General features: G+C 70.0%; 53 protein-coding genes (1 of these 53 running past the window's edge). 33 read left to right on the top strand and 20 right to left on the bottom strand.

From position 1 onward, the window contains the following. From Aco03nite_RS39780 to pcaH, 5 genes are all read right to left on the bottom strand, one after another. Positions 1 to 791 (bottom strand): thiolase family protein (locus Aco03nite_RS39780; protein ID WP_275415950.1); only part of this gene is annotated, 791 nt, incomplete at its 3' end. Continuing rightward, entirely contained in the window at positions 788 to 2,080 is a 1,293-nt protein-coding gene (pcaC, locus tag Aco03nite_RS55090; protein ID WP_203805882.1) for a 4-carboxymuconolactone decarboxylase, read from the bottom strand. The genes pcaC and Aco03nite_RS39780, both read right to left, overlap by 4 nt. 196 nt (positions 2,081 to 2,276) lie before the next feature. After that, entirely contained in the window at positions 2,277 to 3,482 is a 1,206-nt protein-coding gene (locus tag Aco03nite_RS39790) for a lyase family protein (RefSeq protein ID WP_239145823.1), read from the bottom strand. A gap of 45 nt (positions 3,483 to 3,527) precedes the next feature. Next, entirely contained in the window at positions 3,528 to 4,088 is a 561-nt protein-coding gene (gene pcaG / locus Aco03nite_RS39795; RefSeq protein WP_203805884.1) for a protocatechuate 3,4-dioxygenase subunit alpha, read from the bottom strand. Continuing rightward, a complete protein-coding gene (pcaH, locus tag Aco03nite_RS39800) occupies positions 4,088 to 4,834 on the bottom strand; it encodes a protocatechuate 3,4-dioxygenase subunit beta (protein ID WP_203805996.1) in 747 nt (248 codons plus the stop codon). Before pcaH ends, pcaG begins: the two co-directional genes overlap by 1 nt. Positions 4,835 to 4,909: 75 nt before the next feature. Between pcaH and Aco03nite_RS39805 the strand changes: the two genes are divergently transcribed. Together Aco03nite_RS39805 and Aco03nite_RS39810 are read left to right on the top strand one after the other, a co-directional pair. After that, a complete protein-coding gene (locus tag Aco03nite_RS39805) occupies positions 4,910 to 5,650 on the top strand; it encodes an IclR family transcriptional regulator (protein ID WP_203805886.1) in 741 nt (246 codons plus the stop codon). A gap of 41 nt (positions 5,651 to 5,691) precedes the next feature. After that, entirely contained in the window at positions 5,692 to 6,828 is a 1,137-nt protein-coding gene (locus tag Aco03nite_RS39810; RefSeq protein ID WP_203805888.1) for a 4-hydroxybenzoate 3-monooxygenase, read from the top strand. Here Aco03nite_RS39810 and Aco03nite_RS39815 read toward each other — a convergent pair. Both Aco03nite_RS39815 and Aco03nite_RS39820 read right to left on the bottom strand, forming a co-directional pair. Further along, positions 6,751 to 7,278: a hypothetical protein gene (locus tag Aco03nite_RS39815; RefSeq protein WP_203805890.1), complete on the bottom strand. Its 528-nt coding sequence runs from the start codon at positions 7,276 to 7,278 to the stop codon at positions 6,751 to 6,753. The genes Aco03nite_RS39810 and Aco03nite_RS39815 overlap by 78 nt on opposite strands. Positions 7,279 to 7,307: 29 nt before the next feature. Next, positions 7,308 to 8,060, bottom strand: coding sequence for a hypothetical protein (locus tag Aco03nite_RS39820; RefSeq protein ID WP_203805892.1), 753 nt, complete (start codon positions 8,058 to 8,060; stop codon positions 7,308 to 7,310). A 109-nt stretch (positions 8,061 to 8,169) separates the two neighbouring features. Between Aco03nite_RS39820 and Aco03nite_RS39825 the strand changes: the two genes are divergently transcribed. Further along, the gene (locus Aco03nite_RS39825; RefSeq protein ID WP_239145824.1) at positions 8,170 to 8,706 is read left to right on the top strand and encodes an NAD(P)H-dependent oxidoreductase; all 537 of its coding nucleotides are present in this window, start codon (positions 8,170 to 8,172) and stop codon (positions 8,704 to 8,706) included. A 115-nt stretch (positions 8,707 to 8,821) separates the two neighbouring features. Continuing rightward, on the top strand, positions 8,822 to 9,553 hold the full coding sequence (locus Aco03nite_RS39830) for an SGNH/GDSL hydrolase family protein (RefSeq protein WP_203805896.1): 732 nt from the start codon (positions 8,822 to 8,824) through the stop codon (positions 9,551 to 9,553). Here Aco03nite_RS39830 and Aco03nite_RS39835 read toward each other — a convergent pair. Continuing rightward, positions 9,523 to 10,599, bottom strand: a complete 1,077-nt coding sequence (locus Aco03nite_RS39835; RefSeq protein WP_203805898.1) for an FAD-dependent monooxygenase — start codon at positions 10,597 to 10,599, stop codon at positions 9,523 to 9,525. The two genes, Aco03nite_RS39830 and Aco03nite_RS39835, sit on opposite strands and share 31 nt — an antisense overlap. A gap of 109 nt (positions 10,600 to 10,708) precedes the next feature. Here Aco03nite_RS39835 and Aco03nite_RS54355 point away from each other — a divergent pair, with 109 nt between their 5' ends. From Aco03nite_RS54355 to Aco03nite_RS39855, 4 genes are read left to right on the top strand one after another with little or no spacing between them, the layout of a single operon-like run. Then, positions 10,709 to 10,837 carry a hypothetical protein gene (locus tag Aco03nite_RS54355; protein WP_275415951.1) on the top strand — a complete coding sequence of 43 codons (129 nt, stop codon included), beginning with the start codon at positions 10,709 to 10,711 and terminating at the stop codon, positions 10,835 to 10,837. Between the two features lie 10 nt (positions 10,838 to 10,847). After that, entirely contained in the window at positions 10,848 to 11,540 is a 693-nt protein-coding gene (locus tag Aco03nite_RS39845; RefSeq protein ID WP_203805900.1) for a GNAT family N-acetyltransferase, read from the top strand. After that, the gene (locus tag Aco03nite_RS39850) at positions 11,537 to 12,691 is read left to right on the top strand and encodes a sensor histidine kinase (protein WP_239145825.1); all 1,155 of its coding nucleotides are present in this window, start codon (positions 11,537 to 11,539) and stop codon (positions 12,689 to 12,691) included. Before Aco03nite_RS39845 ends, Aco03nite_RS39850 begins: the two co-directional genes overlap by 4 nt. After that, entirely contained in the window at positions 12,679 to 13,323 is a 645-nt protein-coding gene (locus Aco03nite_RS39855) for a response regulator (RefSeq protein WP_203805904.1), read from the top strand. The genes Aco03nite_RS39850 and Aco03nite_RS39855 overlap by 13 nt, the downstream gene beginning before the upstream one ends. Here the strand turns inward: Aco03nite_RS39855 and Aco03nite_RS39860 are convergent. After that, a complete protein-coding gene (locus tag Aco03nite_RS39860) occupies positions 13,307 to 15,655 on the bottom strand; it encodes an ABC transporter permease (RefSeq protein ID WP_203805906.1) in 2,349 nt (782 codons plus the stop codon). The two genes, Aco03nite_RS39855 and Aco03nite_RS39860, sit on opposite strands and share 17 nt — an antisense overlap. Next, complete coding sequence (locus Aco03nite_RS39865; RefSeq protein ID WP_203805908.1) at positions 15,652 to 16,371, bottom strand: ABC transporter ATP-binding protein; 720 nt, start codon at positions 16,369 to 16,371, stop codon at positions 15,652 to 15,654. Before Aco03nite_RS39865 ends, Aco03nite_RS39860 begins: the two co-directional genes overlap by 4 nt. 142 nt (positions 16,372 to 16,513) lie before the next feature. On the opposite strand from Aco03nite_RS39865, the gene Aco03nite_RS39870 reads away from it, so the two are divergent. Next, complete coding sequence (locus Aco03nite_RS39870) at positions 16,514 to 17,497, top strand: pectinesterase family protein (RefSeq protein ID WP_203805910.1); 984 nt, start codon at positions 16,514 to 16,516, stop codon at positions 17,495 to 17,497. Between the two features lie 31 nt (positions 17,498 to 17,528). Here the strand turns inward: Aco03nite_RS39870 and Aco03nite_RS39875 are convergent, their stop codons facing one another. After that, positions 17,529 to 17,705, bottom strand: a complete 177-nt coding sequence (locus Aco03nite_RS39875) for a hypothetical protein (RefSeq protein WP_203805912.1) — start codon at positions 17,703 to 17,705, stop codon at positions 17,529 to 17,531. 197 nt (positions 17,706 to 17,902) lie between these two features. On the opposite strand from Aco03nite_RS39875, the gene Aco03nite_RS39880 reads away from it, so the two are divergent. Next, positions 17,903 to 18,514: a dihydrofolate reductase family protein gene (locus tag Aco03nite_RS39880; protein ID WP_203805914.1), complete on the top strand. Its 612-nt coding sequence runs from the start codon at positions 17,903 to 17,905 to the stop codon at positions 18,512 to 18,514. 36 nt (positions 18,515 to 18,550) lie between these two features. On the opposite strand, the gene Aco03nite_RS39885 is transcribed toward Aco03nite_RS39880, so the two are convergent. Further along, positions 18,551 to 19,942, bottom strand: a complete 1,392-nt coding sequence (locus Aco03nite_RS39885; protein WP_239145826.1) for a DUF4153 domain-containing protein — start codon at positions 19,940 to 19,942, stop codon at positions 18,551 to 18,553. Between the two features lie 1,130 nt (positions 19,943 to 21,072). Between Aco03nite_RS39885 and thiM the strand changes: the two genes are divergently transcribed. Genes thiM through Aco03nite_RS39905 form a run of 4 tightly spaced genes read left to right on the top strand, consistent with a single transcriptional unit; the run spans position 21,073 to position 24,708 of the window. Beyond that, positions 21,073 to 21,924, top strand: a complete 852-nt coding sequence (gene thiM, locus Aco03nite_RS39890) for a hydroxyethylthiazole kinase (RefSeq protein ID WP_203805918.1) — start codon at positions 21,073 to 21,075, stop codon at positions 21,922 to 21,924. Further along, positions 21,921 to 23,258: an LLM class flavin-dependent oxidoreductase gene (locus tag Aco03nite_RS39895; protein WP_203805920.1), complete on the top strand. Its 1,338-nt coding sequence runs from the start codon at positions 21,921 to 21,923 to the stop codon at positions 23,256 to 23,258. The genes thiM and Aco03nite_RS39895 overlap by 4 nt, the downstream gene beginning before the upstream one ends. After that, positions 23,255 to 24,034, top strand: a complete 780-nt coding sequence (locus Aco03nite_RS39900; protein WP_203805922.1) for a sulfurtransferase — start codon at positions 23,255 to 23,257, stop codon at positions 24,032 to 24,034. The genes Aco03nite_RS39895 and Aco03nite_RS39900 overlap by 4 nt, the downstream gene beginning before the upstream one ends. Beyond that, positions 24,034 to 24,708, top strand: coding sequence for a GntR family transcriptional regulator (locus tag Aco03nite_RS39905; RefSeq protein WP_203805924.1), 675 nt, complete (start codon positions 24,034 to 24,036; stop codon positions 24,706 to 24,708). Before Aco03nite_RS39900 ends, Aco03nite_RS39905 begins: the two co-directional genes overlap by 1 nt. A 91-nt stretch (positions 24,709 to 24,799) precedes the next feature. Here Aco03nite_RS39905 and Aco03nite_RS39910 read toward each other — a convergent pair whose 3' ends face one another. Together Aco03nite_RS39910 and Aco03nite_RS55095 are read right to left on the bottom strand one after the other, a co-directional pair. Beyond that, complete coding sequence (locus tag Aco03nite_RS39910; RefSeq protein ID WP_203805926.1) at positions 24,800 to 25,432, bottom strand: carbonic anhydrase; 633 nt, start codon at positions 25,430 to 25,432, stop codon at positions 24,800 to 24,802. Positions 25,433 to 25,444: 12 nt separating this feature from the next. Then, positions 25,445 to 26,995, bottom strand: a complete 1,551-nt coding sequence (locus tag Aco03nite_RS55095; RefSeq protein WP_203805928.1) for a GAF domain-containing protein — start codon at positions 26,993 to 26,995, stop codon at positions 25,445 to 25,447. 230 nt (positions 26,996 to 27,225) lie between these two features. Between Aco03nite_RS55095 and Aco03nite_RS39920 the strand changes: the two genes are divergently transcribed. Further along, positions 27,226 to 28,443, top strand: coding sequence for an oxygenase MpaB family protein (locus Aco03nite_RS39920; RefSeq protein WP_203805930.1), 1,218 nt, complete (start codon positions 27,226 to 27,228; stop codon positions 28,441 to 28,443). Here Aco03nite_RS39920 and Aco03nite_RS39925 read toward each other — a convergent pair. Further along, positions 28,390 to 29,559 carry a TetR/AcrR family transcriptional regulator gene (locus Aco03nite_RS39925; protein ID WP_203805932.1) on the bottom strand — a complete coding sequence of 390 codons (1,170 nt, stop codon included), beginning with the start codon at positions 29,557 to 29,559 and terminating at the stop codon, positions 28,390 to 28,392. The two genes, Aco03nite_RS39920 and Aco03nite_RS39925, sit on opposite strands and share 54 nt — an antisense overlap. 77 nt (positions 29,560 to 29,636) lie before the next feature. Between Aco03nite_RS39925 and Aco03nite_RS39930 the strand changes: the two genes are divergently transcribed. After that, positions 29,637 to 31,124 carry a multicopper oxidase family protein gene (locus Aco03nite_RS39930; RefSeq protein ID WP_203805934.1) on the top strand — a complete coding sequence of 496 codons (1,488 nt, stop codon included), beginning with the start codon at positions 29,637 to 29,639 and terminating at the stop codon, positions 31,122 to 31,124. A 483-nt stretch (positions 31,125 to 31,607) separates the two neighbouring features. On the opposite strand, the gene Aco03nite_RS39935 is transcribed toward Aco03nite_RS39930, so the two are convergent. From Aco03nite_RS39935 to Aco03nite_RS39950, 4 genes are all read right to left on the bottom strand, one after another. After that, positions 31,608 to 32,924 (bottom strand): alpha/beta hydrolase family protein, encoded by a 1,317-nt coding sequence (locus Aco03nite_RS39935; RefSeq protein WP_275415952.1) that lies wholly within the window; start codon positions 32,922 to 32,924, stop codon positions 31,608 to 31,610. 153 nt (positions 32,925 to 33,077) lie between these two features. Then, entirely contained in the window at positions 33,078 to 34,193 is a 1,116-nt protein-coding gene (locus Aco03nite_RS39940; protein WP_203805936.1) for an aromatic ring-hydroxylating oxygenase subunit alpha, read from the bottom strand. A 9-nt stretch (positions 34,194 to 34,202) separates the two neighbouring features. Further along, on the bottom strand, positions 34,203 to 36,581 hold the full coding sequence (locus Aco03nite_RS39945; RefSeq protein WP_203805938.1) for a GcvT family protein: 2,379 nt from the start codon (positions 36,579 to 36,581) through the stop codon (positions 34,203 to 34,205). A gap of 99 nt (positions 36,582 to 36,680) precedes the next feature. Next, positions 36,681 to 37,430, bottom strand: coding sequence for an IclR family transcriptional regulator (locus Aco03nite_RS39950; protein WP_203805940.1), 750 nt, complete (start codon positions 37,428 to 37,430; stop codon positions 36,681 to 36,683). Between the two features lie 146 nt (positions 37,431 to 37,576). On the opposite strand from Aco03nite_RS39950, the gene Aco03nite_RS39955 reads away from it, so the two are divergent. From Aco03nite_RS39955 to Aco03nite_RS40035, 17 genes are all read left to right on the top strand, one after another. After that, positions 37,577 to 38,719 (top strand): NAD(P)/FAD-dependent oxidoreductase, encoded by a 1,143-nt coding sequence (locus Aco03nite_RS39955; RefSeq protein ID WP_203805942.1) that lies wholly within the window; start codon positions 37,577 to 37,579, stop codon positions 38,717 to 38,719. After that, a complete protein-coding gene (locus Aco03nite_RS39960) occupies positions 38,719 to 39,075 on the top strand; it encodes a bifunctional 3-phenylpropionate/cinnamic acid dioxygenase ferredoxin subunit (RefSeq protein ID WP_203805944.1) in 357 nt (118 codons plus the stop codon). Before Aco03nite_RS39955 ends, Aco03nite_RS39960 begins: the two co-directional genes overlap by 1 nt. Beyond that, on the top strand, positions 39,072 to 40,730 hold the full coding sequence (betA, locus tag Aco03nite_RS39965; RefSeq protein WP_203805946.1) for a choline dehydrogenase: 1,659 nt from the start codon (positions 39,072 to 39,074) through the stop codon (positions 40,728 to 40,730). The genes Aco03nite_RS39960 and betA overlap by 4 nt, the downstream gene beginning before the upstream one ends. Beyond that, entirely contained in the window at positions 40,727 to 42,133 is a 1,407-nt protein-coding gene (locus Aco03nite_RS39970; protein ID WP_203805948.1) for an aldehyde dehydrogenase family protein, read from the top strand. Before betA ends, Aco03nite_RS39970 begins: the two co-directional genes overlap by 4 nt. Before the next feature lie 26 nt (positions 42,134 to 42,159). Further along, the gene (locus Aco03nite_RS39975) at positions 42,160 to 43,179 is read left to right on the top strand and encodes a quaternary amine ABC transporter ATP-binding protein (protein WP_239145827.1); all 1,020 of its coding nucleotides are present in this window, start codon (positions 42,160 to 42,162) and stop codon (positions 43,177 to 43,179) included. Continuing rightward, entirely contained in the window at positions 43,176 to 45,089 is a 1,914-nt protein-coding gene (locus Aco03nite_RS39980) for an ABC transporter permease subunit (RefSeq protein WP_203805950.1), read from the top strand. Before Aco03nite_RS39975 ends, Aco03nite_RS39980 begins: the two co-directional genes overlap by 4 nt. Then, on the top strand, positions 45,086 to 46,051 hold the full coding sequence (locus Aco03nite_RS39985; protein WP_203805952.1) for an ABC transporter substrate-binding protein: 966 nt from the start codon (positions 45,086 to 45,088) through the stop codon (positions 46,049 to 46,051). The genes Aco03nite_RS39980 and Aco03nite_RS39985 overlap by 4 nt, the downstream gene beginning before the upstream one ends. Then, entirely contained in the window at positions 46,039 to 47,283 is a 1,245-nt protein-coding gene (locus tag Aco03nite_RS39990; RefSeq protein WP_239145828.1) for a sarcosine oxidase subunit beta family protein, read from the top strand. The genes Aco03nite_RS39985 and Aco03nite_RS39990 overlap by 13 nt, the downstream gene beginning before the upstream one ends. 18 nt (positions 47,284 to 47,301) lie before the next feature. Continuing rightward, positions 47,302 to 47,544, top strand: coding sequence for a sarcosine oxidase subunit delta (locus Aco03nite_RS39995; RefSeq protein WP_203805954.1), 243 nt, complete (start codon positions 47,302 to 47,304; stop codon positions 47,542 to 47,544). After that, positions 47,541 to 50,303, top strand: a complete 2,763-nt coding sequence (locus Aco03nite_RS40000) for a 2Fe-2S iron-sulfur cluster-binding protein (protein ID WP_203805956.1) — start codon at positions 47,541 to 47,543, stop codon at positions 50,301 to 50,303. Before Aco03nite_RS39995 ends, Aco03nite_RS40000 begins: the two co-directional genes overlap by 4 nt. Continuing rightward, entirely contained in the window at positions 50,296 to 50,856 is a 561-nt protein-coding gene (locus tag Aco03nite_RS40005) for a sarcosine oxidase subunit gamma (protein WP_203805958.1), read from the top strand. The genes Aco03nite_RS40000 and Aco03nite_RS40005 overlap by 8 nt, the downstream gene beginning before the upstream one ends. A 268-nt stretch (positions 50,857 to 51,124) precedes the next feature. Next, positions 51,125 to 53,560 (top strand): sensor histidine kinase, encoded by a 2,436-nt coding sequence (locus Aco03nite_RS40010; protein WP_239145829.1) that lies wholly within the window; start codon positions 51,125 to 51,127, stop codon positions 53,558 to 53,560. Between the two features lie 47 nt (positions 53,561 to 53,607). Then, a complete protein-coding gene (locus tag Aco03nite_RS40015; RefSeq protein ID WP_092557322.1) occupies positions 53,608 to 54,033 on the top strand; it encodes a roadblock/LC7 domain-containing protein in 426 nt (141 codons plus the stop codon). After that, the gene (locus Aco03nite_RS40020; RefSeq protein WP_203805960.1) at positions 54,030 to 54,452 is read left to right on the top strand and encodes a DUF742 domain-containing protein; all 423 of its coding nucleotides are present in this window, start codon (positions 54,030 to 54,032) and stop codon (positions 54,450 to 54,452) included. Before Aco03nite_RS40015 ends, Aco03nite_RS40020 begins: the two co-directional genes overlap by 4 nt. Beyond that, positions 54,436 to 55,038 carry a GTP-binding protein gene (locus Aco03nite_RS40025; RefSeq protein ID WP_203805962.1) on the top strand — a complete coding sequence of 201 codons (603 nt, stop codon included), beginning with the start codon at positions 54,436 to 54,438 and terminating at the stop codon, positions 55,036 to 55,038. Before Aco03nite_RS40020 ends, Aco03nite_RS40025 begins: the two co-directional genes overlap by 17 nt. Continuing rightward, the gene (locus Aco03nite_RS40030; protein ID WP_203805964.1) at positions 55,032 to 55,991 is read left to right on the top strand and encodes an ABC transporter substrate-binding protein; all 960 of its coding nucleotides are present in this window, start codon (positions 55,032 to 55,034) and stop codon (positions 55,989 to 55,991) included. The genes Aco03nite_RS40025 and Aco03nite_RS40030 overlap by 7 nt, the downstream gene beginning before the upstream one ends. Before the next feature lie 10 nt (positions 55,992 to 56,001). Continuing rightward, entirely contained in the window at positions 56,002 to 57,204 is a 1,203-nt protein-coding gene (locus Aco03nite_RS40035) for a multidrug effflux MFS transporter (protein ID WP_203805966.1), read from the top strand. Positions 57,205 to 57,209: 5 nt separating this feature from the next. Here the strand turns inward: Aco03nite_RS40035 and Aco03nite_RS40040 are convergent, their stop codons facing one another. Next, positions 57,210 to 57,419, bottom strand: partial view of a putative bifunctional diguanylate cyclase/phosphodiesterase gene (locus Aco03nite_RS40040; RefSeq protein ID WP_239145830.1) — the 3' portion only. Its footprint extends 2,019 nt past the window's final position; only the last 210 of its 2,229 coding nucleotides appear in the window; the start codon falls outside the window, past its right edge — the gene reads right to left on this strand; it ends in the stop codon at positions 57,210 to 57,212.

Genomic DNA, 57,419 nt, shown 5'->3' on the forward strand with positions numbered 1-57,419 from the left:
ACCGAGGCCCGATGGTCGACTACGGTGCCAGCCGGGCCCTGGACCCGGTGGTCGACGGCGGGACCGGCCGGGACCGGGGCCTGGTGGTGGGCGGCGGTGCCGGTGGAATCGGGGTCGACGTCGCCGGCGGGATCGGTGGGTGGGGTGCCGAGCGGGGTCACCAGGTCGTCGTAGAAGCCGTCGGTCCAGGCCTTCTCTGCGAGGGTGTGTGATCGTACGGCGAAATCGTCCTGTCTTTCTCTGGAGATGCCGAAACGGTTCGCCAACCGTTCGTTGCACTCGCCCAGAGACTCGGTCCACGCTGTGGGCATCCTCGGGTTCGCCAGGTGCCGGGCCCCGGTGGCCGGCGCCGCCGCGTCGCTGGGTGGGGCCGTCGCGTCGCTGGGTGGGATTGTTCGGGACACCTTCGGCAGGACCCACGGGGCCCTGGTCATCGACTCCACGCCGCCTGCCACCACGATCTCGGCGTCGCCGGCGGCGATGGCTCGGGAAGCGATGATCGCGGCGTCGAGGCTGGAGCCGCACAGGCGGTTGACGGTGTTCGCGGGCACGGTCGGCGGCAAGCCGGCCAGCAGGACCGCCATCCGGCCCACGTTGCGGTTGTCCTCGCCGGCACCGTTCGCGTTGCCCCACTGCACGTCGTCGATCCGGGCCGGGTCCAGGTCGGGCGCCCTCGCCAGCAGGCCCCGCAACGCGGCGGCGGCCAGGTCGTCGGGGCGCACGCCGGCCAGCGCCCCGGAATACCTGCCGAACGGGGTGCGGGTCGCGGCATACAGGAACGAATCGGTCATTCATCCTCCTCCAGGACCCGCTGGGCTATCCGGAACGCGGTGTTCGCGGCCGGGACACCGCAGTAGATCGCGGTCTGCAGGATCAGCTCCTTGATCTCGTCGGCAGACAGACCGTTGGTGCGGGCGGCCCGGACATGCATCGCTAATTCCTCATCATGTCCGAGAGCGATCAGTGCCGTCAGCGTGATCAGGGAACGGTCCCGGCGTTCCAGGCCCGGGCGGGTCCAGATCTCGTTCCAGGCGTACCGGGTGATCATGTCCTGGAAGTCGCGGGTGAACGGGGTGGTCGCGGCGGTCGCCCGGTCGACGTGAGCGGCGCCGAGCACCTCCCGGCGGACCGTGATGCCCGCCGCCCGCTGCTCGTCGAAATGCTGGTCCAGCAGGAACGCGACGACCTCGGGGTTCTCGGCCGGGGCCAGATGGGCGACACCGTCGAGGACCACCAGGCGGCCGTTCAGGACGCCGTCGGCGATGGCGCGGAGACTGTCCGGCGGGGTCGGTCTGTCGTGTGCCCCGGCGACGGCCAGCACCGGGACGGCGATCTCGGCAAGCCGGTCGCGCACATCGAACTCGGCGAGCGCCTCGCAGGCGCGGGCGTAACTCTCCGGGTCGGCGGCGCGGAGAGCGTCGAGGAGAGCCTCAGCGGGGGCCTCCGCCGCGGCTTTCGCGGAGGCCCGAGAAGCGGAGGCCGAAGAGGCCCAGGCCGGCGAAGCGGAGGCCGAAGACGCGGAGGCCGGCGAAGCGGAGGTCGAAGAAGCCAAGGCCGGAGACGCAGAGGTCGAAGACGCGGAGGCCGAAGAAGTGGCCGGGCCGGCGGCGGACTGCTTTTTCAGGAAACCGGGCGCGAACCACCGCTCGCAGGAACCGGCTACCAGGGCCTCGGTGCCCTCGGCGCGGACCAGCTTCGCCCGGTCCAGCCAGCCCTGCGCTTCACCGATCTTGGCGCCGGTGCAGAGCAGGGCGGCCGCGGTCACCCGGTCGGGCGCGTCGAGCAGCAGTTGCAGGCCGACCACGCCGCCGAGTGAGTCCCCGGCGTAGCCGAACGACTCCCCTGGCCGGATTCGATCAGCCAGGGCGAGCACCTCACGGGCCAGGTCGGCGACGGTGAACGGGCCGGTCGCGGGGGCGCTGCGGCCGTGGCCGGGCAGGTCCCAGCCGACCACGTGGTACCGGCCGTAGAGGCGGTCGGCGCAGGCGGTCCACAGGGTCTCGGCGCTGGTCCCGAGGGAGGGCCCGAGCAGCAGAAGCGGCTTGCCCGGCGCGTCGGTGAAGGTGGTGGCAGTCAGCAAGGTGGTCCCTCTCCAAGGCGGGGTCGGCTCGAACAGCCGGGGCAGGGTCGACTTGAACGGCCGAGGCGGGGCCGGCTCGAACAACCAAGGCACGGTCGACCCGAACAGCCTGGGCGAAGTCGACTCGAGCGGGTGGCGCAGGGTCGGCTCGAACGGCCGGGGCGGGGTCGGCTCGGGTGGGTGGGTCTGGGTTTGGTCATGGGTGGGGGGCGCGAGCCCGGGCCACGGCCGCGTCGATGATCTCGGTGGTCGCGCCGAGGTAGCGGTCGTCGGCGGTGCCGGAGGTGATCGAGCGCTGCTCGGCGTCGATCCCGGGACGAGCGGACGCCAGGTTCGCTGTCATCCAGGCCTTCTCCACCTGCAGGCCGGAGAGGAGTTCGGCGGTCTGCGAACCCGCCGTCACGGTGCGCCGGGCCAGCGTGCGCAGCGTCGCCCACTCGATGTGCCAGCCCCCGTCGGGACGCTCGTCGACGGCCGCGGCGGCGGCGGTGTGCATGGTCGCGGCCAGCATCGGCCCGGCCAGGGCGGCCCGGCGGATCAGGATCGACAGCACCGGGTTCTGCTTGTTCGGCATCGCCGACGAGCCGCCCCGCCCGGCGACCGCGCCCTCGGACAGTTCGTGGACCTCCGGGCGGGCGCCGACGAGCACGTCGTTGGCGAGCCGGCCCCACGCGTCGGTGCAGGTGACCAGGGCGTCGGCGATGCCGGTGAGCGGGGCGCGGGCGGTGTGCCACGGGTCGCGGACGGGCAGGCCGAGGGTGTCGGCGGCGGTCTCGATCAGGCCGCGGACGGTGATCGGCGATCCGGTCAGTGCGACCGGTGCGGCCAGGCTGCCGGCCGCGCCGCCGATCTGCACGGGCAGGGCCGCGGCGAGGGCGAGGCGGTCCCGGGCGTCCAGGATGCCGTTGAGCCAGGTCACTGCTTTCAGACCGAAACTGATCGGTACGGCGTACTGCGTCAGTGTCCGGCCCGGCATCAGTGTGTCACGGTGCTCCTCGGCCAGACGTACCAGCAGATCGGTCTGGACCTTGATCTGGCTCTGGATCTGCCCGGCCGCGTCGCGCAGACACAGGACCAGCCCGGTGTCGATGACGTCCTGGCTGGTCAGGCCCTTGTGCAGCCAGGACGCGGCGGCCGGGTTGCGGGCTTTCAGACGCTCCCGGAGCAGGGTGAGCAGCGGGATCAGCGGGTTGCCGCCGGCCTCCGAACCGGCCGCCACGAGCGGGACGTCGTCCGGCCCGATCAGGCCGTCGAGGTCGTCGGCGGCGGCCGGTTCGGCGACACCGTGCGCCACGAGCGCGGTCAGCCAGGCCGCTTCGGCGCGGACCATGGCCGCGAGGACGGCGGCGTCGGTGAAGACGTCACCGGCCCGGTCGTCCCCGGGCCACAGGAGGTCGGTCACGCGTTCTCCCTTGTCACGAAGTCGAAGTCGAAGTCGAAGTCGAAGTCAGGACCAGGCGTCGCGCAGGCGCGGATAGGTCAGGAAGACCGTCTCGTCGTCGCCCTGCAGGCGCACGTCGAAGACCAGTCCGTCCGGCTCGCGGGTGGTGATCAGCGTGTGCCGGCGGTCCTCGGCGACGGCGCTGAGCAGCGGGTCGGACGACAGTTCCGGCACGTCGGGGAGGTAGGCGCGGGTGAACAGCCGGTCCATCAGGCCGCGGGCGAAGACGGTGACGGCGAAGAACGGGGCGGTGCCGGGTTCGGTGGCGCCGGGTTCGAGGGTGAAGAACTGGTAGTGGCCGTCGGCGCCGGTGGCGGCCCGGCCCCAGCCGGTGAACGTCCAGCCGTCGCGGCGCAGCGAACCGGGCTGGCGCAGGACGGCGCCCTGCGGGTCGGCCTGCCAGATCTCCAGCACCGCGTCCGGGACCGGGTCGCCGTTGCCGTCGCGGACGGTGCCGTGCAGCCGGACCGCCTTCGGGTTGCCCGGTGGCACCAGCTCGTTCATCGCGTCGTATTCCAGGCCCAGGTGGAAGAAGGGGCCTACGGTCTGACCGGGTACGGCGCTCATCAGGCAGTTTCCTCGATGTCGGATTCCAGCGGGGTGCGGTGGGTGCCGGTGAGCACGACGTCCCAGCGGTAACCGGTGCTCCACTCGGGGGTGGTCACCTCGTGGTCGTACTGGGCGATCAGCAGGTCCCGGGCTTTCGGGTCGGTGATCGACTGGTAGATCGGGTCGAGCGGGAAGAGCGGGTCGCCGGGGAAGTACATCTGGGTGACCAGGCGCTGGGTGAAGTCGGTGCCGAACAGCGAGAAGTGGATGTGCGCCGGGCGCCACGCGTTGAGGTGGTTGCGCCACGGGTACGGTCCCGGCTTGATCGTCTGGAACCGGTAGGTGCCGTCCGGGCCGGTCAGCATCCGGCCGACGCCGGTGAAGTTCGGGTCGTGCGGGGCCGGGTGCTGGTCGCGCTGGTGCCGGTACCGGCCGGCCGCGTTCGCCTGCCACACCTCGACCAGCTGGTTCGCGACCGGATGGCCGTCGCCGTCGAGGACCCGGCCGGTGACCACGATCCGCTCGCCGATCGGGGTGCCGGCGTGCTGGATGGTCAGGTCGGCCTCGTCGACTGCCACGTCCCGGTGGCCGAAGGCGGGCGCCCACAGCTCGACCGACTCCGGGTCGATCAGGTGCGGCGGCTGTTTCGGGTGCCGCAGGATGCTGCTGCGGTACGACGGATAGTCGAGTTTCGGCTGTGGCCCGCCCGGCTGCTGGGCCGCCGCCTCGATCTCCCGGTTGATGTCAGCTTGTGACGACTCCATGTTCACGCTCCGGACGCTAGGCGGTCGTTGCGGACTTGGCTCTAAAATTCTTCCACTGGACGGAAGGGGGCCGTGGTGGGCGTCACCGTGACCTCCCGTGCGCTGGATCTGCTGGGCGCCTTCGACGGCGAGCACCGCAGTCTCAGTCTGACCGATCTGGCGCGCCGTGCCGACCTGCCGCTCGCCACCGCGCACCGCCTGGTCGGCGAGCTGCACCGGTGGGGCGCGCTGGCCCGCGAGCCGTCCGGGGAGTACGTGATCGGCCGGCGGATCTGGCAACTCGGCCTGCTCGCCCCGGTGCAGAGCGGACTGCGCCAGGCGGCCTCCCCATTTTTGCATGATCTGTACGGCGCCACCCTGGCCACCGTGCACCTCGCGGTCCGTGACGGGATCGAGGTGCTGTACGTGGAACGCCTGGCCGGGCACGTGTCGGTGCCCGTGGTCAGCCGGGTCGGGTCACGGCTGCCGATGCACTGCACCGGTGTCGGCAAGGTGCTGATGGCGCACGCGCCCGAGGAGGTCCGCGCCGAGTGCCTGCGGCAGCTGACCAGGGTCACCGCGTACACCGTCACCCAGCCGGCCCGCCTGCTCGACCAGTTGCGCCGGGTCCGCGCCGAGGGGTACGCCACCACCGGCGAGGAGATGAGCCTGGGCGCCTGCTCGGTCGCGGTGCCGGTGCGCAACGGCGCCGACGTGGTGGCGGCACTCGGCATCGTGGTGCCGGATCTGCGCCGGCAACTACCCCGTCTGGTGTCCGCGCTGCAGGTCGCGGCGCACGGGATCAGCCGGACGCTGGCTTCCGTTCAGTGGAAATAGGGTCTTGTGTCCCGGGCTCCGGGTGACCAACGCTGAGGGGCATGCGTACCCAGGTCGCCATCATCGGCGCCGGCCCGGCCGGTCTGCTCCTCGCCCATCTTCTCGCCCAGGGCGGGATCGAGTCGGTCGTGCTGGAGACCCGGTCCGAGGAGTACGTCTCGTCGCGTATCCGGGCCGGGATCCTGGAGCACTCCAGTGTCGAGCTGCTGGAGTCGGTGGGGCTGGGGGCTCGCCTCCGGGCCGAGGGTGATCAGCATCGGGGAATCCATCTGCAGTGGCCGGGGGAACGGCATCACCTGGACTTCGTCTCCCTGACCGGGCGCAGTGTCTGGGTCTATGGGCAGACAGAGCTTCAGAAGGATCTTGGAGCGACTCGGACCGCCGAGGCTCATTACGAGGTTTCGGACGTCGAGGTCGACACCGCTGGCCGAGTTCGGTTCACCGATAAAGATGGACGTATCACGGTTTTGGAGGCTGACTTCATCGCGGGATGTGACGGATCGTTCGGACCGAGCCGGAACGCCGTACCGGCGGCTCAGAAGTTCGAAAAGGTCTATCCCTATTCGTGGTTCGGGATTCTCGCCGATGTCGCGCCGTCGACCGACGAGCTGATCTACGCCTGGCATCCGGACGGATTCGCGCTGCATTCGATGCGGTCGTCCACGGTCAGCCGGTTCTATCTGCAGGTTCCGAACGGCACCGATCCGCAGTCGTGGTCCGACGACCGGATCTGGTCCGCGCTGTCGAAACGGCTCGGGCACGGGCAGGACGGATGGAAACTGAATCCGGGGCCGATCACCGACAAGAGTGTGCTGCCGATGCGCAGTTACGTGCAGACGCCGATGCGGCACGACAAACTCTTCCTGGCCGGGGACGCCGCGCACATCGTGCCGCCGACCGGAGCGAAAGGCCTGAATCTGGCGATCGCCGATGTGGCACTGCTCGCCAAAGCGCTGATCTCCGGTGACGAACGGCTGCTCGACAGCTATTCCGACGACGCGCAGCGCCGGGTCTGGCGGTGCACACATTTCTCCTGGTGGATGACCACGATGCTGCACACGTCGGGGGATCCGTTCGACGCGGAGCTGCAGTTGTCGCAGCTACGCTGGGTCGCCGGGAGCCGGGCCGGTGCCGCCGGTCTCGCCGAGAACTACGCCGGGCTGCCCATCGGTTACTGATTTCTTCTCCACCGCTTCGCGATAGGTCGGTTCCGGAAGAGTGGACGGGCTGGTGACCTGGCCGCGCGCCAGCAGCCCCTTTCCCAGGGCGGTGAGCGTGGCCAGGAACGCGACGTTGAGGGCGCTCTCCCAATCGAACGTGGTGACGTCGAAAGCGCCCGCCACCATCGACCCGGCCAGCGACGACAGGAACGTCTTCGCCAACCGGAGCAGCAGATCCGGCCAGAACGCCAGATCGGTGATCTTCGACAGGTATTGCACGCCGGTCAGCACCAGCGACACGACGAACGCGCTCACCGCCAGGGTCAGCGAATACCGCCACGGCAGATCGATGACCGAACCGGCACCGCCGGCCAGGAGCGTCGCGAGGAACACCTGACCGGCCGACCACCCGGCCCGTTCCAGAAAATCAAGGACTACAGCACGCCATTTCGGTACGACGGTGATCATCGCATCGACGTTCCTCGCTCCGAAGATCGTCAAACATCAGCCGATCGGATCAGTTCCCGGATCGCGTCGCCGATCCCGGCCGGCAGGGCATACCGTTTCGACAGCCAGTCCAGGGTGAACCGGGCCGCCGGCACGTTGCCGTCGTAGCCGGGGACCATCGCGGCCAGCGGAAGACGGAAGGCCCGCTCCACCCGCCGGGCCGGATCGAAGGGATCCCGGTACGGGAAGTCGCCGCCGTCCAGCCGGGACAGGGCGATCACGTCGTCGACCGCGCTCCCCTGGATCAGCCGGGACGCCGCCAGTCTCTCCCCGCGAAGTTCCCGGTGCAGTCCGACGTAGAGGCTCGTCAGAGCGTTGTTCAGGTGGAACTCCTCGGTATGGAACGGCTCCCGGGGGATCGACCGGCCCGACTCGGCCAGATCCTTCGGGGCGTCGTCACGTCTCCACACCACCCGCGCCCCGGAGAACGGGACGGTCCGCAACTCGGCTGCCGTGAACACCAGGTACTCCACGAAGACGCCGTCCGCGTAGAGCGCCTTGCGCCCGTTGCGGTCGTGATCGAACCGGTAGGTGATCGGGCCGGCGGCCTCCAGCCAGTCCGTCCGGTCCAGGTAACGCCACTTCGCACCCTCGTCGACGACCACGAAGAAGTCCAGATCGGAATGCTCGTCGACGCGGCCCCGCTGGGTGCCGCACGAACCCAGCCCCAGCAGACCCACCACATCCGGCCTGGACGCCAGCGTGCCGGCGATCTCGTCGAGTCTGCGCAGAACCGTGGTCATCGAACCTCCGCATCGGTATGGGTGGATCCATGAAGAGCATCGCCGATGCGGGGCGCCGGCCCAAGCCCTGATGCCGTTCCCACCGGGGAACCGGTGTCATGATCACGGGGTGACAGCGGTCCATGTCGTGTACGCGCATCCCTCCCCGTCGTCGTTCACCCGGGAGGTGCTGGACGCGTTCGTGAGCGGGCTCCCGTCGTACACCGTGTCGGACCTCTATGCCTCCGGCTTCTCGCCGGTGATGACGGCGGCGGAGTATGCCGGGGCGGTGCCGCCCGACGTGCGCGCCGAGCAGGAGCTGCTGGACGCGGCCGACACGTGGGCGTTCGTCTATCCGGTGTGGTGGGCGGACTGCCCGGCGATCCTGAAGGGCTGGTTCGACCGCGTCCTGACCGTCGGCTGGGCGTACAAGCCGATGCGGTTGAACGTCGCCACCCGCGCACTGGTCCTGTGCACGGCCGGCCACCCCACCGAGACCCTGGAATCGTCAGGCGTCCTACCAGCGATGCGAACCGTGATGCTGACCGACCGGATCGGCCCACGGGCCCACACCGCGTCGTTCCACGTGCTGGCCGGCCCGGACAAGGCCACACACCTGGAGACCGCGGCCGCTCTGGGGCGTTCCCTGGCAACACGGCCCGGCTGAGGACAGTCGAACTCCGGATTTTATCCGGCGGTAACAATAAATTCACGCCGTTCTTTTTCTCGATGCGGCGATCTAGCCTCCGGTATCCCCCAGCTACGTCCCCCGGAGGCATTCGGTGCGTCAGACGACCGTCCTCGCCAGTGTTGTCAGTTCTGCTGTTCTCTCGTTCGGGCTTGCCGGGCCCGCTCATGCCGTCAGCGCCGTCGACTACGCCGCTCTCGGTGACTCCTACTCGTCCGGTGTCGGGGCCAGTGGGCAGTCCGGCTCGTGTCTGCGCAGCAACAACGCCTACGGGCCGCTGTGGGCGGCCGCCAACAGCCCGGCCTCGTTCCAGATCCTGGCGTGCAGCGGCGCCACCACCGACGACGTGCGCAGCACGCAGATCCCGGCTCTGAGCAGCGGCGCCGATCTGATCACCTGCTGGACCACCACCGACGCGAACTGCGCGGCCAAGGTCGACGCGGGTAAGACGTACGTGGCGAACACGCTGCCCGGCAAGCTCGACGCCACCTATGCCGCGATCAAGGCGAAGGCCCCGGGCGCCAAGGTGGTGGTGCTGTCGTACCCGCTGATCTACGCCTCCCCGGCGACCGGCTGCGCGCTGAGCACCGCGAAGCAGACCGCGATCAACGACGGCGCCCGGGTGCTGGACGAGAAGATCAAGGAGCGGGCGCAGGCGGCCGGGTTCGTCTACTCCGAGGTGCGTGACGACTTCTCCGGGCACGAGATCTGCTCGCCGGACCCCTACCTCAACGGGGTGACGATCATTCCGGCGCAGAATTCGTACCACCCGAACAACGCCGGTTACGCCAAGGGTTACCTGCCGGCGCTGTCCGGGTCGGCGTAACGCGACATCGAGCGCAGCGCCAGCCGCGGCGGGGTCCAGCGCATCACGGTGTTCCGTACCGCGATGGCCAAAGGGTTCTCCAGCTGCTGACCGAACCGTCCCACCATCCGTGACGCCCGCGCCACCTCCTGGCTCCGGGGCCGCCGCAGCCGGTCGTAGCCGGCGGGCCCGGCGGTGGCGAGCACGACGGCGTCCTCGATGGCCTGGTTGGCACCCTGACCGAGGTTCGGCGTCATCGCGTGGGCGGCATCGCCGAGAAGAACGACACGACCGTTGACGTACGACGGGAGGGGCGCACCGAGACACGCGAGGTCGTCCCGTAACACCGTGCCGGTCCCGGCGATCAGTGCCGGGATCGGCTCGTGCCAGCCGCGGAACCGGTCGTCGACCGCATCGGGCGCGGTGCCGGGCGCGGCGTTGACCGAGGCGAACCAGTAGACCCGCCCGTCGGACAGCGGCACGATGCCGAACTCGGCGCCCCGGCCCCAGGTGATCGCCGTGTCGAGCGCACCGTCCCAGACCGGGGTGACGCCCCGCCACGCGGTGACCCCGTAGTGGACCGGGCCGGGCGCCGTGGGCCACAGCCGGCTCCGGACGACGCTGCGGATGCCGTCCGCACCGACCACCAGGTCCGCGGTGATCAGGTCGCCGCAGGTGACCACGCCGTCCGCCGTCACGTCGGTGACCGGTGTGCCGGTCCGCACCTCGACGCCGGCGGGCAGCGCGCCGAGCAGGATCTCGTGCAGGACGGCCCGGTGGATCCCGTACGCCTCGACCGCCCCGGCCTCGATCCGGGCCAGCCAGCGCCCGTCGGACCGGCGGGTGCCTGCGGACGCGCCCGGCCGCCCACCGGCGCGGACCTCGGCACCGACCCCGAGCTCGTCGAGCCCGCGCAGCCCGTTGGCCTGCAGCACCAGCCCCGCACCGGCCGGCCGGAACGCGGCGGCCCGCTCCAGGATCGTCACCCGCCACCCCGCCCGGTGCAGGCCGAGGGCCGCGCTGAGCCCGCCGATACCGCCACCGACCACCACCGCGTGCCGTGTCATCACCAACTCCTTCTACAGCCTCACCCACCGGGCCGTCGACCGTCGCGCCGCCCTGCCGGAGGGCACCACCTCGGCCTACTTCCGCACCCGTAAGAGCCTGATCGAAGCGGTGGTCCGGCGGATAGCCGACCTGGACGGCGTGGACCTGACCGGCGAAGACCTGGCCGGGGAGGAGGACCTGATCGCCGCGATCACCGCCGTGCTGCGCGGGATCACCGGGACAGCGGCTCCACTGTAGAGTCGGCGTGATGGGAGAAGTCTCGGTCCGGTTCCTCGCGGGGGAAGCCGACACCGGCACACTGCGCAGGCTGTATGACAGCGTGTTCACACTGAGTTTCGTGGCCGCCGAGCGTGAGCCGTTCGAGCGGCTGACCCGGGTGCTGGCCGCCGACGAGCTACGCGGAGCGGTCGCGCTGACCCCGGACGGCGAGCCGGTGGGAGCCCTGTTCCTGGAGTGGTTCGCCGACATCCGGGCCGGGCTGCTCTGCTATTTCGCGGTCCGCCCCGATCTGCGCGACGGGGGCATCGGCCGCCGTCTGATCGCCGAGGCCACCCCGCGCTGGCGGACCGGGTTACGGCCGCGGGTCGTCTTCGCCGAGGCCGGTGACCCGACTGTGCACGGCGGCGGCGAACACACCGGGGACGGCGACGCGCGCCTGCGGATGTATGCGGGGTTCGGCGCCAGCCGTCTGCCGCTCCCCTATCTGATGCCCGAACTGTCCCCGGGCACCGGCCGGGCCGCCGATCTGCTGCTGCTGGTCGCCGAGACGGACCCGCCGTCCGACCGGATCCGGGGTGATCTGGTCGAGGGCTTCCTGACGCGGTACTTCGCCCGGCAGGAGGGCCACGTCGACCCGGACGACGACAGTCGCCTCAAGGAACTCCTGGCCCGGTGCCGGGAGACCGAGTTCCTGCCGCTGCTGCCGCTCTCCGGCGAGTGACCGTCCGCTACCTCCTGGGGTCGCTGCTCTCCGCGGTCGTCACGCTGGCCGGGCTGCCGTTGTGGCCGGTGCCGCGACTGGCCCGATTCTGGGCGGCCCGGCACCGGAGCCGGGCCACCCGGGTGCTCGCCGGGAGCGGGAGCCCGCCGCGGCAGGCCGACGCCGGCGCCGACGGTGACGGTGACGGTGAACGCACCGCGCGGGCCGTGCTGTGGCTGCCGGTGCACGTCGTCACCGGGCTGGTCCTCGGGCTGCCTGCCCTGCTCTGCGTGGGCAACATCGTGGTCGCCTCGATCGCCACACCGCTGTGGTGGGCGTTCCCGTTGGCGGACCGGCCCCGGTTGTTCGTCGACATTCCGGTGCCGGACTGGACCACCGCGCTCACTCTCGGCCCGCTGCAGATCGTCCTGCTGCTGGCGGTGGCCCGCTGGGTGCTGCCGCCATTGGCGCGGCTGCACGCCCGGATCTGCGTGGCGGTGCTGTCGTACCGGACGAACGAGCAGCTGGCCGACCGGGTGGCGGTGCTGACCCGGACCCGCGCGGAGGTCCTCGACGCCCATGGCGCGGAGTTGCGCCGGATCGAGCGGGATCTGCACGACGGGACACAGGCGCGGCTGGTGGCGATCGCGATGCGGCTGGCCGTGGCCCGGGACGCGTTCACCGACGTGCCCCGGGACGATGCTTTCGTCGAAGGGCTGATCCGGGAGGCGCACGAGGGGGTCGAGGAGGCGATGGCCGAGCTGCGGACGGTGATCCGCTCGGTGTACCCGCCGATCCTCGCCGACCGGGGGCTGGACGGGGCGCTGACCGCGGTGACCGCCGGATGCGCGGTGCCGGTCAAGCTCGAACTCGGGGACCTGGAGCGGGTTCCGGCGGCGGTCGCGGCGGTCGCCTACTTCACCGTGGCGGAGGCGCTCACGAATGTCAGCAAGCACAGTGGAGCCACCGGGGCGGGCGTCCGCGCCGGGCGTACGGCAGACAGGTTGTCGCTCGTGATCTGCGACAACGGACACGGCGGCGCTGACGACCGGCAGGGCACCGGCCTCGCCGGGATCCGGCGGCGGGTGTCGGCGCTGGACGGCACCGCGACCGTCGACAGCCCGGCGGGCGGGCCGACCACCGTCACCGTGGAGCTGCCGTGCGGGTGGTGATCGCCGAGGACAACGTGCTGCTCTCGACGGGTCTGGAGCTGCTGCTGGGCCGGGCCGGGTTCCAGGTCGCGGCGGTCGCCACCGACGGTGACGGGTTCGTGGCCGCGGTGCGCGAGCACCGGCCGGACGTCACGATCGTCGACGTGCGGCTGCCTCCGACGTTCCGCGACGAGGGGATCCGGGCCGCGCTGCGGGCCCGCCGGGAGACGCCGGGCCTGCCGGTGCTGGTGCTATCGCAGTACGTCGAGCAGCAGTACGCCGCCGAGTTGCTGGCCACCTCCGGCGGCGGTGTCGGTTACCTGCTCAAGGACCGGGTCAGCCGGGTGGACGGTTTTGTCGACGCGCTGCGCCGGGTCGCCGCGGGCGGTACCGCGATGGACCCGGAGGTGATCGCAGCCCTGGTCCAGCGGGCCGGCGACCCGATCGCCGTCCTCACCGCGCGGGAGCGTGAGGTGCTCGCCCTGATGGCGCAGGGCCTGGACAACACCGCCATCGGGCAGCGCCTGGGGATCACCGACAACGCGATCCACAAGCACGTCGGCAACATCTTCGCCAAGCTGGGCCTGGCCGTCTCGGACAGCGGCCACCGCCGGGTCCTGGCAGTCCTGGCCTACCTCAACGCCGCCCGGTAAGAATTCGGGCCGGGGTCATCACCGCGGCCCGGCCGAGCAGCGCCGCCGCCGCGACGATGCCGAGAGCGAGCGGCGGCGGTACGACCGGAACCGGTGACCCGGTCAGCGCGAGACCGGTTCCGATCAGTGCCGGCGTCACCGCCACCGCTCCGACGGCCACGGCGGTGACGACGACGATCCGGGCCTCGCCGCGCATCATCGCCAGCACCTGCGCCCGGGTCGCCCCGACCTGCCGGAGCAGCGTGAACTCCGGAACCCGCGCAACCGTCGCGGTCACCAGCGTGTTCCCGACCGCGATCGCCAGGTATCCGAGCAGCACCGCGTTGAGCAGCACCCCGGCCCCGGCGTCCCCGCCGTCCCCCGCGACGTCGGGCCAGGTGGAACCGATCCGGACGGTCGGCAGATGCGCGACGGCCGAGCGCGGAGAACCGGCGCCGGCGACCAGCAGGGCGTCGTCCAGACGGTCGGTGACGTGGTCCAGGACCACGGCGTGCGGCAGGACGACGTCCCCGAATCCAAGCCCCCGTTCGTAGACCGCCACCACCACCGGCGTGATCGGCGTGCCGTCGCCGAGACGCAGAGTGACGGGATCACCGAGCCCGGCGCTGAGGGTGTCCGCCGCCGCCCGGCTCAGTGCCACGGTTCCGGTCCGTAGCCCGGCAATGTCACCGTCGGTCACCCCGAGATCGAGGGTCTCCGGGACGAGGTCGGCCCCCAGCGCCGGGTAGTGCACGATCTGCGGACTGCCGTCGTCGGTGAAAATCGCCGTCACCCGGCTGCGGACGACGGGCGTCACCGCCCCGGCGCCCGGAACCGCTCGCACCAGATCCGCGACGTCCGGCGACAGACCGGCCGTGGTCGACGTGACGACGTGCCCGGCGAGCAGCCCGTCGGTGGCCTGCTGCCGGGCGGCGGCCGCGGTGGTGGTCCCGCTGAACAGCTGCCCGGCGGCCAGGATCACCCCGATGACCAGTGGGATCGTGGCGGCCGCGAGTCGCCGGGACTCGGCGCGGGCGTTCGCGGCGGCCAGGAATCCGCCCACCTCGGACCGCCGGTTCACCCACCGCCCCAGCACCGCGACGACCCCGCCGACCAGCCACGGCCCGAGCAGCAGCACCGCGAACAGCAGCACGAACGCCGAGAAGGCCGCGCCCTCCGCACTCCCGGCGAACGCCATGACCAGCCCGGCCGGCACCAGCAGCAGTCCGGCGATCATCCGCGCCCGCCCGGGCCGCCGCTCCGGTTCCGCGGGCCTGCGCCGGGCCGCACCCCGAGCCGCGATCCAGCCCCCGAGCAGGGCGGAGAGCAGACACAACCCCATTGCCGCCGGTACGGGTGACAGGCTCACCCTCAGCCCGAAACCATCCGGCAGCGCTCCGGCCCGGACAAAACCCGCGGTCAGCAGCAGACTCAGCCCGATCCCCGGCAGCACGCCGAGCACCGCCCCGAGCGCACCCACCACCGCGGTCTCGGCCAGGATCATCCGCAGCACCTGCCGCGGGGTGGCGCCGACCGCCCGGAGCACGGTGAACTCCGGCAGCCGGCGGCGGACCGAGAGCGCGACGGTGCTCGCCACCACGATCAGGATCACCAGGAGCATGCTGCCGCCGAACGCCAGGGCCAGTTCGCCGAGGAACGCCCGGGCGGTGCCGACGTCGAGGCGTTCGGCCGTGCCCCGCTCGTCCCCGGAGTACACGACCAGGCCGGGCCCGGCGACGTCGACCGGCCCGTCGGCCAGCACCCCGATGGTGTCCACCCGGTCCGGGCGCCCGGTCAGCTCCCGGGCCCGGTCGTCGGTGAAGAACACCGCGGGCCGGTCCACGATCCCGGTCACCCGGTAGTCCGCGACCGTCGTCCCGGTCACCAGCCGGACCGTCCCGCCGAGCCGTCCGGCCATGCCGGGCCCGAGCGCCACCTCGTCCGGTCCGGCCGGAGCGGCACCGCTGACCAGCGCATACCCGCCGAGCGCCGTCGACGCCCAGCCGTGCCCGGACAGCGCGGCCCCGGACTCCAGCACGGTCACCGGCACGCTGACGTCACCGATCGCCGCGCGCACACCGGGCAGCCGGGCGACGTCGGCGGCCAGGCTCGCCGGCAGGGTGGCCCGCTCCGGGAACCGGGGATCCACGTCGTCGGCCAGCGGCAACGTCTGCGGGGCGCCGATCACCAGGTCGGCGGCCCGGTACCGGTCCGGCGGGACGACCGAGCGCACACTGCTCTCCAGCAGGATCCCGCAGGCCGTGAGCACCGCGGATCCGCACAGCACCGCGAGGAACGCCGCGACGAAACCGCTGCGCCGGGCCCGGACGGTGCTCCAGGCCAGCCGGATCACGGCTCCCCCAGACTGGTCATCCGCTCGGCGACCCGGTCGGCGGACGGCCGGGGCAGCTCACCGGCCAGGCGGCCGTCGGCGAGGAACACCACGGTGTCGGCGAACGCGGCCGCGACCGGATCGTGGGTGACCATCAGGACGGTCTGCCCCCGGTCGTCGACGAGAGCGCGGAGCAGCTCCAGGATCCGGTGGCCGCTGCGGCTGTCCAGGGCGCCGGTCGGTTCGTCGGCGCAGATCAGGTCGGGCCGGACGACCAGGGCGCGGGCGATCGCCACCCGTTGCCGCTGGCCGCCGGAGAGCTCGGCCGGGCGGCGCTCCCCCAGGCCGGTCAGGCCGACCGCGGCGAGAACCTCGGCGAGCCGGGCCGGGTCGGGGCGCCGGCCGGCCAGCCGGACCGGCAGCAGCACGTTGTCCGCCACGGTCAGGGCGTCGAGCAGCTGGTACGACTGGAAGACGAAGCCGATCCGGTCCCGGCGCAGCACCGTCGTCTCGTTCTCGGAACGCCCGGCCAGGTCGGTGTCGCCCAGCCACACCCGTCCCGAGGTCGGCCGGTCGAGTCCGGTCGCGCAGTTCAGGAACGTGCTCTTGCCGGAGCCGGACGGGCCCATCACCGCGGTGAACGTGCCCCGCCGGAACCCGGCCGAGACCGTGTCGAGCGCGGTCACCCGGCCGTACCGTCTGGTGACCGCGTCCAGGCGTACCGCAAAGGTCGTCATGTCCGAAAACGCTAGATCGGGCAGCGCCGGCGGCCCATACGACCAGCCACCGTTTCCGTACTACAGCTAGCTGTAGTTATCGATGTTCTTCTATAGTCGGAAAGCGCTTACCCGCAGGTCTCATCCCCGAGAGGATCCCCCCATGCCTCGCACCGCCGTCGCTGCCGTGCTGCTCACGGCCGGACTGCTCGCCGTCCCCGAATCGGCGCTCGCAGCCACCTCGTTCACCGTCGCCACCGACGGATCCGGCAACTACACCACCATCCAGGCCGCCGTCGCCGCCTCCTCGACCGGCGGGGTGATCACCATCAAGGCCGGCACCTACTACGGGCAGGTGCAGATCCCGGCGAGCAAGTCCGGCATCACCCTGCAAGGCGCGACAGGCACCTCCGGCGACGTGATCATCACCGGGAGCGTGCCGCAGTCGACCGCCGGCCCGACCGGCAGCGCCACCGTCTACAACTTGGCGCCGAACAGCACGATCAAAGGCTTGACCATGCAGAACACGTACGGTGCGGGAAGTCAGGCTCTGGCTCTTTACGCCGCCGGCGACCGGCAGGTCTACCGCAACGTCCAGATGAAGGGTTACCAGGACACGTTCCTGTCCTGGGGCGGCACCGGCAGCTCCCAGATCCGGCAGTACGTCTACAAGTCCTACATCTCCGGCGTCACCGACTTCATCTACGGCAACGGCGCGGTGGTCATCGACAGCACCACCATCGAGTCGCTGAACATCGGCAGCTCCAACAACGGCTACATCACCGCCGCCGCCACCGACGACAGCAACCCTTACGGCTTCCTGATCACCAGGTCCACGGTCAAGAGCGCGGCGGCGTCCCAGACGGTGGCGCTGGGCCGCTGCTGGCACGCCGGGAACGCCGCCGACGCCATCGGCCAGGTCCTGGTCCGCGACTCGACGCTGGGCGGCCACATCCGCCAGTCCGGCGCCTGGCAGGACATGAGCGGCTGGTCCTGGCGCACGTGCCGCTTCAACGAGTACAACAACACCGGCGCCGGCGTCACCAACGGCACCTCCGACCGCCCCCAGATGTCCGCATCGACGGCCGCGAACTACACCGCCCAGAAGTATCTGGCCGGTTCCGACGGCTGGAACCCGGTCCAGTGACCGCCTGAACCCGGGCGACCCGATACGGCGGTCACTCGCCTTCCCGGTCTCTTGTCAGGCCGGGAATGTCCTGGGCGGCGAGTTTTATGCCGGCGCACACGGCGTGTTTGATGATGCTGAAGAGGATGGCGCCGAATGCCGTCAGGAGCAGCAGCCACCCGATCGCCTTGATCAGCAGGACTACCAGTGGATCCCAGTCTTCCAGCATGTGGCACCGGTCCCTCGCGTCGAGTCGGGCGTTCCGCGGCCCGCCCCGGGATGCCCGGACGGATGCCTTCGCACAGTCTGCCGTGATGTTGTGCGGGACGAGGCTCGCTTGCGGCACCGTGAGGTTCGCCGGGGCCTGCCGATGAGTTCCCGGGGGCCGGCCGGTCTGCACAGTGACGGCTCTTCGAGGAGGACATCGTGGGTGTTGTTCGGATCGATCTGTTCACTACCTTGGATCTTGTGGCGCAGGCGCCCGGTGGGCCGGACGAGGATCCGGAAGGTGGATTCTCGTTCGGTGGGTGGCAGGCTCCGCTGATGGACGAGACGGTCGGGGACTCGGTGATGAGCGGGCTCCGGGACTGTGACGCTCTGCTGCTCGGGCGGAAGACCTATGACATCTGGGCCGGCTACTGGCCCACCAAGGACGACGAGATCGGGCGGCTGTTCAACCGCATTCCGAAGTACGTGGCCTCCCGCGGCACGCCGGAACTGTCCTGGGCCGGCTCCAGCCTGATCGGGGGCGAGCTGGCGGACGGCGTACGCGAAATCCGGGAAAAGCATGAGAACGTGCACGTGATCGGGAGTCTCGACCTGGTGCAGACCCTGCTGCGGGAGAAGCTCTTCGACCGGCTGACGCTGTGGGTCTATCCGATTCTGCTCGGCGCCGGGAAGAAGGTCTTCGACGGCGGGCCGGTGCCCACGAATCTGACCCTGCTGGAGCCGCCGGTGGCCGGGAACGCCGGCGCCGTGACGCTGCACTACGGGCTGGCCGACGGGATTCCCGGCACCGGGGACATGTCGGCGCGATAGCGGAACGGCGCCCCGGACGATCCGGGGCGCCGTCGGTCATCTGCGTGTCTTGGGCAGGTCGAACTGGTCGGCTGCCCGGCAGTCCCTCTGGTTGCCGATCGATCCCGGCGGCAGCTGTTTCAGGGCCTCCCGGGCCTGCTGACGGCCCAGGTTCCAGGCGTACCAGGGATCGTCGTCCTTGAGGTCGGCGGCGATCCAGCTGAGCGTGCACCGGCGTACCGGATCGGGCAGTTTGGTCAGTGCCGGGGTGGCGTCGGCGGACAGCGCCCGCAGATACCAGGCGTCGATCTTGCCGGAGCCCTGGTAACGCAGCGCGTTGCGGCTGGCCACGTAACCCTCCGGGTTGAGGGCGGCGAGGCCGAGCAGCATCAGCACGGCGAGACCGACGGTGGTGCCGGGGATCCACCTGCCCTGCCATTTGACGCCGGCCACCGCGATCATCACGAAGATCACGCCGAGCAGCATCTCCGACGCCATCACGAAGATCCGTTCGCCGGTGAAGCTGTACACCCGCTGGTACGTCCACATCCGGGACAGCGCGGACGCCACGATCACCACGCTCAGACCACAGAGCAGGCCCAGCAGTACGCGCAGCAGCACCCGTTCCACCTTCTGCTCGCGTTTCGCCCAGCGGGCCAGCCCGGCGATCAGCGCCAGCGACAGCAGGGTGACCGCCACCAGCTGCCAGAAGCCGCTGCGGGCGTACTCGGCGTAGCTGAGCTTGGCGGTCTTCAGCACGTGATCGTTGCCGCCGAACAGCACGGTGAACTGGACCGCCACGAACCCGGCGAACAGCAGCACCAGCGCGGCGCCGGCCGGGGCCCATTCGAGCAGCCCGAACCGGCCCTTACCCGCCCGGTCCAGACTGGACAGGGTGGGCGGGGCGGACAGCGTGTAGATGCCGGAGATCGCGAGCAGGGCACCGGCCACGGCCAGGAAGATCCACTGGAAGATCGAGCCGACGGCGAAGTCGGGCACCGCGTCGTCCAGCAGTTTCGAGAACGCCATGTCGGCCGACGACAGCAGCGCGCCGAAGACGAGCAGCACCACGGCGGTCAGCGCGGCCGAGAAGACGATCCGGCGGGCGATGCCCGGGTTCCGGCCGCCCTTCAGGTGCCGGCTCACCCACGGGATGCCGACCAGCGCCGCCCACGGGGCCGCGATCAGGCTGAACAGGATCGACCGGATCTGCCGGCCGCCGACGATCGCCAGCGCGGTGCATCCGAGCGCGCCGAGCACACTGAACGTGACCAGCCACCACGCGTTCCGGAACGCCGGGACCAGCATCAGGGCGAGCGCCGCCGCGGCCCAGCCGCCGCGGATCAGGCGTTCCTTGGCCGGCAGGCCTTCGGACGCCCGGACGGCGAACACCACACCCAGGGTGAGCGCGAGCCAGGCCAGGAACCAGCCGACACCGACCCGGCCCAACGGCAGGAAGACCAGGAAACCCAGGGCCCCCGTCAGTACGCCGGCCGGAACCGCCCAGCCCTTGGCGTCCTTCGGCCCCGTCCAGTGCTTCGCCCGGAACGTCTGCCAGGCGGTGGGCGGCTGCTCGTAGGACCCCCAGGGCCGAGGGTAAAGCCCTTGCGGATGCGGCCCTTGCGGGTGCCGGCCTTGTGGATGGGCCCCTTGCGGCTGCTGTCCCTGTGGATGAGTTTCTTGCTGCTGTCCAGGAGGCTGAGTCCCCTGTGGATGCGATCCCGGTGAACCATGCCGCTGCGGCGCCTGTGGATTCGTCGCCTGTGGATTCAACGCCTGTGGATTCGGCGGCGGGGCGACGGATTTCGCTTTGGCCTGCTCATCCGTCCCGGCACCGACAACAGCGGCAGCCGCGGTCGAAGCCTGGCCCGGCGTTGTGGACGAGGCCGCGTCTGTGAACGAGGCCGCGTCTGTGGACGGCGTTCCGCCTGTGGACGAGGTCCCCGCTGTGGACGAGGTCCCCGCTGTGGACGAGGTCCCCGCTGTGGACGGGGCCGCGGTTGTGGATACGGCCGACGCCGGGACCATCGGTACGAAAAGGGCGTATCCCCGCGTACCAGATGGAATTTGAACCGGGATCGCCCATGCCGTCTCGCCGTCGGCCCCCGGCCACACCATCGACGGGAGCGCGTCGTTGGGCGGCATGACCAGGATTTGCGGCGCCGGCACGCCTGCCGGGGCATCCGAAGGGTTTGACGCCTCGGGCTCGGCGTCTGACGGATCCGTGGGGTCGGCTCTGGTGCTCGGGGGGCCCGTCGGTTCGGGCTTGGCGCCCGTAGGCACGGCCGGAGCCGGGTCCGGCTGCTCTGGTGGCAGGTCTGCCACTGCACCCTCCTAGGTCGCTCGGTTCGCACACTGTAGGGCGTACGCACGGCAATTTCTACGCCGGGACGTGTCCGTATCGCCGCGACGGCGGGAGTGATTGGCACGGATACGGGAGTTCACCCGCGACCGCATCTCCTACTGAAGGCGAAGAGATAATGGGATATGAGACCTGGATCACCAGCCACAACGATGATCGGTCCTACACTCGGCCTCACTGTATGCAGCGGTATGCAGAAAGCTGAGGAGGAGCGACCATGGCGACCTGGAAGGACGCGGACGTCCGCGAGGACTGGGCGAAGATCGGTGCACGCGGGCCGTTCGTCTACGGACTCACCAACTACATCGCGGCCAACCTCAGCGCCAACGTGCTGCTCGCCGCGGGTGCCGGGCCGGCCATCGGCGCCGCTTCGGACTGGACCACCACGTTCCCGGCCGGGGCGAGCGCGGTGTGGATCAACACGGCCGCGCTGATGAGCAGCGACGAGGAGTCGTTGCGCGCCGTCGCCCGGACCGCGCATCAGGCCGGCACCCCGTGGGTGCTCGACCCGGTCGCGGTCGGCGCCGGCGCCGCCGGGTACGACGACTTCGTCCGCTCGCTGCTGGAGTTCCGCCCGGCCGCGATCCGCGGCAACGCCAGCGAGCTGATCGCCCTCGCGGGCGGCGCGGCGACCGGCAAGGGCGTGGAGACCACCGTCGACTCGGCCGAGGCGGTCGCCGCGGTGTCCGGGTTCGCCGCCCGGATCGGCACGGTGGTGGCGGTCAGCGGCCCGGTCGACTACCTCACCGACGGCACCCGGACGGTCGAGGTGCCCGGTGGTGACGTGCGCCTGACCCGGGTCACCGGCGCGGGTTGCGCGCTCGGGGCACTGACCGCCGCCGCGATCTTCGCGACCGGGGACGCGTTCCGGGGCGCCGTTGTCGCGCACGCCGCCTACGCCGAGGCCGCCGAGCGGGCCGGCGCGCGCACCCGCGGCACCGGTTCGTTCGCGGTGGCCCTGGTGGACGAACTGTCGCTGCTGGCCGAAGCGGGCACCGCGGCGAGCACCGCAGCGCGCAGCGCAACGAGCAACGAGGCGAAGGACGAAGCGGGGAACGAGGCGGCATGACCCGGCAGATCCACCTCGGCGCCTTCCTCAACGCCGGCGTTCAGGGCACCGCCGGCTGGCGGCATCCCGACGCGTCCCCGAAGTTCCTGACCGCCGATCACTACGTACGCATGGCAAAGATCCTGGAAGAGGGCCGTTTCGACTTCGCCTTCGTGCCGGACGCGCTCAGCGTCCCCAGGAGTCTCGGCGGCTCGTTCGCCCCAGCCGTGAACTGGGGTTCCGGCACACCCCGGCTGGACCCGATCCCGGTGGTGTCGATGATGGCCGCCGCCACCACCCACCTGGGTGTGGCCGCGACCGTGTCCACCGGTTACCACGAGCCGTACAACGTGGCCCGCGAGTTCGCCACCCTCGACCACCTGACCGGCGGCCGGTCCGGCTGGAACGTGGTGACCAGTTTCCAGGACGCCGAGGCGCAGAACTTCGGCCAGCGCAGACTCCCGCCCCGGGACCAGCGGTACGGCCGGGCCGAGGAGTTCCTCGAGGTCACCACCCGGCTCTGGGACAGCTGGGCGGACGACGCGATCGTCGGCGACAAACAGTCCGGTGTCTTCGGCCGCCCGGAGGCCGTCGAGGCGCTCGACCACGAGGGTGAGCACTTCCGGGTGCGGGGCCCGCTCAGTGTGCCGCGCCCGCCCCAGGGCTACCCGGTGATCATCCAGGCCGGGGCCAGCGAGTCGGGCCGGAGTTTCGCCGCCCGCTGGGCCGACGTGATCTTCTGCAGTCACGCGTCGCTGGAGTCGGCGATCGCGTTCTACACCGATGTGAAGGCGCGCGCCGCCGCGCACGGTCGCGACCCGGACCAGCTGAAGATCCTGCCCGCGGCCACCCCGGTGATCGGCCGGGACACCGCGGACGCGATCGCGCGCCACGAGGCGTTCGCCGATCTGGTGTCGGTGGAGGCCGGGCTGTCCCGGCTGGCCTACCACGTCAACGTCGACCTGACGAAGTACGACCCGGACGGCCCGCTGCCCCCGCTGGAGGAGGTCGGGGTGGAGGGGCACTATCGGGAGGTGGTCGAGTTCGCCGCGAAGAACGAGCTGACGGTCGGGCAGATCGGCAGGTGGTACGGCGCCCGCACCGAGGGCAGCATGGTCGGCTCGGCCGGTGAGATCGCCGACGTCATCGAACAGTGGGTGGATGCCGGAGCCGCCGACGGTTTCGTGATCCAGGCCGCGCACGTGCCGGGTTCGTTCGACGAGTTCGTGACCGGGGTGGTGCCGGAGTTGCAGCGGCGCGGCCGGTTCCGCACCGAGTACGAGGGTACGACCCTGCGGGACAACCTGGGACTGAACCGTCCTGGGCGCGGCGAGTGGAAGGCGCGACGCGCATGACCGGACCACTGGTGAGCGTGGCGTGGCTGCGCGAGCACCTCGACGACGTGGTGCTGCTGGACGCCTCGATCGACCGTACAACAGATGGTTTTGCATCGGGGTTGGCCGACTTCACCGCGGAACACCTTCCTGGAGCCCGCTTCGCGGACATCTTCGCCGCGTTCTCCGACCCCGGTGCGCCGTTCCTCTTCACCATGCCGGCGGTGGGCGCGCTGGAGAAGGCCGCGACTTCCCTGGGTGTACGCGACGGAGCACAGGTCGTCGTCTACGACCGCAACGGCGGAGCGTGGGCCGCCCGGATCTGGTGGCTGCTGCGCGTGCACGGCTTCACCAGCGTCTACGTGCTCGACGGCGGCCTGGCGGCCTGGGCCGGCCCGCTGGAGTCCGGTCCCCCGGAAGCGCCCGCGGTCACCGGGGAGCTGACCCTGCGGGAACCCGGCCCGGTCACCGCCGACTTCGACGAGGTGACCCGGACCCCCGGCGACAAACTGGTCTGCGCGCTGCGGACCGAGCGTTTCGACGCCGGCCACATCCCCGGAAGCGTCAGCCTGCCGTACAACTCCCTGTTGTACCCCGACGGCACCCTGGACGTGGCGGCGGTCCGTTCCCGGGCGGCCGGCATCGGCCTGGACGCGACGAGTGTCGTCTACTGCGGCGGCGGCATCAACGCGGCGGGCCTGATCCTGGCCCTGGACGCGGCCGGCCTGCCGCTGCCCCGCATGTACGACGGATCCCTCAGCGAGTGGCGCACCCGCCGAGACATAGCATCCACTTGATGAACGCACGCGACACCGTCTACCGGGAACTGCTGGAACGGCTGACCCACGGCCGCTACCAGGCGGGCGAACCGCTGATCCCGCAGACGTTGAGCGAGGAGTTCGAGGTCTCGCGGACCCCGGTCCGCGAGGCCCTGGCCCTGCTCGAACAGGACGGGTTGCTGGTCTCCGGCCGGCGCGGCTTCGAGATCCGGCGGCGCACCGACGAGGAGATCATGGAGATCTTCGAGACGCGCGCCGTCCTGGAGTCGTCGGCCGCCTACGCCGCCGCGACCCGCGCCACCCCGATCGACCTGGCCCGCCTGCAGGACCTGCACGACCGTTCCCAGGCGACCACCGACCCGGCCGAGGTCCGCCGCCTGTTCAACCACTTCCACGACGCGGTCCGCAACGCCGGTCACAACCGGACCATGACGACCCTGCTGCGTACGATCGAGGCCCAGGTGAAGGTCTCCGCCCCGTGGTCCACGCCGGGCGGCCCCCGCGAGTTCGGCCCGAGCTACCTCGAACACGAGGCGATCCTGACAGCCATCCGCTCCGGCGACGCCCCCGCGGCCCGGACGGCGACGTTGACCCACAGCGCCCACGACCGCGACGTCCGGGTCAGCCAGCTGATCATCCGGATGGCCGAGGACCCGAAGTCCCCCGACGCCACCGCCGCCGGCTGGCACTGACCCCGGCCGGCGCCGGAAAACGACGGCGGCCGGCAGGACAGGTTCCGGAAAAGACCGGAACCGCCCACCGACCGCCGTAGTGGAACCGCTGTCAGACCGCCAGGAGACGACGGACCGGCTGGGCCTCGACGACCTCGCCGGAGCCGAGCGAGTAGAAGCTCGGGACCACGCTGACCCGCCCGGCGGTGATGGCCCGGTCGATCAGCGGTGAACGGTCCCGCAGCAGCTCAGCCGTGTAGCTGGCGTGCTGCTCGACGGTTTCGGTGAGTGTCTCGGCGCCGGCGATCCGGGCCCGGACGACGTCCGGGGCGATGTGCTCGCAGACCTCGCGGATGCTGCCCGGCGGCACCTTGCCCTCGTCGACCATCGCGGTGGCGGCGGCGACGGCGCCACAGCTCTCGTGACCGAGAACGACGATCAGCGGAACCCCGAGGACCTCGACCGCGTACTCGATGGAACCGAGCACGGAGGCGTCGAAGACGTGACCGGCGGTACGGACCACGAACAGGTCACCGAGACCCTGGTCGAAGAGGATCTCCACCGGTACCCGGGAGTCAGCGCAGCCGAAGACGATCGCGGACGGCGCCTGGGAACCGGTCAGCTCGGCCCGCCGGTGCGGGCCACGGCGCAGGTCCGCGGAGGTCAGACCGGCCATGAAGCGGGCATTACCCTCGCGCAGGGCAGCCCACGTCGTACCGGCAGCGGAACCATTGGCGTTGGACATGACTCTCCTGAATCAGTTGATGATGGCGCCGGTGACCGCCACCTGCTCCTTGAGAACCTCGTTGATGAGGCCCTGGGTTTCGTTGATCTTTTCGACCGCGTGGTGGATCTGAGCCAGGGAGGCGACGACGGCGTCGACCCGTGACTGGATGGTGCTGACTCGCTCGCTGACTTCGGCGGTGGCGCGTTCGGTCTCTCCGGACAGCTCCTTGACCTCGCCGGCGACGACGGCGAAGCCCTTGCCTGCCTCACCCGCGCGGGCCGCCTCGATGGTGGCGTTGAGGGCGAGCAGGTTGGTCTGGGCGGCGATCGACTGGATCGCCTGGACCACCTGGTTGATCTCGGCACTGGCCTGACCGAGGGCGGCCACCTGCTCGTTGGCCTCGACGGTCAGACGTTCGCCGGTCTGCGCCACGGCCGACGCGTCGGCGACGTTGCGCTCCACCTCTCCGATGGATTCGAGGAGGGTCCGGCCTGCGGTGTTGAGCTGGGCTGCGGCGGTGAAGCGTTCGAGTGCCTGGCCGACAAGGAACGCGGTGTTACGCAGTGCGGCTTCGCGGCCCGGATACATGATCAGGGTCCGGGTGGCGAAGAAGTCCATCGTGCCGACGATCTGTCCTGCTACTCGAATCGGCAGGCAGACGCCGGACTTTACCCCTGCGGCCTGGGCAGCCGGCCGGCGTACACAGTCGGTGAGTTCGCCGAGGTCCTCGACGAAGACCAGGTCGCCGCGGGCCCAGGCACGACCGGACAGGCCGACACCCTTGGCGAACGAGGCGGACATGGTGACGCGGCGGAACTCGGCGCCGGCATCGCCGGATTCGAGGGCGAACCGGAGCACGTTGTCCTGCTCGTCGAGGGACCAGAACGAGCCGTACTGCCAGTCGAAGTCGGCCCGGATCGTCTCCAGGGCGGAGCGGAGCGCATCGTCGCGGCTGGTGGCCTCGGTCATCTGCCGGATCACCGTGGAGACGGCGTCGACGTCCTGCGCGGACTTCTCCTGCTGGACGTTCTCGTGCAGGCGCACCAGGGCGGCGGAGACCAGGGCGCCGACGGCGCGGAGCACGCCGAGACGGCTCTCGGTGGGCTCCAGCTCCTCGAGGGAGAAGAAGTCCATGGTGCCGACGACCTGGTTCTTCTCGACGATCGGGAAGCAGACGCCGCTCTTCACCCCGGCCTGCGTGGCCGAAGGCGCCCGTACGCAGTCGGTGAGGTCGGCGAGGTTCTTGACGAAGACCAGGTCGCGGCTGCGCCAGGCGCGACCGGAGAGGCCGACACCCTCGGCGAACGAGGCCTCCAGCGTGACCCGGCGGAACTGGTCGGTGACGGTGCCGCTCTCCTGGGCGAACCGCAGGACCTTCGCGCCGGCGTCGAGCTGCCAGTACGATCCGTACGCCCAGTGGAAGCGTTCCCGCACCAGGTTGAGGGCGGTGCCGATGGCTTCCTCAGGCGACTTGCACGTCTCCATGGCCCGCACGATCGCGGTGACCGCTTCGACGTCTTCCCGAGCCTCGATCAACTGGGCGTTGAGCTGCTCTGACTCTCGTTTCCGGCTGCCGAACACGCTGCTCCCTCTCTATCGAGCAGCGGTAGGGTGTGCCGCTCGTCTTGCCAGCAAAGTCGGCACGGCGCCTGGCGTCATGAGGAAATAGGCCCCCCACCCGGGTAGAGCACCCCAACCGCAACCTTGCCGTCTGCGGCAGCGGTCGCTATGTTAATGGGAAATCACACATCGATGAACGTGGACATGCGCTCGTAGCACCGGTAACAGCCGATCCGGAAGCAGGAAAGCGAATGCAGAATCTCAGTAGGAGAAGCGTTCTGACCCTCGGTGCCGCGCTGGGGCTCGCGGGCGTGGCGGCCGACCCGGGCCGGGCCTGGGCGTGGTCCTCGGCCGGTTCGATCGCCGGCACCGACACGATCACCGACCCGTGGAAGGTCTGGGACGACGCCACCGACCCGCTGCTCGTCTCGATGCTGCAGAACGGGCAGATCCCCGCGGTCAACACCGCCTTCGACAACTTCGTCAAGAACGGCGACCCGCTGCCGGCCGGCATCCCCGCCGCGCTCACCACCTGGCTGCAGCAGCACAACACCCTGCCGTCGTGGGCCGATCAGGCGAAGCTGAACCAGGCGGCCCAGTTCAACAAGCGGATGAGCCTCTACCTCTTCCTTCTGTACGGGCTGGGCAGCGGCATCATGAGCACGGTCATCCCGCGGGAGGCCCGCAACGTCTACTGGTCCGAGGGCGGCGCCGTGATGAAGTCACGCGCGGCCAAGACCTTCACCTACGGCTACGACCTGAGCGCCCTCGACGCGTTCCAGCCCAGCGGGCACTTCATCACCACGTCGAACAAGACGCGGCTGACCCACGCCGCCGTCCGGCACCTGCTCCCCCAGTCGTCGCACTGGCGGGCGGTCACCGACGACCAGGACTTCATCCCGATCAGCAACGGCGACATCCTGATCACGTTCCACAGCCTCGGTACGTTCGTGCACGGCAAGCTGAAGTCGTGGGGCATCCGGATGACGGCCGCCGAGGAGGCCGCGTTCCTGCACATGTGGCAGGTCGCGCTGCACCTGCTCGGGGTCCGTGACGACTTCATCCCGGCCTCGTGGGCGGCGGCGAAGGAACAGTCGGCGTACGCGCTGACCCCGCTGATGGCCTCCACCCCCGAGGGCATCGACCTGGCCGGCGTCCTGCTCAACCTGACGTCCGAGATCGACCTGGGCGTGACCCGGGGCTTCCAGCGGGAGTTCGCCCGGTACCTGCTCGGCGACAAGGTCGGCGACTGGCTGCGGCTGCCGCGTGACCTGGTGTCCCGGGGCGTGATCGAGGTGGGCTGGCCGGCCTACGTCGCCTTCCGGGAGGGCACGTCCGGGGTCATCCCGACCACGTACTCACTGTTCGACAGGTTCATCCGCGGGCTGGCGATGCTCTTCCTGAACAACGGGACGTCACCGACGTACACGCCGATCACCATCCCCACCGGCAACCGCGCCGGAACCTAGGGCGTTCGTCGCGAGCGCGGTCACCGCGTCGCGATGGCCGGGGGTGTCCTCCCAGCGCAGGGCACGCCCGGCCTCCACCACCACCCCGAAACAGGCGTGCACCAGCAGCCGGGCCTGACGCGGGTCCAGCTCCGGGCGGGCGGCCCGGAGCTGGTGCTCCCAGACCGCGATGTACTCCCGCTGGGCCAGTATCAACGGCCGGCGCAGGTCGGCCGGCAGGCCACGGATCTCCGCCTCGGCGACACTGTTCAACGCGTTGTGCTCGAAGCTGTAGGCGACGTACGTCGCGGTCAGCGAGTCCAGGGACGGGCTGCTGCGCTCCACCGCCTGGGACAGCAGGCCGGCGGCTTGCAGACACGCCGCCACCAGAATGTCGATCTTTCCGGGGTAGTGCCGGTAGATCGCCGACGGGGCCAGCCCCACCGCGCTGGCGATCTGCCCGTTCGTCACGTTGGCGAACCCGTCCCGGGCGAACAGCGGGATCGCGGCCGCCAGGATCTCGGCCCGCCGGGTCCGTGGCACCGGCGGGGCGGGCAGGTCGACCCGGGCGGCGCTCTCGAAGGCCTCGGTCGCCGCCACCCGCAGCGCCGAGACCAGCAGCATCTCCTCGATCCGGCGCTGGGCGATCGACGTGTGGTGCATGGTGACCGACCCGATCACGCCGAGCGCGGCGACCGCCCGCAGCCGGGCTCCGGTTCCGCCCGCGATGGTCCTGCCGGCGATCCGCGTCACGACCTGCTCGAACTTGGCCCGCAGGCGGCGGCGGTCGTCACGGTCCAGGTAGCGGGCCTCCCACCGGTACAAGCCGCCGGACGCCCGGTGCGTGATCGTCACCCGGATGAGCGCGGTCAGCAGACCGGGCAGGCCGGCGTCCGGCGGCGCGTCGTCCAGCGCCGCGACCAGCCGGTCGGCCATCACGTCGGCACAGCCCGCGAACAGGGCGTACTTGTTCGGGAAGTGCCGGTACAGCGCGGCGGCGCTGATGCCCACACCGGCGGCGATCTCCTCCATCGAGGCCGCGTGGTAGCCACGCTCGCTGAACACCTGACCGGCCGCCTCGACGATGAGCTGCTTGCGGTTGTGCGGGCGGGTGGCCGCGGTCGGCCCGGCAATCATGGGGCCAGTCAATCACATAGCCTCCCGACAGCCTTCGCTCAGCGATCTATCAAGGTCCACATTGAATCTCATCGCTCATGACAGATACCTGCAACAAACGGGTGAGCCGCCGGCACGTGCTCGCCGGGGTGTTCGGCGCGGGGGCTCTCGCCGCGCTGGCCACCATCAGCAAGGGCACCTCCTTCGCTGAAGAGGCCACGACCCTGGTGGCAGCCACCGGCACCCTGCCCGTCCCGGAGCAGCTGGTCGCCACCGAGTCCGACGGCGTCTCGGTCTTCACCCTGGCCGCCGGGACCGGCACCGACACCACCCTGATCAGCGGTAAGGAGATCGAGACCGCCGGGTACAACGGCACCTTCCTCGGCCTCACCATGATCGTCAGCGACGGCGAGAAGGTCCGCTGGGACATCACCAACAACCTCGGCGACGAGACCACCGTGCACTGGCACGGCCTGCACATCGCGCCGTCCGCCGACGGTGGCCCGCAGAACGTCATCGAGGCCGGCGGCACCTGGTCGCCGGAGACCACGATCAACCAGGGTGAGGCCTGCACCCTCTGGTACCACCCGCACGGTCTCGGCACCACCGCCGAGCAGGTCACCCTCGGGCTCGCCGGGATGCTGATCGTCGACGACGGCTCCGCGGAGAACGCCGCCCTGCCGCACGACTACGGCGCCGACGACAGCCCGATCATCATGCAGTCCACCGCGATCACCAGCGCCGGGGCGTTCGCCACCACCAACAACAACTTCACCGCCTCCGCCTCGACGCTGAAACTCCTGGTCAACGGATTCAGTGCGACGGACACCACCCCCACCCTTTCCGTCGCGTACGGCCGGGTCAGACTCCGCCTGCTCAACGCGTCGCTCACCGACAGCATCACCCTGGCGCGCTCCGACGGCGGCGCCCTCACCCAGGTCGCCAGCGACGCGGGCCTGCTCGCCGCGCCGCTGTCGGTGTCGACGCTGCGGATCAGCCCCGGTGAGCGCGCCGAGATCGTCCTGGACCTGACCGCCGCGGACACCGCCGTCACCCTGAACGCCACGGTCCGCAACACCACCAACGGCACCCGCTACACGGTCGCGATGCTGCAGGTAGGCAGCACCGCGACGACGGCCGCCGACGCCCTGCCGTCGGTGCTCAACACGATTCCCGCCCTCGACGCGACCGGCGCGACCACCCGCACCTTCACCCTGAGCAACAGCGGCGCGTCCATGCTGATCAACGGTATCGCCGGAACCACGATGGACATCATGGACGCCAACGCGGTGATGACCACCCTGGGCGCCGTCGAACAGTGGACCATCACCAACAGCAGCACGAACATCTACCACAACTTCCACCTGCACGACGTGCCGTTACAGATCGTCTCGGTAGCGGGCGCGGCTCCCACCGGAGCGAATCTGGGCTGGCGGGACACCGTCGAGGTGGTCCCCGGCACGTCGGTGGTCATCAGGATGCAGTTCACCGACTACGCCGACAACGAGTTCATGTACATGCTCCACTGCCACAACGTCATCCACGAGGACGACGGCATGATGCTGGGCCTGATGGTCATGGGCTGACCCGAGGTCCCACTTCCCACCCGGCCCGCCCGGACACCCCGGCCGGGCCGGATCCCCCACCGCCAGGAACGGTCAGGAACAGTTGCCCCACTGGCAGTTGTGACCGGACGGCTTCCGGCCCATCCGTTCGGCCTCCTTGCACCACGCGCACTTCGTCCGGCCGGCCTTCACACACGCACAACCCATCTCGCACCTGCTTTCCATCGTTGCGGGCAGTCAGTCATCCCTGCATCTCGCGGCGACGCTCCTCAGCGCGCTCGTTGAAGACGACCGCGGCACGTGGGCGTCCGCGAGCCAGCCAGACAGCGAGCGAAACCGGCCAGAACATCACGGTCACCACGTGATCGAGGAACCAGCTCAGGCCGAACCCGTCCCTCCCGAAGATCTTGATCCGACCCTGACCGACCCCGGCCCGATGCCACCGGCAGGCTCTGCTCGCGCCGATCGATTTCGGCCACCGGCCCCTGCTCTGCGGGTGCTGTCTCAGGGCATGAAGTGCACCTCCGGGAAAGCGGCGGACGGGCCGTCGAGCAGGGGCCGGCGGCGGTGGCGTAGGTGCAGATCGAAGAAGGCGAGGGGGTAGCTCTGCTGGATGCGGACCGCGTGGTGTGGTTTCAGGGTGCCGATCCGGGCTGCCAGGTCCTCGTCCGGCATTTTGACCACCGCGGCCAGTTGGGGCAGCAGCCACTGCAGGTCGCTGAAGGAGCTGTGCACGGCGCCGTTGACCTGGAAGTAGCGGCGCCAGCCGGACAGCAGGGACCAGAAACGGTCGACGCTGTTCTCGGCGGGTGGGGGGTTTCCGGCGGATCGGGGGAACTCGGCGGTCATCAGCATGAACGGGCGGTTCAGGGCGGCCGGTAGCGGGTTCGACTGCATCGGGCCGTCGAGGCCCAGGCCGGCGCGGACCCGGTGGTCGGTGTTCATCACCAGGGCCGTCGCGGTGGCGCCCTTCGACCAGCCGAACATGCCGATCCGGTTCAGGTCCAAGGCGGCCGCGAGACCCGGCGGCAGCAGGTGATGGTTGGCAGCCAGATGATTGAGGTGGTCCAGCACCAGGCGAAGATCGTAGGCGTAGTCCCAAGGGGTGAATGGCTGCCCCGACGGAACCACGAGACGCCCGCCGGGGAACTCGGTGAACGAATCGCCGAAATGGTCCACGGTGACCACGACGTAGCCGTGGCTGGCGAGTTCCTGCACCACGATCGTGGTCTCGGACCGGTGCCCGCGGGAACCGTGCGAGAAGACGATCACCGGATGACGCCCTCGCCATGCCGGCACACCCTCGCGCGCGGCAGTCAGCGGCGCGGCGACCGCGCCGGGGTCGAATCCGGCGGATTCGAGCAGAGCCCGCATCGACGCCGCGGTCATCCACGACACCGCCGGAGCAACGGAATCGGCCGGCGCGAAGGAGGTGGCCGGAGCAAAAGAAGGGGCCGGCGCGGAGGAGGTGGCCGGCGCGAAGGAGGTGGCCGGAGCAAAAGAAGGGGCCAGCGCGGAGGACGAGGCCGGCACGGAGGACGCGGCCGGGTACCAGACGCTGAGCATCAGTTCACGGCCTCGGCCGCCGGTCTCGGTGAGGTGCAAGGGGACGGTGCCGATGCGGTGCGGGCCGGTCGGTGACGGCAGGGTGAGGCGTGGCGGGGTGGTGCCCGCCACGCCCGGACCGGTGCCGCCCTCGCCCATCCGGTCGGTGACGCCTTTTCCTGGCGAGCTTCCGGCTTCCGCACGGTCGGCGAGCAGAGGCACGGTGGCGCCGGCGGCGAGGGTGGAAAGGATCAGGCTGCGGCGGGTGAAAGTCATACCCCGACCCTGCCGCCGCAACCAGAATTCCACATCGGACCAGGGAACTAAGCCCACGGGCTACAACAACCGTGGACCACCTCGGCCCACGGGCCACAACGGCCGCGGACCGCCTCGGTCCATGGGCTGCCTCGGGCCATGGGCTGGTCCGGGCTATGCCAGGCGGTTGAGGATCCAGTCGTGGAAGGCTCTGATGTGGTGTTCGGAGGGGACCAGGACTCCGCCTCGGGCGTAGGCTCGGGACGCCATCGCCGGCTGGCAGCGTTCGCAGGCGTCGAAGTCCTGCACGTTGACGCGGTGGAAGAGTTCCACCGAGCGGGACACGTCCCGGCCCGACGTCACCACCTCGTTCGTGTAGAGCCAGTCGCATTCGACGATGGTGCGGTCGGCGGCCACCGGGTACATCCGGTGCAGGATGATGTGGTCCGGGACCAGGTTGACGAAGACCTGCGGCTTGATGGTGATGGCGTAATAGCGCCGGTCCTGGTCGTCGGACAGGCCGGGCAGCGTGTCGAAACCCTCGGATCCGTCGACGGTGAAACCCTGGATCCCGGTACCGAAGTCAGCACCGTGCCCCACGTAGTACTGGGCGGCATACCCGTCGGCGAATTCCGGCAGCACCTCGGTCAATTCGGGGTGGATCGTCGCGCAGTGATAACACTCCATGAAATTCTCGACGATCAACTTCCAGTTCGCCTTCACGTCGTACGTGATCCGCCGCCCGACCGTCAACGTGTCGATCTCGTAGGAGTCGATCGCGGAAAGCGCCCCGAGTCGTTCGGTGACCGCGCCCATCACGTCGTCCTCGAACGACGGCGGTTCGTCGGCCAGACACACCCAGACGTACCCGATCCACTCCCGCATGTGCACGTTGACCAGCCCGTACTCGACCCGGTCGATATCCGGCATCTTCGTCAGGTTGGGTGCCGCGACGAGCTTTCCGTCGAGTCCGTAGGTCCAGGCGTGATAGGGGCATTGAAAGGCCCGTTTCACCTCCCCGCTCTCCTCGGTGCACAGTTTTGCGCCCCGATGCCGGCAGATGTTCAGAAAGGCCCGCAACGAGCCGCCGCGCCCGCGGACGATGAGCACGCTCTCGCGCCCGACCTGAACGGATTTGAAGCTTCCGGGACGGGACAGATCACCGGCCCGGACGGCGCAGAACCACATGTTCTCGAAGATCCGGGCCTGTTCCCGTTCGAACAGGGCGGGATCGGTGTAGTGGTGACCGGGAAGGGTGGGAATGAGGCTGGTGGGAAGACTGGTGGTCACAACACACCTCTATCGGCGGATTCGTTCCATCTTGGGGTCGAACAGCGGCTCCGCCGCGACGGTGGCCGGCAGCCGGGTGCCGAAGTACTCGACGGCGACCGGGGTGCCGGGGACCGCGAGGGCGGCGGGCAGCCAGGCGTAGGCGACGGTGCGCCCGATGGTGTAGCCGTAGGACGCGCTGGTGACGTAGCCGACCGGCACGCCGTCGGCGTACACCGGCTCCTTGCCGAGGACGACAGCGCTGGGATCGTCCAGGGTGAGGCAGGTGAGCAGCCGCTCCGGTGGGGCCGTCGACAGCGCGGACCGCCCGATGAAGTCGCCCTTGTCCATCCGCACGGCGAACCCCAGACCGGCCGAGTACGGGTCGTGCTCGGCTGTCATGTCGGTACCCCACGCGCGGTAGCCCTTCTCCAGCCGGAGACTGTTGAAGGCGCTGCGCCCGGCCGCGATGATCCCGTGCTGCTGCCCGGCTTCCCAGAGCGTGTCCCACAGTTTGAGCCCGAGATCGGCGGAGGTGTACAGCTCCCACCCCAGCTCGCCGACGTAGGACAGGCGCATCGCGGTGACCGGGACCGCACCGACGTACGCCCGTCGGGCCCGGAAGTATCTGAGGCCCTCGTGCGAGAAGTCGGCGCTGGTCAGCGGCTGGAGGACGTCGCGGGCGAGCGGTCCCCACAGTCCGATGCAGCAGGTCCCGCCGGTGATGTCGCGGATCTGCACGGTGTCCGGGGCGTGCTGCCGCATCCAGTCCTCGTCGAGCGGCCCGTTGCCACCGACCTGGAAGACCTGCGGCCCCAGACGTGCGACGGTCAGGTCGCTGCGGATCCCGCCGTCAAAACCGAGCATCAGCGTGTACGTCACCGAGCCCACTGATTTGTCCAGGTTGTTGGTGGTCAGGTACTGGAGGAACTCCAGCGCCCCGGGCCCGGACACCTCGAACCGTTTGAGCGGCGTCATGTCGTACATGGCGACCCGTTCCCGGGTCACCCGGGCCTCGGTGGCGGCGATCGGCGACCAGTACCGGGCCGACCACGCGTCCCGTTCCGGAACGGAACCCGGGGCGTTCGCCGTGTACCAGTACGGCCGCTCCCACCCGGCGCCCTCCAGGAACTCGGCGCCCAACGACACCTGCCGTGGGTGGAACGGGCTGGTCCGCAACGGTCGCGGCCAGTCCATCGGCTGCAACGGGTGCACGATGTCGTACACCTCGATGAAGTTCTGTTTTCCCCGCTCCCGGATGTACGACGGCGACAGCTGCACCTCCTCGAAGCGGTGCAGGTCGGCCTCGTGCAGGTCGATCCGCGGCTGCCCGTCGATCAGCCACTCGGCCATCGCCCGCGCGACCCCGGCCGAATGGGTCACCCAGACCGCCTCGGCGACCCAGAATCCGGCCAGCTCACGGTGCTCGCCGAGCAGTGGCGCCCCGTCGGGGGTGAACGAGAAGATGCCGTTCATCCCCTCCTCGACCTCGGTGCCGGCCAGGTCCGGGAGCAGCTCGACGCTGGCTTTCCAGGCGGGCTCGAAGTCGGCCGGGGTGAACTCGAGGACGCTCGGCATCACCGGGGCCTCGGCCGGGGACAGGAATGAGTCGACGGGCATCGGGCGGTGCCCGTAGTAGCCGATGCCGAGACGGTCACCGTGGTCCCGGTAGTAAAGATCCTGGTCCTGGTGCCGCAGGATGGGCAGGGGGCCGGCCATCGAGGGGACGGGGCCGGTTCTCGCGTACTGATGGGCAAGGGGTTGAAGTGGCAGTGTCAGACCGGCCATCCGGGCGATCTGCGGGCCCCAGAAGCCGGCGGCGCAGACCACGATGTCGGCGGCGAGGAATCCACGGTCGGTCTCGACCCCGGTGACCCGCCCGCCGGCCTGACCGATTCCGGTCACGGTGTGCTCGCCGAGGAAGCGGGCGCCGCGTTCGATGGCCCGCCGTGCCTGGGTCTCCACGGCTCCAGGCGCGTCGGCCAGGCCGTCGGTGGGGACGTGGAAGCCGCCCAGGATCCGGGACTCGGCGAGCAGTGGGTGCAGTTCCACGCACTCCGCCGGGCTGAGCAGCGAACTCGGGACACCCCAGGAGGTGGCCAGGCCGTGCCGTCGTTCGAGGTCGTGCCGGCGGGCCTCGGTGGTGGCCACTTCGAGGCCGCCGACCTGCCGGAGACAGCCGAGACCGCTGAGCTTCTCCACCGTGTAGGTGGCCAGTTCGGTCATGGTCTTGGAGGGGTTGGTCTGGAAGACCAGACCGGGGGCGTGCGAGCTGGAGCCGCCGGGGCTGAAGAGCGGGCCCTGGTCCACGACGGTGACGTCGGTCCAGCCCCGTTCGGTCAGCTCGTCGGCGAGGGCGCTGCCGACGACGCCGGCACCGATGATCAGAACATGAGGAGGTTTGGTCATTGAGCGTCCTTGCGTTTCACGAAGCGCAACTCGACCTGAGATACGCAACAGCTTCAACGACCAATCGACCGCCGTCAAGACGTCTGGATTTCGCGGAAATTAAACCCTTCCCATGCGCTCGCTGACCTCGTCGGCGGCTGCCATCACACGCTTGGCTACTTCCGGGAAAGATGCTCTGATCAGGCGATATGCCGGACCGGAAACGCTCAGGGCGGCGATCACCGCGCCGTCGGCACCGCGGATCGGCGCGGCCACCGCGTTGAGGCCGACCTCGAACTCCTCGGCGGTGGAGGCCCAACCGGCAACCCGAACCTGATCCAGTTCGGCCTCGAGCGCGTCGGTGTCGACGATGGTCGCGACGGTGAACCGTTCCAGTGGCTCGCGGAAGGAAAAAGGCGGGGTGAAGGCGAGCAGGACCTTGCCGCTGGAGGTGGCGTGCAGCGGCGTCTGCTTGCCGATCCAGTCGTGGCTGGCGATCGAGGCGGCGCCCCGGCTCTGCGACACGTTGACGGCCCGTCCACTGTCCATGATCGCGATGTTGACGGTCTCGCCGATCTCGGCGGCGAGCCGTTCGCACGCGGCGTGCCCCTGCCGGCTGACGTCGAGCTGCGCGGCGACGGCTCCGGCGAGCCGGACGATGCCGAGGCCGAGCCGGTACGACCCGCGATCCTGGGTCTGCTCCACGAACCCGCGGCTCTCCAGGGCTCCGAGCAGGCGGAACGCGGTGGACTTGTGGACGCTCAACTCGCGGCCGATCTCGGTGACGCCTGCTTCGCGCCGCCGGGCCAGGATCTCCAGAATGGTCAGTGCACGATCGACGGACTGAACGAGCGGTGCGTCGTTGCTCATCACGCAACGATAGGGCAGCCGATTTCCGGCAGGTTGCAACACGTGACCGCTCACTGACCGATGCTTGACTATCGATCAAGCACCCGGGCAGTCTGTTGCGGATCTCACGGACTGTTTCGTTTTATACAACGGATGGTGGTTTGAGCGTGCAGAAAGTCGCGATTGCCGGGGCTTCCCTGGCCGGCCTCGCTGCCGCACGCGCTCTGCGGAGGCAGTCGTTCGCGGGCGAGATCGTGATCGTCGGTGACGAGCCGCACCCGCCGTACGACCGCCCGCCGCTCTCCAAGGAGTTCCTGACCGGCACGGCCACGATGGACGACATCGCCCTGGGTGGCAGCGCCGACCTGGACGTCGAGTGGCGACTCGGCACCCCGGCGACCGGCATCGACGCGCCGACGCGCAGCCTGCGGCTGGCCGACGGCACCGAGATCCGCGCCGACGCGCTGATCGTCGCCACCGGCGCGCGGGCCCGGGAACTGGGCAATCCCGGCGGGCTGACCGGTCTGCACACGCTGCGGACGCTGGACGACGCGATCGCGCTCAGGGCGGACCTGCGCCCCGGCGCCCGGCTGGTGGTGATCGGCGCCGGGTTCATCGGGGCCGAGGTCGCGTCCAGCGCCCGGTCGCTGGGCCTGGACGTGACAGTGGTCGAGACGCTGCCGACCCCGCTCGCCGGCCCGCTCGGCCCGGAGATGGGCGGGATCTGCGCGCAACTGCACGGCGATCACGGGGTGCCGCTGCTGACAGGCGTCCCGGTCAGCGGGCTGTCCGGAACTGATCGGGTCGAGGCGGTCGAGCTGGCGGACGGGACGCGGCTGCCGGCCGACGTGGTGGTGGCCGGGATCGGCTCGCTGCCCAACGTGGAGTGGCTGGCCGGGTCGGGGCTGGAGATCGCCGGCGGGGTGGTCACCGACGCGTCCGGCGCGACCTCCGTCCCGGGTGTGTGGGCCACCGGCGACTGCGCGGTGATCCGCGGCGAGCGCCGCTCCGAGCACTGGACACACGCCGTGGAGCACTCGATGATCACGGTCGCCGCGCTGCTCGGCGACACCGCCCCGGTGCGCAAGGCGCCCTACTTCTGGTCCGACCAGTACGGCGCCAGGATCCAGTTCGCCGGGCACCACGAACCCGGCGACGCCGTCCGGGTGGTCGAGGGTGATCCGGACTCGCGCAGCTTCCTGGCCGTGTACGAACGCGACTCGGAGCCGGTCGCCGTGCTCGGCATGAACCAACCGAAACTGTTCACCCGGTGGCGGCGCCAGTTGCGTGCCACCCCCCAGGAGGCGTGATGTCGCAGCCTGTCTGCCCGCTCAGCGCGATCCCGCCCGGCGAGGCGTACCGCTGGGAGACCGAACCGCCGGTCGCGATCTTCCACACCGAGGACGGTGAGGTCTTCGCGATCGACGACACCTGCACCCACCAGGACGCGTCCCTCGCCGACGGCTGGCTGGAGGGCTGCGAGGTGGAGTGCCCGCTGCACGCCTCGAAGTTCGACCTGCGCACCGGCCGGGTGGACGCGCCCCCGGCGAAGAAGCCGGTCCGGGTCCACCGGGTCGAGGTGACCGACGGGACGGTGTACGTCGAGCTCTCCACGGAAGCACCGAACCTGCCGCCGGGACCGAAGCCACCGGGAGTGAAGCCATGACCCAGTACGACTTCCTGATCGTCGGCGGCGGTTCGGCCGGTTCCGCGCTCGCCAACCGGCTCTCCGCCGACCCGTCGAACCGGGTGCTGGTGCTGGAGGCGGGCCGCCCGGACTACCCGTGGGACGTGTTCATCCACATGCCGGCGGCGCTGCCGTTCCCGATCGGCAGCCGGTTCTACGACTGGAAGTACGAGTCGGAACCCGAGCCGCACATGAACGGGCGCCGGATCTACCACGCCCGGGGCAAGGTTCTCGGCGGCTCCAGCAGCATCAACGGGATGATCTTCCAGCGCGGCAACCCGCTCGACTACGAGCGCTGGGCCGCCGACCCGGGCATGGAGTCCTGGGACTACGCGCACTGCCTGCCGTACTTCACCAAGATGGAATCCTGCCTGGCCGCCGATCCGGAAGACCCCTTCCACGGGCACGACGGCCCGCTCGTGCTGGAACGCGGGCCGGGCACGAACCCGCTGTTCCGGGCCATGCTGAACGCCAGTGAGCAGGCCGGTTACCCGTCCACCAGCGACGTCAACGGGGAACGGCAGGAGGGTTTCGCCCTCTTCGACCGCAACATCAGCCGGGGTCGCCGTCTCTCCGCGGCGCGCGCCTACCTGCACCCGGCGATGACCAGACCCAACCTGACGGTACGGACCCGGACGCTGGTGTCCCGGGTGCTCTTCGACGGTGACCGTGCGGTGGGCGTGGAGTACTTCAAGGGCAACGGCAGAACCCCGCACCGGGCGTACGCCAAGGAAGTGATCCTCTGCGGTGGAGCGGTCAACACGCCGCAGTTGTTGCAGCTGTCCGGTGTGGGCAACGCCGCCGAGCTGGCGGCGCTCGGCATCACGCCGGTGCACGACCTGCCCGGTGTCGGCGAGAACCTGCAGGACCACCTCGAGGTATACGTGCAGTACGCGTGCAGACAGCCGGTGTCGGTGCAGCCGTATCTGAAGTGGCGGTACCGGCCGCTGATCGGCGCGCAGTGGCTGTTCCTGCGCGGCGGGCCGGGCGCGACGAACCACTTCGAGGCGGGCGGTTTCGTCCGGAGCAACGACGAGGTGGCGTACCCGAACCTGATGTTCCACTTCCTGCCGATCGCGGTGCGCTACGACGGGTCGGCGCCGGCCGGTGGCCACGGCTACCAGGTGCACGTCGGCCCGATGTACTCCGACGCCCGCGGCTCGGTGAAGATCGTCAGCCGGGATCCGCGCGAGCACCCGGCGCTGCGGTTCAACTACCTCTCCACCGATCAGGACCGCCGCGAGTGGGTGGAAGCGGTCCGGGTGGCCCGGAACATCCTCGGCCAGCAGGCGCTCGACGAGTTCAACGGCGGCGAGACGTCACCGGGGGCCTCGGTGGAGACCGACGAGGAGATCCTCGACTGGGTGCGGCGCGAGGGGGAGACCGCCCTGCACCCGTCGTGCACGGCCCGGATGGGCATCGACGACATGTCGGTGGTCGAGCCGGAGAGCATGCGGGTGCACGGGCTCAAGGGGCTGCGGGTGGTCGACGCGTCGGTGATGCCGTACGTCACCAACGGCAACATCTACGCCCCGGTGATGATGGTCGCCGAGAAGGCCGCCGACCTGATCCTCGGCAACACTCCGCTGGCGCCGGTCGAGGTGCCGTTCTTCCGGCAGGGCGTGGACCGATGAGAGACATCCACTGCCCGGCCGACGGCAGCCTCGTCGCCACCGTGCCCGAGCACACCCGGGCGGACACGATCGCCGCGATCGCGGTCGCCCGCAAGGCGTTCGACGAGGGCCCGTGGCCGCGCACACCGGCGGTCGAGCGGGGCGCGTTGTTGCAAAAAGTATCGGCCATCATCGATCGTGATGCTAAAAGTCTGGCTCGCGCCGAATCGCTGGACACCGGAAAGCGGCTGGTCGAGGCCGAATGCGATATGTCCGATATTTCGGCCGCGTTCCGCTACTACGCGGGACTGGCGGCCACCAACGCGGGCCGGGTGATCGACACCGGGCGCACCGACGCGATCAGCCGCGTCGAGTACGAGCCGATCGGCGTCTGCGGCCTGATCACCCCATGGAACTACCCGCTGCTCCAGACGTCGTGGAAGGTCGCCCCGGCACTGGCGGCAGGCAACACCTTCGTACTCAAGCCCAGCGAACTGACCCCATCCACCGCGATCCTGCTGATGGACATCCTGACAGAGGCGGGCCTGCCGGACGGCGTGGCGAACCTGGTGCTGGGCGCGGGCGCCGAGGTGGGCGCGCCGCTGGCCGAACACCCGGACGTGGACATGGTGTCGTTCACCGGCAGCCTGCGCACCGGGCGGCTGCTGATGGCCGCCGCCGCGCCCACGGTCAAGCGGGTCGCCCTGGAGCTGGGCGGTAAGAACCCGAACGTGGTCTTCGCCGACGCGGATTTCGACACGGCTGTGGACATGGCCCTGACCGCGGTGTTCCTGCACTCCGGCCAGGTCTGCTCGGCGGGTGCGCGGCTGATCGTCGATGAGTCGATCCACGACCGTTTTGTGGACGCGGTGGTCGAGCGCGCGCAGCGGATCCGCCTCGGCGGCCCGTTCGACGAGGAGGCCGAGACCGGGCCGCTGATCTCCGCGGAGCACCTGGCGAAGATGGAGGACTACGTGGCGGCCGGTGTCGCCGAGGGCGCGGTGCTGCGCTGCGGCGGGAAACGCCTGGACGGGCCGGGGTACTTCTACCCGCCGACCGTTCTGGATCAGTGCCGGTCCGGGATGACGGTGGTCCGGGACGAGTCGTTCGGGCCGGTGCTGACCGTGGAGACGTTCAGCGGCGAGGACGAGGCGGTCCGGATCGCCAACGACACCGAGTACGGGCTGGCCGGGGCGGTGTGGACACGTGATGCGGGTAAGGCGCAGCGGGTCGCGCGGCGGCTCCGGCACGGCACCGTGTGGATCAACGACTACCACCCGTACGTCCCGCAGGCCGAGTGGGGCGGTTTCAAGCAGTCCGGCAACGGTCGCGAACTGGGTCCCACCGGCCTGGACGAGTACCGCGAGATCAAGCACGTCTGGCAGAACATCGACCCGCGCCCGCAGAACTGGTTCCGTTCATAAAAAGATCGACATTGGAGTCGTCAATAGTGAATACCGAGGCAGTCATCTCGGTCCGGGACCTGTGGAAGGTGTTCGGGCACAAGGCTGACCAGGTGCCACGGTCGGCGGAGCTGTCGGCGCTGTCACGCCGGGAGTTGATGGACAAGACGGGCTGCACGGCAGCCGTACGGGAAGTGTCGTTCGACGTCGCCCCGGGCGAGGTCTTCGTGGTGATGGGGCTCTCCGGCTCCGGCAAGTCGACGCTGGTCCGCTGCCTGACCCGGCTGATCGAACCGACCGCCGGCGAGGTGGTGTTCGAGGGTGAGGACATCCTCGGCGCCGGTAGGAAGCGGCTGCGGGAGCTGCGGCGGCACAAGTTCTCGATGGTGTTCCAGAACTTCGGGCTGCTCCCCTACCGGCAGGTCGTCGACAACGTGTCGTACGGCCTGGAGATCCGTGGCACGAGTAGAGCCGAGCGCACGGCGCGGGCCCGGGAGGTGATCTCCCTGGTCGGGCTGGACGGTTACGAGCGCAGCTACCCGGATCAGCTCTCCGGCGGCATGCAGCAGCGGGTCGGCCTGGCCCGCGCCCTGGCCGGGGATCCGGACGTGCTCTATTTCGACGAGCCGTTCTCCGCGCTGGACCCGCTGATCCGCCGGGACATGCAGAACGAGGTCATCCGGCTGCACCGCGAGGTCGGCAAGACGATGGTCTTCATCACGCACGACCTGTCCGAGGCGCTGAAACTCGGCGACCGGATCCTGATCATGCGGGACGGGAAGATGGTCCAGTGCGGGACCGGGGCCGAACTGGTCGGCGCCCCGGCCGACGACTATGTGCGGGACTTCGTCAGTGACGTACCGAAAGCCAATGTCCTGACCCTGCGGTGGATCATGCGGGACCGGCGGGAATCGGACGTGCTGGACGGCCCCGAGTTGAGCCCGGACGTGATCGTGCGGGACGCGGTCCGGCCGGTGCTGGCCGCGGGCAAGCCGGTGCGGGTGGTCGAGAACGGCACGCTGCTCGGTGTCGTCACCACCGAGGAGATCCTCGGGGTGGCCGCGTGATCGCTAGACGGCCACTGCTGGTCGCCGGTCTGCTGGCGATCTGGGTGGTGGCCTGGATCCCGCTGCACGGCCTGCACACCCTCAGCCTGTCCCCCGCCGATCTGACCCCGCTGCACCTCTGGCTCAACGACGTCAACGACGCGGCCGGCGCCAACCGCAACAGCAGCCCGGTCTTCCTCTACTTCTTCAACGAGATCCGGGCCGCCGTCGACGGTTTTGTGGTGTTCGTCCAGGACCTGATCGCGCAGCCGTCGTTCGGCCGGCCGGTCCCGGTGCTGGGCTGGCTCGGTGTGGTCGCCCTGGCCGGGTACGTGTCGTGGGTGGTCGCCACCTGGCGGGTCGCGCTGCTGGCGGTCGCCGGGCTGCTCTTCCTCGGTTTCCAGGGCCTCTGGACCGAGAGCATGGACACCCTCGCGCTGACGGTGTCCGCGGTGCTGCTCGCGCTGCTGTTCGGCATCCCGCTGGGCATCTGGGCCGGGCTCTCCGACCGGGTGAACAAGCTGGTCACACCGGTGCTGGACTTCATGCAGACGATGCCGACGTTCGTCTACCTGGCGCCGCTGACCCTGCTGTTCCTGATCGGCCCGGCGTCCGCCACGATCGCCACCCTGATCTACGCGATGCCACCGGCCATCCGGCTCACCGCGCACGCGATCCGCAGCGTGCCGCGCTCGGCCGTCGAGGCCACCGAGTCGCTCGGCGCGACCCGCTGGCAGATCCTCACCGGTGTGCAGCTGCCGCTGTCCAAGAGCACGATCGTTCTCGGCATCAACCAGACGATCATGGCGGCGCTGTCGATGGTGACCATCGCGGCGCTGATCGACGCACCGGGGCTCGGCAAGACGGTCATCAAGGCCCTGCAGACCCTTGACGTCGGTACGGCGTTCAATGCCGGACTGGCGATCGTGGTGATGGCCGTGGTGCTGGACCGGGTCACCACCGCGGCCAGCGAGCCGGGCCGCCGCAGCCGCTTCCGCAAACCGCTGCTGGCCGTGTTCGGGCTGGTCGCGGCGGTCGGTGTCTACCTGTCGCACACGTACTTCTGGGCCGCCGAGTTCCCTGATCAGAACAGCATCGGCCCGGCGCTGTCCAAGGGCGCCGACGAGGTGACGCTCTGGGCGCAGACCGAGCTGTCCGGCGCCACCGAGTGGATCAAGGACGTGGTCACGTACGCGCTGCTCAACCCGCTGCAGGCGCTGCTCGTCGAGTCGCCGTGGTGGCTGGTCGGCGCGGTCGCGGTCGGGCTGGCGCTGCTGATCGGCACGGTCCGGGCCGCGATCACCACCGCCGTCTGCGTGGCCGCGCTGATCGGCACCGGCCTGTGGCAGGACAGCATGACCACCCTGGCCATGACGATCGTCGCGACGCTGCTGGTGATGGTGCTCAGCGTCGTCGTCGGGGTGTGGATGGGCCGCAACCGGCTCGCCGACCGGATCATCCGCCCGGTGCTGGACGCCGGGCAGACGATGCCGTCGTTCGTCTACCTGGTGCCGTTCCTGGCGCTCTTCTCCGCCACCCGGTTCACCGCGATCGTCGCGGCGATCGTCTTCGCCGCGCCGGTCGCGATCAAGCTGGTCGCCGACGGCATCCGCGGCATCCCGGCCGCCACCGTCGAGGCCGCCACCGCCGCCGGGTCCAGCACCTGGCAGCTGATCACCAAGGTGCAGCTGCCGATGGCCCGGCAGTCCCTGGCCCTGGCCGCCAACCAGGGACTGATCTACGTCTTGGCCATGGTCGTGGTCGGCGGTCTGGTCGGAGCCGGCGCCCTCGGCTACGACGTGGTCGCCGGGTTCTCCCAGGGTCAGCTCTACGGCAAGGGCCTCGCGGCCGGCGCCGCCATCGTGTTGCTCGGCATCATGCTCGACCGGATCGCCCGAGCGCCTTCCCCCTCGAAAGGTGAGCACAGATGAAACAGCTGCTTTTAGCGGCGACCGCCACTTTCACGGCCTTGGCCCTGACCGCGTGTGGCGGAGAGAAGATCGGCTCCTCTGAACCGGCCGGTGGATCCTCGGCCGCCGCCGGTGCCGAGTGCGGCACGTTCAACCTGGCGATCAACCCCTGGGTGGGGTACGAGGCGACGGCCGCCGTCATCGCGTACGTCGCCGAGACGAACCTCGGCTGCAAGGTCACCAAGAAGGACCTCAAGGAGGAGATCGCCTGGCAGGGCTTCGGCACCGGCGAGGTGGACGCGGTCGTGGAGAACTGGGGCCACGACGACCTGAAGAAGAAGTACATCGACGAGCAGAAAACCGCGGTGTCCGCCGGATCGACCGGCAACAAGGGCCTGATCGGCTGGTACGTGCCGCCGTGGATGGCCGAGAAGTACCCGGACATCACCGACTGGAACAACCTGAACAAGTACGCGGCCGAGTTCAAGACCTCCGAGTCCGGGGACAAGGGTCAGCTCCTGGACGGCGACCCGTCGTTCGTCACCAACGACGAGGCCCTGGTCAAGAACCTCAACCTGAACTACAAGGTGGTGTACGCGGGCAGCGAGACCGCCCTGATCACCGCGTTCCGTCAGGCCGAGGCCAAGAAGACGCCGCTGATCGGCTACTTCTACGAGCCGCAGTGGTTCCTGGCCGAGATCCCGCTGAAGAAGGTCGCCCTGCCGAAGTGGACCGAGGGTTGTGACGCGGACGCCGCCAAGGTCGCGTGTGACTACCCGGAGTACGACCTCGACAAGATCGTCAGCAAGAAGTTCGCCGACGCTAACGGACCGGCGTACAAGCTGGTGAAGAACTTCAACTGGACCAACGACGACCAGAACGTGGTCGCCAAGTACATCTCCGAGGACAAGCTGCCCGCCGCCGACGCGGCCAAGAAGTGGGTCGAGGCGAACCCCGACAAGGTCAAGGCGTGGCTGGGCTGATGACCCGGCCCGCGCCCGGCGGCGATCTCCCGGAACACCCGGATCGCCTGTGGCGCAACCCCGAGCCCGCCGCCCACTACGACGTCATCGTCGTGGGCGGCGGCGGGCACGGGCTCGCCACCGCGTACTACCTGGCCAGGAACCACGGCATCACCAACGTGGCGGTGTTGGAGAAGGGCTGGCTCGCGGGCGGCAACATGGCCCGCAACACCACGATCATCAGATCCAACTACCTGTGGGACGAGAGCGCCGGCATCTACGAGCACTCCCTGAAACTGTGGGAGAACCTCGAACAGGAGCTGGAGTATCCTCTGCTGTTCAGCCAGCGCGGGGTGCTCAACCTGGCGCACAGTTTCTCCGACGTCCGGGAGGGCGTCCGCCGGGTGCACGCCAACCGGCTCAACGGCGTCGACGCCGAGTGGCTCGACCCGGCGCAGGTCAAGGAGATCTGCCCGATCATCAACATCTCCCCCGACGTGCGTTATCCGGTGCACGGCGCGACCTACCAGCCGCGGGCCGGCATCGCCAAACACGACTACGTCGCCTGGGGGTACGCCCGGGCCGCCGACGCCCTGGGTGTGGACCTGATCCAGAACTGCGAGGTCACCGGTCTCCGGGTGGACAACGGCCGGGTCACCGGGGTGCACACCACCCGCGGCACGATCGGCGCCGGCCGGGTCGCGCTCAGCGCCGCCGGGCACACGTCGGTGGTCGCCGCGATGGCCGGGATCCGGCTGCCGCTGCAGAGCCATCCGTTGCAGGCGCTCGTCTCCGAGCTGCTGGAACCGGTGCACCCGACGGTCGTCATGTCGAACGCGGTGCACGTCTACGTCAGCCAGGCCCACAAGGGTGAGCTGGTGATGGGCGCCGGCATCGACACCTGGAACGGCTACGGGCAGCGCGGCGCGTTCCACATCATCGAACGGCAGATGTCCGCCGCGCTGGAGCTGTTCCCGGTGTTCGCCCGCGCGCACGTGCTGCGGACCTGGGGCGGGATCGTGGACACCACCCCGGACGCGTCCCCGATCGTCGGCCTGTCCGGAGTCGACGGCCTCTACCTGAACTGCGGGTGGGGCACCGGCGGGTTCAAGGCCACCCCCGGCGTGGGCTGGTGTTACGCGCACACGGTCGCGAACGACGAGCCGCATCCGCTGAACGCGCCGTTCAGCCTGGACCGGTTCGTCACCGGCGCGCTGGTCGACGAACACGGCGCCGCCGCCGTGGCCCACTAGCTCTTTCGGAGATACCCCATGATGCTCATTCCCTGCCCCTGGTGCGGGCCACGTGACGAGTCGGAGTTCCACTACGGCGGGCAGGCGGGGGTGGCCTATCCGGCCGATCCCGGAGCGCTGTCCGACGAACAGTGGGCGCACTACCTGTTCTTCCGGGACAACCCGAAAGGCCCGTTCCGGGAGCGGTGGAGTCACAGCGCGGGCTGCCGTCGCTGGTTCACCCTGACCCGGGACACCGTGACCAACGAGGTGACGGCATGACGCTGCGGTTCACCTTCGACGGGCGTGATTACCAGGGACGCAACGGTGACACCCTCGCCTCGGCGCTGCTGAGGAACGGTGTGCACGTGGTGTCGTCCGGGATCCGGACCGGACGGCCGCGCGGGATCCTCACCGCCGGGGTGGAGGAGCCGAACGCGATCGTCCAGATCGAGGAGCCGTTCCCGGAGCCGATGCTGACGGCCACCACCGTGGAACTCTTCGACGGCCTGGTGGCGCGGGGTCTGCGCGGTCAGGGACGGCTCGCCGACCGGCCCGATCCGGCGCGCTACGACGCCATCCACGCGCACTGCGACGTCCTCGTCGTCGGGGCCGGGCCGGCCGGGCTGGCCGCCGCCGCGTCGGCCGCGGCCACCGATGCCCGGGTGATCCTGGTCGACGACCAGCCGCAGCCGGGCGGAAGCCTGCTCGGCGCCGGTGAGCTGCTGGACTGGGTCGCGGAGACGGTCGCCGGGCTGCGGGCGGCGCCGGAGGTGCGGGTGCTGACCCGGACCACCGCGTTCGGCTACTACGACGACAACCATGTGATCGCGGTCGAGCGCCGCACCCAGCATCTGGGGGCGGCGGCTCCGGCGGGCGCGATCCGGGAGCGGATCTGGCGGATCCGGGCGAAGCGGGTGGTGCTGGCCACCGGCGCGCACGAGCGGTCGATCGCGTTCGCCGACAACGACCGGCCCGGGGTGATGCTGGCCGGGGCGGCCCGCACCTACGCCGTCCGGTACGGGGTGCTGCCCGGCCGCCGGGCCGTGGTGCTGACCACCAACGACAGCGCGTACGCGGCGGCGCTGGACCTGCACACCGCCGGAGTGGAGATCGCGGCGATCGCGGACCTGCGCTCCTCCATCTCCGCCTCCACCTCGCCCGATGCCGCCGGCTCGGAGTGGGCGCGGCGATGCACGGAGCGTGGGATCGAGGTCCTGCCCGGTTGGGCGGTCTCCGCGGTGACGGGCGAGCATCGGGTCTCGGCGGTCGCCTTGCGGGCGCTCACCGACTCCTCCTCCACCCGCGAGATCGAGGCGGATCTCCTGCTCGTCTCCGGCGGCTGGAATCCGGTCGGGGCGCTGTTCTCCCAGGCCGGGGGCCGTCTCACCTACGATCCGGCGCTTGCCGCCTTCCGTCCGGACGGCGGCTGCCGGCAGGCCGTGTCGGTGGCGGGAGCGCTTGCCGGAACGTACACGACAAGTGGTTGTCTCTCTGCGGGTGTGGAGGCGGGTGGCGGGGCCGGGCTGATCACGCTGCCCGTCGTCGAGGAACCCGAAGCGGCTCCACCGATCGCGGTGTGGACACTGCCGGGCGCCGGGGCCGACGCGTTCGTCGACCTGCAACGCGACGTCTCCGTGGCCGATCTGGACCGGGCCACCGGGACCGGGATGCGGTCCGCCGAGCACGTGAAGCGCTACACCACCGCCGGCACCGCGCACGATCAGGGCAAGACGGCGGGCACGCTGACCAGCGGTGTGGTGGCCGAACTGCTCGGGGTGGAGATCGGCGCGCTGGGCACCACGACGTTCCGTCCGCCGTACACGCCGGTGTCGTTCGCGGCCCTGGCCGGACGTGATCGTGGCATGCGGTTCGATCCGGTGCGGGTGACCGCGCTGCACGGGCGGCACGTGGCGCGGGGCGCGCTGTTCGAGGATGTCGGCCAGTGGAAACGCCCGTGGTACTACCCGCTCGACGGCGAGGACCAGCACGCCGCGGTGCTGCGGGAATGCCGGGCCGCCCGGGAGAACGTGGCGATGATGGACGCCTCCACGCTCGGCAAGATCGACGTGCGGGGCGCCGATGCCGGGGTGTTCCTGGACCGCCTCTACACCAACATGATCAGCACGCTGAAACCCGGCGCGATCAGGTACGGGGTGATGTGCAGGCCGGACGGCATGGTCCTCGACGACGGGACGGTGATCCGGCTGGCCGAGGACCGGTTCCTGGTCACCACGACCACCGGCAACGCCGCGCTGATCCTGGACTGGATGGAGGAGTGGCTGCAGACCGAGTGGCCGTCGCTGCGGGTCCGGTGCACGTCGGTGACCGAGCAGTGGGCGACGGTCGCGCTGGTCGGGCCGGGGTCGCGGGACGTCCTGGCCGGGCTCGCGCCGGCGCTCGACGTCACCCGGGCCGGATTCCCGTTCATGACCTGGCGGGACACCACCGTCGCCGGGCTGCCGGCGCGGGTGTGCCGGATCAGTTTCTCCGGCGAACTGGCCTACGAGATCAACGTCAGCTGGTGGGACGCGGTCACGCTCTGGGACGAACTGTCCGCACGCGGAGTCACGCCGTACGGCACCGAGACCATGCACGTGCTGCGCGCCGAGAAGGGTTATCCGATCATCGGCCAGGACACCGACGGCACGGTCACCCCGCACGATCTGGGGCTGGGCTGGGCGGTGTCGAAAAAGAAGGCCGATTTCCTCGGACTGCGGTCATTTGCGCGTACGGACAATATGCGCACCGATCGTAAACAGCTGGTGGGTCTGCTCCCGGTCGGCGGGGAGCTGTTGCCGGAGGGTTCGCACCTGCTGGACGCCCCGGAACTTCCGGAACCGCCGATCCGGGCTCTCGGACACGTCACGTCGTCGTACCACAGCGCAGCGTTGGGCCGGACCTTCGCCCTGGCCCTGATCAGGAACGGTCGCGCGCTGCACGGGCAGACGTTGTGGGCCACCCTCGACGACCGCCTGGTGCCGGTGACGGTCGCCGGTTCCGTCCTCTACGACCCGGAAGGCGCGCGCCGCGATGGCTGAACGATCCCCCCTGGCCGACGTCGACCTCAGCGACACCGGCGACCGGGTCACGCTGGCCGAGGTCCCGTTCCTGACCCAGCTCGACGTGCGGACTTCGCCCTCGTCCTCGTTTCCGGAACCCGGCACCTTCCGCACCGACGAACTCGACGGGGAGGCGACGTTTATCTGGCTGGGCCCGGACGAATGGCTGGTGGTGGGCCCGCCCGGCGCTCAGAAGCGGTTGACCGAACGGTTGGAATCGGGACGGTTGGAATCGGTCAGCGACACGTCGGTGGTGGACGTGTCGGCGCAACGTACCACTCTGGAGCTTCGCGGTCCCGGCGCCCTCGAACTGCTCGCTCTGGGTTGTTCGCTGGACCTGCATCCGCGGGTCTTCGGGCCGGGCCGGTGCGCGCAGACGACGCTCGCGCACACGCCGGTGATCCTGCTCCAGCGGAAACACTGCGTGACGACCGGCGAGCCGGTGTTCTGGGTCCTGGTCCGGGCGTCGTTCGCGAGCCACCTCGCATCGTGGTTGCTCGATGCCAGCGGCGACCTTACCGCGGGTCACTGAAAACGCTCCCAAATAACTGCCGGTAAGTACCCCAATGCATAAAGAGGTTGCACAGTCGTAAATTTCGGCCCTTGGTGTTGACCATCACGGGTTGAGCGAAGAAGCTGTTGCGGCGATCCCGGAAGATCAGTTCGTTCCCGGGGTCGCCGCATCGCTTTGCGCCTTTCTCCACCCCTTGTCATCAAAGAAACTTGCCGGTTCACCCGTAGTGAATCGACCCACCGGCCGTGACCATGCCTGGCCGGTGGTCGACAGAGGAGCTGATCGCTTGTCCGTCCAGGTTCAGGGCGCCGAGCAGTCCGAGCAGTCCACGCCGGTCGGCGGGACCACGCCGGTCCCAGGTGCCCCCGAGGGCGGAATGTGGGCGCGTACCCGCCGGGCGTCCGGCGGCACGATCCGCCGGCGCGTGGTCCGGACCCTCGCCCTCCCGGTCGCCACCACCCTGGTTCTCCTGGCCATCGTCGCCGTCGGCGAGGTGGACAACTACCGCACCGCCTCGGCCACCGCGCGCGCCGTCACCATCGACCTCGCCGTCGCCGAACTGGTCCAGGACCTGCAGACCGAACGTGGTCTGACCGCCGGTCTGCTCGGCGGCAACGAGGCCTTCCGCACCGAGCTGCTGCCCGCCCGCGACGCCGTCGACCTGCGCCGCGACCAGCTGGAGAACCTGATCACCGCCGGCGAGGACGTCGACGACCGGGTCTCCGCCGCGGTTCAGCAGCTGGACGGCCTGTCCGGCGTCCGGGCCGGCACCGACACCGGATCCGGCCAGCGGGCCGCCACCTTCGCCTTCTACACCGCACGCATCGCCGACCTGGGCAATCTCGACTTCGAGTTGGACAGCAACGGCGACGAGGAACTCCGCCGGGGCTCGGCCGCCCTGGAAGCGCTGGGCGACATGAAGGAGGCCGCCTCACAGGAGCGGGCCTTCCTCAACGGCGTCTTCTCCGCCGGTGGCTTCAAGCAGGGCGAGTTCCTGCAGTTCGTCACCATGCGCTCGACCAAGGACGCGGCGCTCACCGCCTTCAACAGGTACGCCAACGCCACCGAGCGCGCCTCGATGGACTACCTGCTGGACACCGGCGCGGCCCGGGAGGCGGCGTTCTTCGAGAACGTCGCGCTGCAGTCCGGCGACGGCCGGGCCCTGCAGGTCAACCCGCAGTCCTGGTGGTCCGCGCTGACCACGGTGCTGGACGACACCCTCCAGCTGGAACACCACGTCGGCTCGGTCATCTCGTCCCGTGCCACGGCGCTGGAGAACGAGGCCTCGGTCCGGATGGTCGTCCTGCTCGGCGCCGTGCTGATCTGTCTGGCCGGCTCGATCTACCTGGCCACCGTCGCGTCCCAGTCGGTCGCCCGGCCGCTGTCGGTACTGGCCTCCGAGGCCAACCGGCTGGCCAGCACCCAGCTGCCGGACGCGGTCCAGAAGGCGAGCACCGGCGACAGCACCGCGCCACCGCCCCCGGTCCTGGTGTCCCGCGGCGCCAGTGTCGAGGTCCGGCTGGTCGCCGACGCCTTCGACCGGGTGCAGGCCACCGCGTACGCGCTGGCCACCGAGCAGGCGGTGCTACGGCGTACCACCGCCGAGTCGATGGCCAACCTGGGCCGCCGCAACCAGAACCTGCTCCGCCGCCAGCTCGGCTTCATCACCAAGCTGGAGCGGGAGGAGTCCAACCCGACCGGTCTGGCGAACCTCTTCGAACTCGACCACCTGGCCACCCGCATGCGGCGGAACGCGGAGAGCCTCCTGGTCCTGGTCGGCGCGGCCAGCCCGCGGCAGCTCTCCGACCCGCTGCAGGTCTCCGACGTGATCCGGGCGGCCGTCTCCGAGGTCGAGGAGTACCGCCGGGTCACCCTGCGCCGGGTGGACGAGACGCTGGTCAACGGCTCCACCGTCAGCGGCATCGCGCACATGCTGGCCGAGCTGATCGAGAACGGCCTGTCGTTCTCCCCGCCGGACCAGGACGTCGAGATCCACGGGCGGCGGATCGCCGGCAACTACCTGATCGCCATCACCGACCAGGGTGTCGGCATGTCCGCGGCCGACATGCAGCGGGCCAACGAGCGCCTGCGCGGCGAGGGTGACTTCATCACCGCACCGGCCCGGTTCCTCGGCCACTACGTGGTCGGCCGCCTGGCCCAGCAGATGGGCATCGAGGTGCAGCTGACGCCGTCGCCGGTGACCGGTGTGACGGCCCGGATCACGCTGCCCGCCGAGATCCTGGTCGAACAGACCGCGGTCACCGGCCCGCGCCCGCCCGCACCGGCTGCGACTTCGAAAAAAGAGGTCCCGGCCGCTCCGCTGCGGATCCCGCCGGCCGAGGTCGGCGAGGTGGCCCAGCCGGTCACCGCCGGTGTGGTCACCGCCGACCGCCCCCTGCACTCCACCGCCATCGAGTACGTGGTGGTCAAGGACAACCCGGCCACCGTCACCTCGGTGCTGGACCCCTTCGAGCCGGTCGACCCGTTCGGCGCGCCCGAGACGTTCGGATCCGCCGACGACGCGCCCCGGACGGCCAACGGGCTCAAGAAGCGCACACCCCGCGCCCAGCGTGCCACCACCCGACCACCGACCACGTCGAGCAGCCCGGCGGCCGACCGGCCGGCCCCGGTCACCGGTTCTGCGGAGGCGGTGCGGGACCGTCTCAACGCGCTGCGCGGCGGTATCCAGCGCGGTAGTTCCGAAACAGCGGGGTCCCAGTGACAGCCATCCCGAAGTGGCCCCTTGGCAGCAACCTGGAAAGAAGAATGATGAGCGTTGACACGTCGTCGGATCGGCACCAATTCAATTGGCTGCTCGGCAACTTCGTCCACCAGACGGACGGTGTGCGTGACGCCGTGGCGGTGTCCTCCGACGGGCTGCTGATCGCCAGCTCCGACGGACTGAACCGGGCGGAGGCGGACCAGCTGGCCGCCATCGTCTCCAGCCTGGCGAGCCTGGCCCGCAGCGCCTCCCGGCGGTACGACTTCGACGGCCTCAAGCTCATCATGATCGAGATGCACCGGGGTTTCCTGCTGGTGTCGGTGATAGCCGGTGGTAGCTGCCTCGGCGTGGTGGCCGGCAGCGACTGTGATCTCGGCCTGGTCGGCTACGAGATCTCGCTGCTCACCGAGCGCTTCGGCGACCTGCTCACCCCGGCGCTGATCGCAGAGTCCCGGCAACACCTACCGCGATGAGCAGCTCGTCGTGGGACGCCGAGTCCGGGTCCGTGCCGTACGCCGGGGCGCACCGGCCATCGATGGGTGGCGGGTTGCACTCCGGCGACATGGACGAGGATCCGGTGATCCGGCCGTTCATGCTCACCAACGGGCGCACTCAGCCGCTGCACGACAACCTGCGGATCGAGACCCTGCTGCACGCGGCTCCGGCCGCGCTGTCGGCGCCACTGCGCTTCGAGTCCCGGCGGATCGTCGAGCTCGCGCAGTCGCCGATGTCGGTCGCTGACCTGTCGGTGGCGCTGCGCGCGCCGCTCGGCGTGGTCCGCGTCATCGTGGCCGACCTGATCACCCAGGGCTACCTCACCGTGCAGGAACAGCCGGAGGAGCTCTCCACCAGTTTGATCGAAAGGATCAGGGACCGTGTCCGGGCGCTCTAGTGAGCCGTCGGCAGCGCAGCACCCTATCGCTGTCAAGATCGTCATCAGTGGCGGCTTCGGCGTCGGAAAGACCACCTTCGTGGGTGCCATCTCCGAGATCGAGCCGCTCGTCACCGAGGCCGAGATGACCGAGAAGTCGATCGGCATCGACGACACCTCCGCGGTGTCCGGCAAGACCACCACGACCGTGGCCCTCGACTTCGGCCGCATCACGCTCGACGAGTCGCTGCTGCTGTACCTGTTCGGCACGCCCGGACAGGACCGGTTCGCGTTCCTCTGGGACGACCTGGTCACCGGCGCCCTCGGCTCGATCGTGCTCGTCGACACGCGGCGGATCGAGGACTCCTTCCCCGCGATCGACTACTTCGAGGAGCACGAGATCCCGTTCATCATCGGTATCAACCGGTTCAACGGCGCCCAGCGGTTCGTCCTCGACGAGGTCCGGGACGCGCTCGGCGTGGGCCCGGGCGTACCGCTGATGGAATGTGACGCCCGGGACCGCGAATCGGTCAAGAGCGTCCTGGTGGCGCTCACCGAAGAGGTGCTCGTCCGGCGGGCCAAGCGGGAGCGGGCGGCGGCATGGTGATCAAGCGGTTCGCCCAGGCCCTGACCGCGATCAGCCTGGCCGTGGTGGCCGGCTGCGCGAACACCGAGGCCGCCGTCACCCCGCCGCCCGGCGTGCCCAGCCCGAACACCTGCGGCACGGTCAACCTGGCGATCAACCCGTGGTCCGGGTCGGCCGCCAACGTCGCCGTCGTCGGCTACCTCCTCAAGGAGGAGCTGCGCTGCAAGGTGAACACCTACGAGCTGAGCGAGACCGCCTCGTGGGCCGGTTTCGTCGACGGCAGCATCGACGTGATCCTGGAGAACTGGGGCCACGACGACCTGAAGAAGAAGTACATCGACGGGCAGAAGGTCGCCGTCGCACTGGGGATGACCGGCAACAAGGGCGTCCTCGGCTGGTACGTGCCACAGTGGATGGCCGAGGAGCACCCGGAGATCCTGGACTGGCGCAACCTCAACGACTACACCGATCTGCTGAAGACCACGGCGACCGGGACCAAGGGCCAGTTCCTCGGCGGCGACCCGTCGTTCGTCACCAAGGACACCCAGTTGATCGAAAACCTCAAACTCAACTACACACTGGTGTACGCGGGGAGCGAGGACAAGCTGATCGCGGCGTTCCGGCGGGCCCAGAAGCAGAAGACCCCGCTGCTCGGCTACTTCTACGAGCCGCAGTGGCTGCTGTCCGACGTCAAGCTGACGAAGATCCCGCTGCCCCGGTACAAGCCCGGCTGCGACGCCGACGCCGATGCCGTGACCTGCGACTACCAGCCGTACGACCTGGACAAGGTCGCACGCAAGAAGTTCGTCGACTCGGGCAGCCCGGCGGCCACCTTCCTGAAGAACTGGACGTGGACCAACGACGACCAGAACGCGGTCGCCCGGGACCTGACCCAGGGCAAGATGACCCCCGATCAGGCCGCCAAGAAGTGGGCCGACACCAACCGCGAGGTCTGGGAGAAGTGGCTCCCCTAAGCTTTACCGCTTGAGCACCGAAACGAGACGGCCCGCCCTTGTCGCCCTGATCCTGGTGATGGGGGTCGGGCCGTTCGCCACCGACACCTATCTGGCGGCTCTGCCCGAGCTGCAGGACTCACTGGCGACCACCGCGACAGTCGTCCAGCTGACCCTCACCACGTTCATCGTCGGCATGGCCGCCGGACAGTTGCTGATCGGGCCGCTCAGTGACTCGTACGGCCGCCGTCGTCTGCTCCTCGCCGGTGCGATCGTCTTCACCGTGCTGTCGGTGGTGTGCGCGGTCAGCCCGAACGGCCCGATGCTGGTCGCGGCGCGACTGATCCAGGGCCTGGTGGCCGGTGGTGGCGTGGCGATCGGCCGCGCCGTTGTCACCGACGTCTTCCACGGCCCGCGGGCCGCCGCCACGTTCGGCGTCATCACCTCGTTCACGTTCCTCGGCCCGGTGCTGGCACCCGCCGTCGGCGGCCTGATCCTGGCGTACGGCACGTGGCGGACCGTCTTCGCCGCGCTGGCCGGGCTGGGCCTGCTGATGGTGATCGGGGTGGCCGCCGGCATCCCCGAGACACTGCCGCCGCGGGACCGGCATCCGGCCGGGCTGCGCCCGCTGCTGGGCCGGATGGGCGGCCTGGCCCGGGACTGGGCGTTCATGCGGCACGTGGTGCTGCAGTGCGTGGCCGGGGCCGGATTCTTCACGTACATCGGCGGTTCGGCGTTCGTGCTGCGGTCGGTGTACGACATCAGTCCCGCCCGCTACACCGTCGTGTTCGCCACCAACGCGGCCGCGATGGCCGTGGCCAGCCTGATGTTCCGGTTCCTGGTGGTACGCACCGGAGCGGCCCCGCTGCGAGCCGTCGGGGTCACCCTGTCCACCGTCGGCGCCGGCGGTCTGCTGGCGGTGGCCCTGACCGGCCCGTCGGCGCTTCCACTGGCGGCAGCGTGGGCGATGCTGTGCCTGGTGGTGGCCGGGATGGGCCTGACCATTCCGTCGACCACGGCTCTGGCTCAGGAGGCCGGGCGCCGGTCGGCGGGCACCGCGTCGGCCTTACAGGGCGGCCTGACGTTCATCACGGCGGCCCTGGTCACCCCACTGACCGGAATCTTCGGCCACGACACGCTGCTGCCGATGGCCCTGGCGATGAGCCTGTTCTTCACGGCAGCCTTCATCCTGATGTGCTTCGTGACCCGGACCCGTACCCCCGCCCCGGTCTGACGGGATCACACCGTGAGGCGGGTGGGGGTGGGGGACGGGGTCATCGGGTCGGGGGACGGCTTGCCGAAGTGGTAGCCCTGGGCGTAGTGGTAGCCCAGGTCGCGCAGGTACTCCGCCTGCTCCTCGGTTTCCACCCCCTCGGCCACCGCTCGCAGGCCCAGCCCGTTCGACACGTGGATCAGGGCGTCCACGATCACCGCGTTGCGGCCCGGCTC

This window comes from Actinoplanes couchii, assembly GCF_016862075.1.
GTDB lineage: Bacteria > Actinomycetota > Actinomycetes > Mycobacteriales > Micromonosporaceae > Actinoplanes > Actinoplanes couchii.

Coding starts and splice junctions, on each gene's coding strand:
- Aco03nite_RS39995 (WP_203805954.1), top strand. CDS start 47,302: ATGATGCTCATTCCCTGCCCCTGGTGCGGGCCACGTGACGAGTCGGAG.
- thiM (WP_203805918.1), top strand. CDS start 21,073: ATGGCGACCTGGAAGGACGCGGACGTCCGCGAGGACTGGGCGAAGATC.
- Aco03nite_RS39925 (WP_203805932.1), bottom strand. CDS start 29,559: ATGATTGCCGGGCCGACCGCGGCCACCCGCCCGCACAACCGCAAGCAG.
- Aco03nite_RS39920 (WP_203805930.1), top strand. CDS start 27,226: ATGCAGAATCTCAGTAGGAGAAGCGTTCTGACCCTCGGTGCCGCGCTG.
- Aco03nite_RS39935 (WP_275415952.1), bottom strand. CDS start 32,924: ATGACTTTCACCCGCCGCAGCCTGATCCTTTCCACCCTCGCCGCCGGC.
- Aco03nite_RS40000 (WP_203805956.1), top strand. CDS start 47,541: ATGACGCTGCGGTTCACCTTCGACGGGCGTGATTACCAGGGACGCAAC.
- betA (WP_203805946.1), top strand. CDS start 39,072: ATGACCCAGTACGACTTCCTGATCGTCGGCGGCGGTTCGGCCGGTTCC.
- Aco03nite_RS39950 (WP_203805940.1), bottom strand. CDS start 37,430: ATGAGCAACGACGCACCGCTCGTTCAGTCCGTCGATCGTGCACTGACC.
- Aco03nite_RS40030 (WP_203805964.1), top strand. CDS start 55,032: ATGGTGATCAAGCGGTTCGCCCAGGCCCTGACCGCGATCAGCCTGGCC.
- Aco03nite_RS39930 (WP_203805934.1), top strand. CDS start 29,637: ATGACAGATACCTGCAACAAACGGGTGAGCCGCCGGCACGTGCTCGCC.
- Aco03nite_RS39835 (WP_203805898.1), bottom strand. CDS start 10,599: ATGACACGGCACGCGGTGGTGGTCGGTGGCGGTATCGGCGGGCTCAGC.
- Aco03nite_RS39895 (WP_203805920.1), top strand. CDS start 21,921: ATGACCCGGCAGATCCACCTCGGCGCCTTCCTCAACGCCGGCGTTCAG.
- Aco03nite_RS39865 (WP_203805908.1), bottom strand. CDS start 16,371: ATGACGACCTTTGCGGTACGCCTGGACGCGGTCACCAGACGGTACGGC.
- Aco03nite_RS39810 (WP_203805888.1), top strand. CDS start 5,692: ATGCGTACCCAGGTCGCCATCATCGGCGCCGGCCCGGCCGGTCTGCTC.
- Aco03nite_RS39815 (WP_203805890.1), bottom strand. CDS start 7,278: ATGATCACCGTCGTACCGAAATGGCGTGCTGTAGTCCTTGATTTTCTG.
- Aco03nite_RS39845 (WP_203805900.1), top strand. CDS start 10,848: ATGGGAGAAGTCTCGGTCCGGTTCCTCGCGGGGGAAGCCGACACCGGC.
- pcaG (WP_203805884.1), bottom strand. CDS start 4,088: ATGAGCGCCGTACCCGGTCAGACCGTAGGCCCCTTCTTCCACCTGGGC.
- Aco03nite_RS39960 (WP_203805944.1), top strand. CDS start 38,719: ATGTCGCAGCCTGTCTGCCCGCTCAGCGCGATCCCGCCCGGCGAGGCG.
- Aco03nite_RS39905 (WP_203805924.1), top strand. CDS start 24,034: ATGAACGCACGCGACACCGTCTACCGGGAACTGCTGGAACGGCTGACC.
- Aco03nite_RS39970 (WP_203805948.1), top strand. CDS start 40,727: ATGAGAGACATCCACTGCCCGGCCGACGGCAGCCTCGTCGCCACCGTG.
- Aco03nite_RS40005 (WP_203805958.1), top strand. CDS start 50,296: ATGGCTGAACGATCCCCCCTGGCCGACGTCGACCTCAGCGACACCGGC.
- Aco03nite_RS39910 (WP_203805926.1), bottom strand. CDS start 25,432: ATGTCCAACGCCAATGGTTCCGCTGCCGGTACGACGTGGGCTGCCCTG.
- Aco03nite_RS40020 (WP_203805960.1), top strand. CDS start 54,030: ATGAGCAGCTCGTCGTGGGACGCCGAGTCCGGGTCCGTGCCGTACGCC.
- Aco03nite_RS40015 (WP_092557322.1), top strand. CDS start 53,608: ATGAGCGTTGACACGTCGTCGGATCGGCACCAATTCAATTGGCTGCTC.
- Aco03nite_RS39820 (WP_203805892.1), bottom strand. CDS start 8,060: ATGACCACGGTTCTGCGCAGACTCGACGAGATCGCCGGCACGCTGGCG.
- Aco03nite_RS39875 (WP_203805912.1), bottom strand. CDS start 17,705: ATGCTGGAAGACTGGGATCCACTGGTAGTCCTGCTGATCAAGGCGATC.
- Aco03nite_RS39900 (WP_203805922.1), top strand. CDS start 23,255: ATGACCGGACCACTGGTGAGCGTGGCGTGGCTGCGCGAGCACCTCGAC.
- Aco03nite_RS39985 (WP_203805952.1), top strand. CDS start 45,086: ATGAAACAGCTGCTTTTAGCGGCGACCGCCACTTTCACGGCCTTGGCC.
- Aco03nite_RS39870 (WP_203805910.1), top strand. CDS start 16,514: ATGCCTCGCACCGCCGTCGCTGCCGTGCTGCTCACGGCCGGACTGCTC.
- Aco03nite_RS39945 (WP_203805938.1), bottom strand. CDS start 36,581: ATGACCAAACCTCCTCATGTTCTGATCATCGGTGCCGGCGTCGTCGGC.
- pcaH (WP_203805996.1), bottom strand. CDS start 4,834: ATGGAGTCGTCACAAGCTGACATCAACCGGGAGATCGAGGCGGCGGCC.